Origin of the sequence: Halobacillus sp. HZG1 (genome assembly GCF_035818575.1) — a bacterium.
Taxonomy (GTDB): Bacteria; Bacillota; Bacilli; order Bacillales; family Halobacillaceae; genus Halobacillus; species Halobacillus litoralis.
Map to the genome: position 1 here is coordinate 1 of NZ_JAYLVQ010000086.1, position 57671 is coordinate 57671.

61 protein-coding genes and 1 other RNA gene (1 of these 62 running past the window's edge) are annotated in these 57671 nt (G+C 42.5%); 57 read left to right on the plus strand and 5 right to left on the minus strand.

Features of this window, described 5'->3' with window-relative positions; genetic code table 11:
- Positions 1 to 520: 520 nt before the first annotated feature.
- The 32 genes from VKA52_RS19100 to VKA52_RS19255 all read left to right on the plus strand — a co-directional run bounded on the left by VKA52_RS19100 (position 521) and on the right by VKA52_RS19255 (position 27796).
- On the plus strand, positions 521 to 1114 hold the full coding sequence (locus tag VKA52_RS19100; protein ID WP_442788866.1) for a YphA family membrane protein: 594 nt from the start codon (positions 521 to 523) through the stop codon (positions 1112 to 1114).
- Positions 1111 to 1995, plus strand: a complete 885-nt coding sequence (locus tag VKA52_RS19105; RefSeq protein ID WP_326316879.1) for a YIEGIA family protein — start codon at positions 1111 to 1113, stop codon at positions 1993 to 1995. Before VKA52_RS19100 ends, VKA52_RS19105 begins: the two co-directional genes overlap by 4 nt.
- Positions 1992 to 2177 (plus strand): capping complex subunit for YIEGIA, encoded by a 186-nt coding sequence (locus tag VKA52_RS19110; RefSeq protein WP_146816027.1) that lies wholly within the window; start codon positions 1992 to 1994, stop codon positions 2175 to 2177. Before VKA52_RS19105 ends, VKA52_RS19110 begins: the two co-directional genes overlap by 4 nt.
- Before the next feature lie 177 nt (positions 2178 to 2354).
- Positions 2355 to 3665 carry a ribosome biogenesis GTPase Der gene (der, locus tag VKA52_RS19115; protein ID WP_160913582.1) on the plus strand — a complete coding sequence of 437 codons (1311 nt, stop codon included), beginning with the start codon at positions 2355 to 2357 and terminating at the stop codon, positions 3663 to 3665.
- A 25-nt stretch (positions 3666 to 3690) separates the two neighbouring features.
- A complete protein-coding gene (locus VKA52_RS19120) occupies positions 3691 to 4731 on the plus strand; it encodes an NAD(P)H-dependent glycerol-3-phosphate dehydrogenase (RefSeq protein ID WP_160913581.1) in 1041 nt (346 codons plus the stop codon).
- Between the two features lie 61 nt (positions 4732 to 4792).
- Complete coding sequence (locus tag VKA52_RS19125) at positions 4793 to 5050, plus strand: stage VI sporulation protein F (protein ID WP_089652586.1); 258 nt, start codon at positions 4793 to 4795, stop codon at positions 5048 to 5050.
- Positions 5051 to 5543: 493 nt separating this feature from the next.
- Complete coding sequence (locus VKA52_RS19130; RefSeq protein ID WP_160913580.1) at positions 5544 to 5741, plus strand: DUF2768 family protein; 198 nt, start codon at positions 5544 to 5546, stop codon at positions 5739 to 5741.
- Positions 5742 to 5758: 17 nt separating this feature from the next.
- Positions 5759 to 6487: a hypothetical protein gene (locus VKA52_RS19135; protein ID WP_326316880.1), complete on the plus strand. Its 729-nt coding sequence runs from the start codon at positions 5759 to 5761 to the stop codon at positions 6485 to 6487.
- Between the two features lie 244 nt (positions 6488 to 6731).
- On the plus strand, positions 6732 to 8210 hold the full coding sequence (gene spoIVA / locus VKA52_RS19140) for a stage IV sporulation protein A (protein WP_160913576.1): 1479 nt from the start codon (positions 6732 to 6734) through the stop codon (positions 8208 to 8210).
- Positions 8211 to 8742: 532 nt separating this feature from the next.
- Entirely contained in the window at positions 8743 to 9015 is a 273-nt protein-coding gene (locus VKA52_RS19145) for an HU family DNA-binding protein (protein WP_008638574.1), read from the plus strand.
- 183 nt (positions 9016 to 9198) lie between these two features.
- Complete coding sequence (mtrB, locus tag VKA52_RS19150; RefSeq protein WP_160913574.1) at positions 9199 to 9423, plus strand: trp RNA-binding attenuation protein MtrB; 225 nt, start codon at positions 9199 to 9201, stop codon at positions 9421 to 9423.
- Positions 9424 to 9513: 90 nt separating this feature from the next.
- Positions 9514 to 10317 carry a heptaprenyl diphosphate synthase component 1 gene (locus tag VKA52_RS19155; RefSeq protein ID WP_160913572.1) on the plus strand — a complete coding sequence of 268 codons (804 nt, stop codon included), beginning with the start codon at positions 9514 to 9516 and terminating at the stop codon, positions 10315 to 10317.
- Between the two features lie 2 nt (positions 10318 to 10319).
- Positions 10320 to 11027 carry a demethylmenaquinone methyltransferase gene (menG, locus tag VKA52_RS19160; protein ID WP_326316881.1) on the plus strand — a complete coding sequence of 236 codons (708 nt, stop codon included), beginning with the start codon at positions 10320 to 10322 and terminating at the stop codon, positions 11025 to 11027.
- Positions 11028 to 11043: 16 nt separating this feature from the next.
- Positions 11044 to 12015 carry a heptaprenyl diphosphate synthase component II gene (gene hepT / locus VKA52_RS19165; RefSeq protein ID WP_160913569.1) on the plus strand — a complete coding sequence of 324 codons (972 nt, stop codon included), beginning with the start codon at positions 11044 to 11046 and terminating at the stop codon, positions 12013 to 12015.
- 91 nt (positions 12016 to 12106) lie between these two features.
- Entirely contained in the window at positions 12107 to 12553 is a 447-nt protein-coding gene (ndk, locus tag VKA52_RS19170) for a nucleoside-diphosphate kinase (RefSeq protein WP_326316882.1), read from the plus strand.
- 383 nt (positions 12554 to 12936) lie between these two features.
- Positions 12937 to 13716 (plus strand): CheR family methyltransferase, encoded by a 780-nt coding sequence (locus VKA52_RS19175; RefSeq protein WP_326316883.1) that lies wholly within the window; start codon positions 12937 to 12939, stop codon positions 13714 to 13716.
- A gap of 137 nt (positions 13717 to 13853) precedes the next feature.
- Positions 13854 to 15023, plus strand: a complete 1170-nt coding sequence (gene aroC / locus VKA52_RS19180; RefSeq protein ID WP_160913563.1) for a chorismate synthase — start codon at positions 13854 to 13856, stop codon at positions 15021 to 15023.
- Entirely contained in the window at positions 15023 to 16102 is a 1080-nt protein-coding gene (gene aroB / locus VKA52_RS19185; protein WP_326316884.1) for a 3-dehydroquinate synthase, read from the plus strand. Before aroC ends, aroB begins: the two co-directional genes overlap by 1 nt.
- On the plus strand, positions 16102 to 16464 hold the full coding sequence (gene aroH, locus VKA52_RS19190; RefSeq protein ID WP_160913820.1) for a chorismate mutase: 363 nt from the start codon (positions 16102 to 16104) through the stop codon (positions 16462 to 16464). The genes aroB and aroH overlap by 1 nt, the downstream gene beginning before the upstream one ends.
- A gap of 13 nt (positions 16465 to 16477) precedes the next feature.
- Positions 16478 to 17575 (plus strand): histidinol-phosphate transaminase, encoded by a 1098-nt coding sequence (gene hisC / locus VKA52_RS19195; RefSeq protein ID WP_160913559.1) that lies wholly within the window; start codon positions 16478 to 16480, stop codon positions 17573 to 17575.
- Positions 17572 to 18672 (plus strand): prephenate dehydrogenase, encoded by a 1101-nt coding sequence (locus tag VKA52_RS19200; RefSeq protein ID WP_326316885.1) that lies wholly within the window; start codon positions 17572 to 17574, stop codon positions 18670 to 18672. Before hisC ends, VKA52_RS19200 begins: the two co-directional genes overlap by 4 nt.
- Before the next feature lie 12 nt (positions 18673 to 18684).
- Positions 18685 to 19974, plus strand: coding sequence for a 3-phosphoshikimate 1-carboxyvinyltransferase (gene aroA, locus VKA52_RS19205; RefSeq protein WP_326316886.1), 1290 nt, complete (start codon positions 18685 to 18687; stop codon positions 19972 to 19974).
- 65 nt (positions 19975 to 20039) lie between these two features.
- Positions 20040 to 20912 (plus strand): hypothetical protein, encoded by an 873-nt coding sequence (locus VKA52_RS19210; RefSeq protein ID WP_326316887.1) that lies wholly within the window; start codon positions 20040 to 20042, stop codon positions 20910 to 20912.
- 17 nt (positions 20913 to 20929) lie between these two features.
- Positions 20930 to 22183, plus strand: coding sequence for a tetratricopeptide repeat protein (locus tag VKA52_RS19215; protein WP_160913552.1), 1254 nt, complete (start codon positions 20930 to 20932; stop codon positions 22181 to 22183).
- Between the two features lie 32 nt (positions 22184 to 22215).
- On the plus strand, positions 22216 to 22776 hold the full coding sequence (locus VKA52_RS19220) for a ReoY family proteolytic degradation factor (RefSeq protein WP_326316888.1): 561 nt from the start codon (positions 22216 to 22218) through the stop codon (positions 22774 to 22776).
- Positions 22777 to 22881: 105 nt separating this feature from the next.
- The gene (locus VKA52_RS19225; RefSeq protein ID WP_160913548.1) at positions 22882 to 23337 is read left to right on the plus strand and encodes a YpiF family protein; all 456 of its coding nucleotides are present in this window, start codon (positions 22882 to 22884) and stop codon (positions 23335 to 23337) included.
- A gap of 133 nt (positions 23338 to 23470) precedes the next feature.
- Positions 23471 to 23980 carry a QcrA and Rieske domain-containing protein gene (locus VKA52_RS19230; protein WP_160913546.1) on the plus strand — a complete coding sequence of 170 codons (510 nt, stop codon included), beginning with the start codon at positions 23471 to 23473 and terminating at the stop codon, positions 23978 to 23980.
- 3 nt (positions 23981 to 23983) lie between these two features.
- Complete coding sequence (gene qcrB, locus VKA52_RS19235; protein WP_160913544.1) at positions 23984 to 24658, plus strand: menaquinol-cytochrome c reductase cytochrome b subunit; 675 nt, start codon at positions 23984 to 23986, stop codon at positions 24656 to 24658.
- 28 nt (positions 24659 to 24686) lie between these two features.
- Entirely contained in the window at positions 24687 to 25646 is a 960-nt protein-coding gene (locus VKA52_RS19240; protein WP_442788867.1) for a c-type cytochrome, read from the plus strand.
- A gap of 80 nt (positions 25647 to 25726) precedes the next feature.
- A complete protein-coding gene (locus VKA52_RS19245; RefSeq protein WP_442788870.1) occupies positions 25727 to 26302 on the plus strand; it encodes a DUF1405 domain-containing protein in 576 nt (191 codons plus the stop codon).
- Between the two features lie 54 nt (positions 26303 to 26356).
- Complete coding sequence (locus VKA52_RS19250; RefSeq protein ID WP_326316890.1) at positions 26357 to 27058, plus strand: hypothetical protein; 702 nt, start codon at positions 26357 to 26359, stop codon at positions 27056 to 27058.
- Positions 27059 to 27121: 63 nt separating this feature from the next.
- Complete coding sequence (locus VKA52_RS19255; protein WP_160913537.1) at positions 27122 to 27796, plus strand: zinc metallopeptidase; 675 nt, start codon at positions 27122 to 27124, stop codon at positions 27794 to 27796.
- 48 nt (positions 27797 to 27844) lie between these two features.
- On the opposite strand, the gene VKA52_RS19260 is transcribed toward VKA52_RS19255, so the two are convergent.
- A complete protein-coding gene (locus VKA52_RS19260; RefSeq protein WP_160913535.1) occupies positions 27845 to 28717 on the minus strand; it encodes a YitT family protein in 873 nt (290 codons plus the stop codon).
- 724 nt (positions 28718 to 29441) lie between these two features.
- On the opposite strand from VKA52_RS19260, the gene VKA52_RS19265 reads away from it, so the two are divergent.
- The 16 genes from VKA52_RS19265 to nth all read left to right on the plus strand — a co-directional run bounded on the left by VKA52_RS19265 (position 29442) and on the right by nth (position 43987).
- Positions 29442 to 29783 (plus strand): nucleotide pyrophosphohydrolase, encoded by a 342-nt coding sequence (locus tag VKA52_RS19265; protein WP_160913533.1) that lies wholly within the window; start codon positions 29442 to 29444, stop codon positions 29781 to 29783.
- Entirely contained in the window at positions 29776 to 30576 is an 801-nt protein-coding gene (gene dapB / locus VKA52_RS19270) for a 4-hydroxy-tetrahydrodipicolinate reductase (protein ID WP_160913531.1), read from the plus strand. Before VKA52_RS19265 ends, dapB begins: the two co-directional genes overlap by 8 nt.
- A gap of 15 nt (positions 30577 to 30591) precedes the next feature.
- Entirely contained in the window at positions 30592 to 30996 is a 405-nt protein-coding gene (locus tag VKA52_RS19275; protein ID WP_160913530.1) for a methylglyoxal synthase, read from the plus strand.
- Between the two features lie 15 nt (positions 30997 to 31011).
- Complete coding sequence (gene bshA / locus VKA52_RS19280) at positions 31012 to 32139, plus strand: N-acetyl-alpha-D-glucosaminyl L-malate synthase BshA (RefSeq protein ID WP_202412422.1); 1128 nt, start codon at positions 31012 to 31014, stop codon at positions 32137 to 32139.
- On the plus strand, positions 32132 to 33334 hold the full coding sequence (locus VKA52_RS19285) for a CCA tRNA nucleotidyltransferase (protein ID WP_326316891.1): 1203 nt from the start codon (positions 32132 to 32134) through the stop codon (positions 33332 to 33334). The genes bshA and VKA52_RS19285 overlap by 8 nt, the downstream gene beginning before the upstream one ends.
- Positions 33310 to 34302, plus strand: a complete 993-nt coding sequence (locus VKA52_RS19290; RefSeq protein ID WP_160913526.1) for a biotin--[acetyl-CoA-carboxylase] ligase — start codon at positions 33310 to 33312, stop codon at positions 34300 to 34302. The genes VKA52_RS19285 and VKA52_RS19290 overlap by 25 nt, the downstream gene beginning before the upstream one ends.
- Complete coding sequence (panB, locus tag VKA52_RS19295) at positions 34295 to 35116, plus strand: 3-methyl-2-oxobutanoate hydroxymethyltransferase (protein ID WP_160913524.1); 822 nt, start codon at positions 34295 to 34297, stop codon at positions 35114 to 35116. The genes VKA52_RS19290 and panB overlap by 8 nt, the downstream gene beginning before the upstream one ends.
- An 8-nt stretch (positions 35117 to 35124) precedes the next feature.
- Positions 35125 to 35991 carry a pantoate--beta-alanine ligase gene (gene panC, locus VKA52_RS19300; RefSeq protein WP_326316892.1) on the plus strand — a complete coding sequence of 289 codons (867 nt, stop codon included), beginning with the start codon at positions 35125 to 35127 and terminating at the stop codon, positions 35989 to 35991.
- Positions 35992 to 36012: 21 nt separating this feature from the next.
- Positions 36013 to 36402, plus strand: a complete 390-nt coding sequence (gene panD / locus VKA52_RS19305) for an aspartate 1-decarboxylase (protein WP_160913520.1) — start codon at positions 36013 to 36015, stop codon at positions 36400 to 36402.
- Positions 36403 to 36485: 83 nt separating this feature from the next.
- A complete protein-coding gene (gene dinG, locus VKA52_RS19310; protein ID WP_326316893.1) occupies positions 36486 to 39287 on the plus strand; it encodes an ATP-dependent DNA helicase DinG in 2802 nt (933 codons plus the stop codon).
- Between the two features lie 71 nt (positions 39288 to 39358).
- Positions 39359 to 39529, plus strand: a complete 171-nt coding sequence (locus VKA52_RS19315; RefSeq protein WP_089652552.1) for a YpmA family protein — start codon at positions 39359 to 39361, stop codon at positions 39527 to 39529.
- Positions 39486 to 40019 carry a cell wall elongation regulator TseB-like domain-containing protein gene (locus VKA52_RS19320; protein ID WP_326316894.1) on the plus strand — a complete coding sequence of 178 codons (534 nt, stop codon included), beginning with the start codon at positions 39486 to 39488 and terminating at the stop codon, positions 40017 to 40019. The genes VKA52_RS19315 and VKA52_RS19320 overlap by 44 nt, the downstream gene beginning before the upstream one ends.
- Positions 40020 to 40034: 15 nt before the next feature.
- Entirely contained in the window at positions 40035 to 41219 is a 1185-nt protein-coding gene (locus tag VKA52_RS19325) for a pyridoxal phosphate-dependent aminotransferase (RefSeq protein ID WP_160913515.1), read from the plus strand.
- 19 nt (positions 41220 to 41238) lie between these two features.
- Complete coding sequence (asnS, locus tag VKA52_RS19330; RefSeq protein WP_160913513.1) at positions 41239 to 42531, plus strand: asparagine--tRNA ligase; 1293 nt, start codon at positions 41239 to 41241, stop codon at positions 42529 to 42531.
- A 92-nt stretch (positions 42532 to 42623) separates the two neighbouring features.
- Positions 42624 to 43319, plus strand: coding sequence for a DnaD domain-containing protein (locus VKA52_RS19335; RefSeq protein WP_326316895.1), 696 nt, complete (start codon positions 42624 to 42626; stop codon positions 43317 to 43319).
- 8 nt (positions 43320 to 43327) lie between these two features.
- Entirely contained in the window at positions 43328 to 43987 is a 660-nt protein-coding gene (gene nth / locus VKA52_RS19340) for an endonuclease III (RefSeq protein ID WP_160913509.1), read from the plus strand.
- 34 nt (positions 43988 to 44021) lie between these two features.
- Here the strand turns inward: nth and VKA52_RS19345 are convergent, their stop codons facing one another.
- Together VKA52_RS19345 and recU are read right to left on the minus strand one after the other, a co-directional pair.
- Positions 44022 to 46676: a PBP1A family penicillin-binding protein gene (locus VKA52_RS19345; RefSeq protein WP_326316896.1), complete on the minus strand. Its 2655-nt coding sequence runs from the start codon at positions 46674 to 46676 to the stop codon at positions 44022 to 44024.
- Between the two features lie 16 nt (positions 46677 to 46692).
- On the minus strand, positions 46693 to 47283 hold the full coding sequence (recU, locus tag VKA52_RS19350) for a Holliday junction resolvase RecU (RefSeq protein ID WP_326316897.1): 591 nt from the start codon (positions 47281 to 47283) through the stop codon (positions 46693 to 46695).
- Positions 47284 to 47840: 557 nt separating this feature from the next.
- Here recU and VKA52_RS19355 point away from each other — a divergent pair.
- Complete coding sequence (locus VKA52_RS19355) at positions 47841 to 48107, plus strand: hypothetical protein (protein WP_160913503.1); 267 nt, start codon at positions 47841 to 47843, stop codon at positions 48105 to 48107.
- A 56-nt stretch (positions 48108 to 48163) separates the two neighbouring features.
- Complete coding sequence (locus VKA52_RS19360) at positions 48164 to 48535, plus strand: YppE family protein (protein ID WP_326316898.1); 372 nt, start codon at positions 48164 to 48166, stop codon at positions 48533 to 48535.
- 47 nt (positions 48536 to 48582) lie between these two features.
- On the opposite strand, the gene VKA52_RS19365 is transcribed toward VKA52_RS19360, so the two are convergent.
- Positions 48583 to 51630 carry an efflux RND transporter permease subunit gene (locus tag VKA52_RS19365; protein WP_326316899.1) on the minus strand — a complete coding sequence of 1016 codons (3048 nt, stop codon included), beginning with the start codon at positions 51628 to 51630 and terminating at the stop codon, positions 48583 to 48585.
- Positions 51631 to 51804: 174 nt separating this feature from the next.
- Between VKA52_RS19365 and VKA52_RS19370 the strand changes: the two genes are divergently transcribed.
- The 7 genes from VKA52_RS19370 to VKA52_RS19400 all read left to right on the plus strand — a co-directional run bounded on the left by VKA52_RS19370 (position 51805) and on the right by VKA52_RS19400 (position 57431).
- A complete protein-coding gene (locus VKA52_RS19370) occupies positions 51805 to 52215 on the plus strand; it encodes a cytidine deaminase (protein WP_160913497.1) in 411 nt (136 codons plus the stop codon).
- Positions 52216 to 52509: 294 nt separating this feature from the next.
- Positions 52510 to 53079 carry a CotD family spore coat protein gene (locus tag VKA52_RS19375; protein WP_160913495.1) on the plus strand — a complete coding sequence of 190 codons (570 nt, stop codon included), beginning with the start codon at positions 52510 to 52512 and terminating at the stop codon, positions 53077 to 53079.
- Between the two features lie 82 nt (positions 53080 to 53161).
- On the plus strand, positions 53162 to 53725 hold the full coding sequence (locus VKA52_RS19380; RefSeq protein WP_160913493.1) for an SLOG family protein: 564 nt from the start codon (positions 53162 to 53164) through the stop codon (positions 53723 to 53725).
- A gap of 77 nt (positions 53726 to 53802) precedes the next feature.
- Positions 53803 to 54111, plus strand: a complete 309-nt coding sequence (gpsB, locus tag VKA52_RS19385) for a cell division regulator GpsB (protein ID WP_089652604.1) — start codon at positions 53803 to 53805, stop codon at positions 54109 to 54111.
- Between the two features lie 95 nt (positions 54112 to 54206).
- An RNA gene (gene rnpB, locus VKA52_RS19390) (RNase P RNA component class B) lies at positions 54207 to 54581 on the plus strand.
- A gap of 141 nt (positions 54582 to 54722) precedes the next feature.
- Positions 54723 to 55892, plus strand: coding sequence for a THUMP domain-containing class I SAM-dependent RNA methyltransferase (locus VKA52_RS19395; protein WP_326316900.1), 1170 nt, complete (start codon positions 54723 to 54725; stop codon positions 55890 to 55892).
- A 72-nt stretch (positions 55893 to 55964) separates the two neighbouring features.
- Positions 55965 to 57431 carry a carboxypeptidase M32 gene (locus VKA52_RS19400; RefSeq protein ID WP_326317090.1) on the plus strand — a complete coding sequence of 489 codons (1467 nt, stop codon included), beginning with the start codon at positions 55965 to 55967 and terminating at the stop codon, positions 57429 to 57431.
- A 41-nt stretch (positions 57432 to 57472) separates the two neighbouring features.
- On the opposite strand, the gene VKA52_RS19405 is transcribed toward VKA52_RS19400, so the two are convergent.
- A protein-coding gene (locus VKA52_RS19405) for a hypothetical protein (protein ID WP_326316901.1) crosses the window boundary here: on the minus strand, positions 57473 to 57671 show its 3' portion. 356 nt of this gene lie beyond the right edge of the window; the window shows 199 of its 555 coding nt (coding positions 357-555); its start codon lies beyond the right edge, outside the window; it ends in the stop codon at positions 57473 to 57475.

The window sequence follows — 57671 nt, forward strand, 5'->3', positions numbered from 1 at the left end:
GGAGTCTCGCCATTCCCCTCCGCCCCTTTGCTATATAACTATCTCGAAACCACTTTCAGGAAAGGGAAGCTTTTACTCCTAAGGAAAGTGAAGCAACATGGATTCTCCTACAACATTTTGAATGATAAAGCCTGTTATAGAGCGCTTTATCACTATAGACTCAGGATCTGTGAAAGACACTCATACTGGGCAAAGGGGTTCGTTTATCACTTTTATCGTATGGGGTGGTTGGGAAGCTGCGAGACTCCCGTGGGAGAAAGGAGATAGGTGAGATCCCGCAGGACGTAAGTCCGAGGAAGCTCGGCACTCCCCCACAGGAAAGCGAGTAGCTTCCCAGCCACCCCTGACGCTCAACCCAGGCAACGAACCCTGGAAAGTCTCGAAACTGAGTCTTCCACAATCCTGCCATATTGTTTAATAGCTAGTAATCACAAAAGGTTATTCCTGATTCTTTATAGATAATGTTTAAAGCTTTCATGAACCACACATAATAAGTGGTGAAGCTTGGGAGGTGTGAGTCTTGGAGGCAACCTTTTATTGGTTTGCGTGGTCACTAACAATTATAGCTATTTTTTTCATTCATAAAAGGAAATTCAAACGCGATTTGTTACTGGTTTTGGGTGTCTTTATGTGTACATATGACATGCTTTCCTGGAGTCAAAAAGGGCAATTTTACTTTCATATTATTACCCTTGTTGTTCTCGGAACCTACCTATATATATCGATAAGAAGGTCATTGTTTGATTATTTCTGGCCGTTCATTCTTAGTATTGGTTACGCTGCTGTTTGGATGTTTCTTATTGTTCACCCAATATGGGTAAACTTTCCGGGTCTTTCACTGTTCACTCTTGTGATTGCGGGTCTTCTTCGAATTTTTATTAAGGATGTAGGTGGCCAGATCGGTCTATGGATGTTAACGAATGCCGGGGGTACCTTATTCTCTTTCCTTATCTTCGCCCTTTATCAAAATGAAGGGCTGATTGCCACTCACGTGATGCTTTCTTTTTGGATCAAAGGGGTATTTGTTCTGCTCCTTTTTCATGGCATGGAGCAATTGAAGAGATCGATACGTAAAAAAAGAAAATCCATATCAAAAGGAGCTGCTTTTGTGTGAATGAATACACGTATCCCATTATTTTAGGAATCCTTGTCGGTACAGCACTTCGAGTCTTTATGCTTCGTACGGATTACAGGCAATACCCTACTTATCTTCATGGGAAGATCATCCATTTATCTTTAGGGTTTATTGCAGCAGCACTGGGAACCATAGCCATTCCTTCTATTATGGAAAAAGAATTCACAGCCGTGACCTTTTTGACGTTAGCGGCTTCACAATTCCGGGAAGTGCGTAATATGGAGAGGAATACATTAACAGAAATGGACTCTTATGAACTTGTCCCTCGGGGCAATACGTATATTGAAGGAATAGCGGTGGCTTTCGAAAGCAGGAATTACCTTGTTATCTTCACTTCTTTTGTCGTAACTCTTTGTTACTTAGCCCTTAATGTTTGGGTGGCTTTAGGTTCTGCTATCGTATGTTTCCTTCTATCTGGAATGTTGATGAGCGGGTCCAAGCTCTCCGATATCGTAACGGTAGAAGAGAAGGCCATATCCTTCGACGGAGCCGGGTTGTATGTGGATAACATTTACATTATGAACATTGGTTTACCTGAGCGTCAGGAAGAGATTATGAAATATGGAATGGGCTTTGTATTGACCCCTAAAGAATTCAGTGTGCGTTCCACCATTGCTAACCTCGGTCAACGACAGGCTATTTTGCATGACGTTTCTGTAACCCTTGGAGTTTTCAGGGATTCAGGTACTCCCGCTCTCGTGCCATTGATCAAGAGAGACTTGAATGATGGAAGGATTGGTGTGTTCATTCTTCCTCAAGAGAAGGATTCTAAACGAGCGAAGGAGATTATTGAACACGTACCCGTCCTTGAAAATGCAATACAAATGCCTTCGAGAAAAGGTAGGAGGAATCATTCATGAAAATGGAGAAGGCCATTTTGGCAGCCGTGACTACGGAGGATGATCGGGTTCATGGCAGTGCAGCTGTATTTAAATGCGATACAAAGGAAGAGATGGAAGCTATAGCAGCGAACTTAGAAGCTATTTTAGATGGAATCGCTCATGCATTAAGTGATCAACTCTATATTATCGTCAAGCACTGAGAAAGAATTGTTTCTTTTTCTAAAGTTTGCTAAGATAATAAAGTTAATGGCTTCCTGCTGTTCTTCGGAAGATGGGCTATTAAACCATCGCCCGGGGAAGAGCAGTATTTTTTTGCTTTTCACTACTGAGGAAACATGGAATAATGAAAATAGAAATAAAGAAAGGATGATCCTTTCATGAGAAAATCAGTAATTGCTATTGTAGGACGACCGAATGTTGGGAAATCAACGATATTTAACCGACTGGTCGGAGAGAGAATTTCAATTGTAGAAGATACGCCCGGTGTCACAAGGGACCGGATTTATGCAGAAGCGGAATGGTTGACCACTCGTTTCAATGTCATTGATACAGGTGGAATTGAACTTGGGGACGAGCCGTTGCTCGTGCAAATGAGAGCACAGGCCCAAGTAGCGATCGATGAAGCGGATGTCATCGTTTTCATGGTGAACGGCCGTGATGGAATTACAGGGGCTGACGAAGAAGTAGCCAAGCTATTATTCAAATCGAATAAACCGGTGGTACTTGCAGTGAACAAGGTAGACAATCCTGAAATGAGGGAAAACATATATGAATTCTATTCCCTCGGTTTTGGTGAACCTTTCCCGATTTCGGGTACACATGGTCTGGGACTCGGCGATATGCTGGATGAAGTAGTGAGCCACTTCCCGGAAAAAATTCAGGAAGAGATCGATGATGATACCATTCGTTTCAGCTTGATCGGACGACCGAACGTAGGAAAATCGTCGCTCGTAAACAGTCTTCTTGGTCAGGAACGCGTAATTGTCAGTGATATCGCGGGTACGACAAGGGATGCCATTGATACTCCTTTCACAAAAGACGATCGAGATTATGTGATCATTGATACAGCCGGCATGAGAAAACGAGGCAAAGTTTATGAAACGACCGAAAAGTACAGCATCATGAGGGCTTTAAAAGCGATTGAACGCTCGGATGTTGTTTTGGCATTAATTGATGCAGATGATGGGATTCAAGAACAGGACAAAAAGATTGCGGGCTATGCCCATGAAGCCGGAAAAGCTGTCATTATTGTTGTCAACAAATGGGATACTGTGGAGACAGATGAAAAAACGATGAAAGAGTTTGAGGATAAGGTTCGGGATCAGTTCCGTTTCCTGGACTATGCTCCAGTCGTCTTTTTATCTGCCAAAACAAAAAAACGGATTCATACACTGATTCCAAAAGTGTTGGAAGCAAGCGAGAATCATGCGAAGCGTGTGCAGACGAATCTGCTTAACGAAGTTATCATGGACGCTCTTGCTATGAATCCATCTCCATCCATTAAAGGTCAAAAGCTGAAGATCTTTTATGCCACTCAAGTTTCTGTCAAACCGCCAAGCTTTGTGGTGTTTGTCAATGAACCAGAATTGATGCACTTCACTTATGAGCGATTTTTAGAAAACAGGATTCGTGAAGCCTTCGGTTTCGAAGGAACGCCAATTAAAATATTCGCTAGAAGACGTAGCTGATTCATTCACGAAGGGAGCAGGTAACATGGAGAAAGTAGCTGTACTTGGTGCGGGGAGCTGGGGAACAGCTCTTGCCCTCGTTCTTGCTGATAACGGGCATGAGGTTCATCTCTGGACACACAGGGAGAGCCTTGCTGAAGAAATCAACCAAACGCATAGAAATGAAAAATATTTAAAAGATGTGGATCTTCCTCATTCGATTACTGCAAGCCATGATCTAGGAGCAACTGTAAAAAATGCAAAACATGTCATTTTGGTTGTTCCTACAAAGGCTATGAGAGAAGTCTGCGGTCAATTGAAGCAAGTCCTAAACGAAAAAGTGATTATTACACACGCTTCAAAGGGGATAGAGCCTGGCTCTTACAAGCGTGTTTCTGAAGTGATTTCCGAAGAGATCCCTAAAGAAAAATATGAAGATATCGTCGTTCTATCCGGTCCAAGTCATGCGGAAGAAGTGAGTCTCAGGCAGCCGACGACCGTAACGGTTTCTTCAGAGGAACTAGAAGTCGCAGAAAAAGTGCAGGACCTCTTCATTAATCGACAGTTCCGTGTGTACACCTCTCCTGATCTGGTTGGTGTGGAACTTGGGGGCGCATTGAAAAATATTATCGCCCTTGGTGCTGGTATTTCTGATGGGCTAGGTTACGGAGATAATGCTAAAGCAGCACTGATTACTAGAGGGCTTGCTGAAATTGCTCGTCTTGGAACCTCGATGGGAGCAAACCCGCTCACCTTCTCCGGCTTGACAGGTATCGGCGACCTTATTGTAACTTGTACGAGCTCGCACAGCCGAAATTGGAGGGCTGGGAATAAACTTGGACAAGGGTACCCATTGGATGAGGTATTGGATCAAATGGGGATGGTCGTTGAAGGTGTCAGGACGACGAAAGCCGCTTTCCAACTTGCGCAGGAGCAAGGAGTGGAAATGCCGATCACTTCAGGAATCTACCGAATTTTATTTGAATCGGCTGATCCGAGAGATGTCGTCGACGAATTGATGACAAGGATTCGACGTCATGAAATGGAGGACTTGACAAATATTCTTGATGAAAAGATGAATGACTGACACATATCGACTCTCGTGCATATACTACACAGAACCTAACGCACGAGGAGGTCAATTGTTCATGAACGATTTTCAGAAGAATATTTTTGATCATCTGAAGAAAAAGGCAAACATCGACCCAGAAGATGTCTTCAAAGTGGCGAATTCTGTACAAAATGCTGATTTCAGTGATGAAAAGACGGTCAGACGTCTTGTTCGCCAGCTCGCAAAGGTTGCTAATAAGAACGTGTCTAAATCAAAGGAAGATAAAATCGTTGAAGCAATCACCAAACAAAACATGCCTCTGGATATGAATACCTTGGGCAAGTTTTTAAAATGATTACGAACCAATAGGCGCCTGAGGAGGCGGTCCTTCATTCGTATGCATAAGATATTACGCAGCAATCATTACACATGAGCTGGTCAGGGAATTGTTTAGTCAACCGGAGCAAACCATTTGCTCCGGATTTTTTTATGCGTTTTTCATTTGAAAAACGCAGTAAACCGAAGTCATTATTTTCATATAAGCCCACTTATCTTGAAGAATCAGTTTCGAGATGTTTGTAGGCCTCATACCCCATAAGAGTCTCACTATTACCATCAGCCCTTAGACGACACATAAGTGGCTCGGGACCCCTTCTGAAATACAAGGGGGCGGAGGGGAACCATATTCTTTAATAACCATTCATCAACAAATATAGGCGAGAGACATTCTAAGAAAAAGTTGTAAGAAAGGCTATACAAGACTGATAGACTCTGTTTTCTCATCTGTCCGTTTATGGATACATGTGGTATAATACCATCAGCAAAGTGTGCTTGAAGGAGGAAGAACTGTGTCTGAATCAATGCTCAAAATGTACATATCCTTCGCAGGGATTATTTCATTGTTCCTGGCTGTTGGTTTGATTTACTTAAGCAGGTATAAATTAAAAGGCTTTCTATCAGTGATGATTGCGGTATTTGCCTATTTGTTTATGATTTTCGGGGGAATCATCATATTTTATATCGTCCTGAGCGGACCTACAGCCTAACAGGAGGGAGACACCACATGAAACGCTTTTTATTCATATTATTGCCCTTGACGGCATTCTTGCTTTCCGGATGTCTATATCCGCAGAACAAGTTGGCGAAGAACCAGGTTCCGAATGACCAGCAGCTTGAGATGGTTCAAAATGCTGTAGATACCTATCAAGAGAAGAAAAACGGTCTTCTGCCTATCAAAACGAAAGATCAGGATACGCCAATCTTCCAGAAGTATCCGATTGAATTCAGTAAGTTGAAAGAAATGAATCTTCTCTCTGAATTACCGGGTACCTCGTTTGAAAACGGCGGCCATTATCAGTATGTCATCATCCATCCTGAAACAGATCCGACTGTGAAAGTGCTGGACCTTAGAACGACAGAGGAGGTGCGGTCTTTGCAGGTTAAAGTGAAGTTCTACCGGGATAATAATAAATTTCCACCTTTTGGTGATTTCGTAGCTCCTGGGGTGTATGAACTTAATCATGAGAAAATCGGAATGGACGAACCTCCGATGGTCAACAGTCCCTATTCTGATCAAAAACTTCCCGTTTATCTGGATGAACAGGGAAGAGTGTATATTGATTATCGAAAAGACTTGTACACCTACTTAAGAAATGAAGATCACAGTTACGAGCATGGAGAAGATATCCGTTACTTACTGACGGATCATACCCCATTCGTCCCTGCCTATTCCACCACATACACAATAGAAGATGGGGAGCCGGTTTTTTCCAAAGCTCAGCCATCGACATGATTGTTAACCGTTCCTGCATAGAGGGACGGTTTTTTTCATAGATTTTTAGTGAGCATAAACTAAACTTGATTATCCTTTACCTATCCAGTGTTTCTCTTCTCCTGTTTATGCGAATCATCTATGAATGTTTGTCCACTAGAAGTATCTGTACTTATAATTTCTTGCATATTTCACTAGGACAACGTCATAGAATTAGATTGTCTAGGCTTGTATGAAGGTGAAATTTTATTTGGGAGGGGATCCTTTGGAAAAGGTTGATATCTTCAGTGATATTTCCAAACGGACAAATGGAGATATTTATTTAGGAGTCGTTGGGGCTGTTCGTACTGGAAAATCCACATTCATAAAAAAATTCATGGAGCTCGTAGTATTACCAAATATGGAGGAAGAGTCAGAGCGTGAGCGCGCGTTGGATGAGCTGCCACAGAGTGCAGCCGGAAAGACAATTATGACGACAGAACCTAAGTTTGTCCCTAATCAGGCGGCAAACATCAATATTGATGATCACCTCGACATCCGCGTCCGCATGGTTGACTGCGTCGGCTATGCCGTGAAGGGTGCAGTCGGATATGAAGATGAGCACGGTCCAAGAATGATTCATACTCCCTGGTATGAAGAGGCGATTCCTTTTCATGAAGCCGCAGAAATCGGTACTCAAAAAGTAATCCAGGAGCATTCGACCATTGGAATCGTTGTGACAACAGACGGTACCATTGGAGAAATCGCCCGTTCTGATTATGTAGAAGCGGAAGAGAAAATCGTAGAAGAATTGAGGGAAGTCGGAAAGCCTTTCATCATGATTGTGAACTCCGCTCAGCCTCATCATCCGAATACGGAGAAATTGAGGGCGAATCTGTCTGATAAATATGATATCCCCGTCCTTGCGCTTTCTGTAGAAAGCATGCGGGAAAACGACGTTCAAAATGTCCTTCGGGAAGCATTATTTGAATTCCCTGTACTTGAGGTGAATGTGAACTTACCTAGCTGGGTGATGGTGCTTGATTCTCGTCACTGGTTGAGAAACAACCTTCAAGCAGCGATTGAAGATACTGTCAAGGATATTAAACGATTACGGGATGTGGATACGGTCGTAGGAAACTTCGATCAATACGAGTACATTACGGGTGCTCATATCTCGGGTATGGACCTTGGGGAAGGGATTGCTGAAATCGATCTTCAAGCGCCGGAGCATTTGTACGATCATGTCTTGAAAGAAATTGTCGGAGAAGAAATCCGAGGAAAAGATCATTTACTTGAGATCATGCAGGATTTCTCACATGCGAAGAGAGAGTATGACCAGGTGGCTGATGCCTTACAGATGGTCAAACAGACCGGATATGGCATCGCTGCACCGACGTTAGAAGATATGACACTTGATGAACCTGAAATCATCAGGCAGGGCTCAAGATTCGGGGTGCGTTTGAAAGCTGTCGCTCCTTCAATCCATATGGTCAAAGTGGATGTCCAATCCGAATTTTCACCAATTATAGGTACAGAGAAACAGAGCGAAGAACTTGTGCGGTACCTGATGCAGGACTTTGAGGAAGATCCACTATCCATCTGGAATTCCGATATCTTCGGAAGATCCTTAAGTTCAATCGTACGTGAAGGCATACAGGCTAAACTGGCGCTCATGCCGGAAAATGCAAGATACAAATTACAAGAAACGCTCGAACGTATCATCAATGAAGGATCTGGTGGTATGATCGCAATTATTTTATAACGGCTCCGTGTGAGCCGTTTTTAATTTTTTCTTTTTTACGTATTTAAAAAACATCGAAACATAGAGCATCTGGAAGTCTTTTTGAACTCCAGAAGTGAGGCAGACCTGTATGGAATACCTGGGTTTTGCTTTCACAAGAGAAGACTATAGGAACTTCTTTTTTCTTCAAAAAAACACGACAAATGCTTTCTTTTCAGTGTTTTTTTGAAAAAAATTATGAAGTTAAAAGGATTTTTTGAGGTAGATGTCGTAATTACCTATGTGAAGATCAATAAAGTTGTCTAAACCCCGGCATATCAAGGTTTTAGCGGGTTTGCCACTTGAAGAAGATTATGGCAGGCGGGACCGTAAATGAAGCAAGATTCAGCTCTGAAGTCGCATTGTTACGCGTTTTTAACATGATTGTCTATTGAATTTCGCTACAAACTCGTTTATTATAAGGCTTGTCATCAAAAGATGGCACCTAAATAAACATTTGAAGTGGATGAAACCACTTGAATGAGTTAAACCTTCTTGGGAGGAGGTGAATGGCATGAATAAAACAGATCTAATCAACGCTGTATCTGAAAAAGCTGATCTTTCTAAGAAAGATGCTACACAAGCTGTAGATTCTGTATTCGAATCTATCATGGATTCACTTAAAGACGGTGATAAAGTCCAATTAATTGGATTCGGTAACTTCGAAGTACGTGAGCGCGCGGCACGTAAAGGCCGTAACCCGCAAACTGGAGAAGAAATCGAAATCTCCGCGAGTAAAGTACCAGCTTTCAAACCTGGTAAAGCCCTTAAAGATGCGGTTAAATAATAGCTACATAGGGCTTCGAAAAAGGGTGCATGTGCACCCTTTTTCTTTTTATTTTTATTAAAAACCTGTATTGAGGCCATAATGATGGAGAGGCCGTTCTTATGCAGGGGTGAACAAGGTGGATGTTTTGACAACAGTCCCCTTTTTAAGAGATAGTAATGATACTAGAAGGAGGCGGTCCTTATGACTACATCTAACAACGATTTCTTTGTGATAAAAGCCCTTGAAGATGGTGTGAATGTCATCGGTTTGACCCGCGGTACGGATACACGTTTCCATCACTCTGAAAAGCTTGATCGTGGGGAAGTCATGATTGCTCAGTTTACAGAGCATACTTCTGCCGTGAAAGTGCGTGGGAAAGCGGTCATTCAAACGAGCCACGGAGAAATGACGAACGAGGCAGAGTGACCTTCGCTCTGCGAACGTATACATAGTAAACAGTAAAAGGTCAAATATGCTATAATAGGAATGGTTTAATAGTGTTCAGGAAGGGACAAGGTGATCAAGTTGAATTCTTCAGATAACGACATCAAACAACTCAAACGAAAAATTGCATCGAAAGTTCGCCACCCTTATTTGGTACGTTTTATCCCTGAGCCGACGATCGATGAAGACAAACTTGTCATTTTGTCTTCAATCATGGATCACACGAATTTGTCTGAGGTGAAAAAAGAACAATACATCATTACAACGATGCTTGTACAGATTGCTCTTGATACACACGATCTCGTTACTTTATCAGATGAAGAAGATGATCGTGACATCATTCGCAGTCGTCAATTGACGGTCCTTGCCGGCGATTATTATAGCGGCCTGTATTATTATCTGCTTTCTCAACTTGACGACATTCCTATGATTCATACGCTTGCTGGGGCGATTAAGGAAATCAATGAATTGAAGATGGAACTTTATTATAAAGATGTGGAGTCATTCCAAGAATTTTTAGAAGGTTTGAAAAAAATTGAGTCTCTGCTTATTCAAAGGGTTGCTTCGTATGTCCAAAAAACAGCCATTAATGATATGGCTGGCGAATGGCTTTTAGCTAAAAAGTTGATGGAAGCAAAGCGCAGCTATCAGGAAGGGAATTTCTCCCCTCTTATTGATGCCCTCATCAAACGCCCGGCTTTACTTGGGAATAGTGGCCAAGTAGTGGTGAACATTGAACAAATGCTGCAAAATCACATGCACCGGCTGGAAACGACGATCACCCAGCTACCCGTCCATTTCAACTGGCTGAAATCTTACATGCACGCGGCTATTCATCATCAATTCAACCATAGAAAGATAGCGGAAGAAGGGTGAATATGGAACCACAATCAAAAGAAGAAAGAGTACATCATGTATTCGAAAAAATTTATGAACGTTATGATAGTATGAATTCAATTATCTCCTTTCAACAACACCGATTATGGCGGAGAGATGTCATGAAACGTATGAATGTGAAAAAGGGAGACCATGCGCTTGATGTCTGCTGCGGGACAGGGGATTGGACGATGGCACTGGCCAATGAAGTCGGTACACAGGGGAAAGTGATCGGCCTTGACTTCAGTGAGAACATGTTGTCCGTAGGCATTAAGAAAAAGCTTGCCGGCAGGGTAAGCCAAGTGGAATTTCAGCATGGTAATGCCATGAGCCTGCCTTATGAAGATCACCAGTTCGATTTTGTAACGATCGGCTTTGGTTTAAGGAATGTTCCTGATTATCAACAAGTTCTAAAAGAGTTGCATCGTGTCGTGAAACCTGGAGGCAAAGTCGTCTGTTTAGAAACTTCACAACCGACCAACCCCGTCTTCAAAAAACTCTATTATTTTTATTTCGGAAAAATCATGCCTGTGTTCGGTAAGCTTTTTGCCAAAAGTTATCAGGAGTACAGCTGGCTTCACGAATCAGCGAAAGACTTTCCAGGGAAAAAGGAACTGAAGGAGATGTTTGAAGAAGTCGGGTTCAAAAATGTAACTGTAAAATCCTATACGGGCGGCGTTGCAGCCATGCATATGGGGGAAAAGCAATAACTAAGGATGAAATGCCATGAAACTAGCAATGATTTACTCTTTTCTTAAAAATGACCTTGCGGTAATCGAAGAGGCTGTAAATGATACAATACAATCCGACAATCCAGTACTTAGAGAAGCTTCCAGCCAATTGTTACAAGCAGGTGGAAAACGGATCCGTCCTGTCTTTGTATTGCTTGGTGGTAAATTCGGTGACTATGATATCGAGCGCATGAAGGCTGTCGCTGTTTCTTTAGAGCTCATACATACCGCTTCCCTCGTTCATGATGATGTCATTGATGAAGCTGAACTGAGACGTGGGGAGCCCACAATTAAATCTCGCTGGGATAACAGGATTGCTATGTACACGGGAGACTATATTTTTGCCAGGTCGCTTGAGAATCTATCAGTACTTGAAAATCCCCGGGCTCATCAGATCCTTGCCGGGACAATGGTTGAATTATGTCTAGGGGAAATTGAACAAATCAGAGATAAATACAATATTGAACAACATCTTCGTACATATTTACGGAGAGTTAAAAGGAAAACCGCATTGCTTATCGCAGCTAGCTGCAGGCTTGGTGCTATAGCAGCAAATGCAGAGCCAGCTCATGAGCGTGCTCTTTATCAGTATGGATACTATGTTGGGATGTCCTACCAAATCATTGATGATGTTCTGGATTTTACGGCATCTGAGAAAGAATTAGGTAAACCTGCAGGCAGTGATCTTCTTCAAGGGAATATTACTCTACCTGTTCTTTTTTCTATGGAAGATCATGAGTTCAAAAAGGAACTGGAACATGTTTTTCAGCAGAAGGAAGATCTGACAGCGGCTCAACTTCAATCCTTGATAGAGAAAGTTCAGTCCAATGGTTCGATTGAACGGTCACTGGAACTGAGTGATCGTTATTTGAAAAAAGCTTATCAAGCCCTGAACAAATTACCAGCAAATCGTGCAAAACAGACACTCAAAGGAATTGCAAAGTATATTGGTAAAAGAAGGGCATAAATCTATTGCCTTTCTTGCCTTTGTTTGATAGACTTTTTTATGGCACTTATTAAAAGCGCTTTCACACTATACATAAGATGAGGTGTTTGTCATGGAAAAGACTTTTTTGATGGTTAAACCAGATGGTGTACAACGCAATTTGATTGGTGATATTACAGCAAGATTTGAACGCAAAGGGTTTAAACTGGCAGGGGCGAAGTTGATGGCAATCCCTACAGAACTTGCAGAAGAACATTATGGTGAACATAAGGAAAGACCATTCTTCGGTGAGCTCGTAGACTTCATCACCTCAGGTCCTGTCTTTGCAATGGTTTGGGAAGGCGAAGATGTAATTGCAACTGCACGTACAATGATGGGAGCTACAAAGCCCGTTGAAGCTGCTCCGGGAACCATCCGTGGTGATCTTGGAGTAACAGTAGGGAAAAACGTCATCCATGGCTCTGATTCAAAAGAAAGTGCTGAAAGAGAAATCGGTTTGTTTTTTGATGAAAAAGAACTTGTCGATTACGAGAAAGATTCACTCAACTGGATCTACTAATGAGAAAGCCACCTTCCAAAGGTGGCTTTTTTATTTCATAAACATATGAAAGGCTGTTCCACGATTTGACAGGGTTGTGGAAGAGCCAGTTGCCCGATGTTCCCGAGATCCGTTGCGGGGATTGAGCGTCAGGGGAGGCTAGGAAGCTACTCGTCTAGTTCCATCATCCAGCTACTTGCGTCATAAGCAGAACAGCAAAGGAATGAACAGCACCAAGTAGGAAGGTGTCCCGTTATCCTGATTGTTGTCAGCATAAATTGCTCTCTATGAAGTTTTAAGTATACAAGAATCGGGAGCTATTTGTCGGGTCGTCGTGATTGTTCGTTTACAACCAGATGATGCTGGAGTACGCTTATATGGAATAAGCAGAGGGAGTTTTGGCAATGAGTGAGGATTACATACAATTCATAGAGAGAGTTCATACAAAAACAGGAATCGATTTATCGCAGTACAAGGAAGCACAAATGAAGCGAAGGCTGACTTCCTTAAGGGAGAAGCGCGGGCACGATAATTTCAAAAGCTATTTCAATGCTCTGGAAGACAATTCACTGTTGTTGAATGAATTTTTAGATCGTATGACGATCAATGTATCTGAATTTTACCGGAATAGAAAGAGGTTTGAAGTGCTCGAAGAAAAAGTCATTCCCTATTTGCTTCAAAAAAAGAAGAAGTTACGGATATGGAGTGCCGCATGCTCTACGGGTGAAGAACCATACACGTTGGCTATGGTATTGAATCGACACATCCCTCTTCAACAAGTGGAGATCCTTGCAACAGATCTCGATGGTCATGCTTTAGGGAAGGCTCAAGCAGGCCTGTATCATGAGAGGTCATTGAAGGAAGTACCGCCAGAGATTCTTAAAAAATACTTTAGAAAAGAAGGAAGCACCTACCGTGTGATTGATGAGGTCAGAAAGAGTGTCACCTTCAAGAAGCACAATCTTTTAGCCGATCGTTATCAGAAAGATTTTGATCTTATTGTCTGTCGCAATGTAATGATTTATTTTACTGAAGAAGCGAAGAAGACCATCTACAAAAATTTCAGTCATTCACTCATAGATGGAGGGATCTTCTTCGTCGGTAGCACAGAGCAGATTTTCTCTCCGCAAACCCATGGATTTGAAGTATATGACACGTTTTTTTATAGAAAATGGCAAAAATAAGTGAACGGAAGCGCTTTCTATTCTTATTTTATAAAAATTCCGATATTTTGACGACACAAATTTACATCCATATGATATAGTAGTATCTAAAATTTAGAACACCCCTACTAGGGGATGAATACATAGGAGGTACGTTTATGCGCTACTTGACCGCTGGTGAATCACATGGAAAGCAATTAACTACAATTATTGAAGGAATTCCTTCTCATCTTCCTTTATTGAGAGAGCAAATAAATGAATCATTGATCAGACGCCAAGGCGGATACGGGCGTGGGAAACGTATGCAAATCGAAAAAGACTTAGTAGAAATTACGAGTGGGGTTCGTCATGGATATACTCTTGGCTCTCCAATCACTCTCGTTGTAAATAATGATGATTTTAAACACTGGACGGATATTATGGGTGAAGATCCTCTGCCAGAGGACACACAAAAGATTCGTCGTACCGTAACAAAACCCCGCCCAGGTCATGCAGATTTGAATGGTGGTATGAAATACGGTCATAGAGACATGAGGAATGTCCTCGAACGTTCATCAGCAAGGGAAACAGCTGCACGCGTCGGGGCAGGAGCCGTAGCCAAGGTTCTTTTGAAAGAACTAGGGATTGAAGTGACAGGCTATGTGCGTGAGATTGCAGGCATTGTGTCAGATGTTGATGAAAACCTGACCCTGCAGCAGCGTAGAGAAATTTCCGAGGCCTCTCCTGTTCGTACTTTTGATGAAAAGGCAGCAGAGAAGATGATGCAAGCGATTGATGAAGCGAAGAAAGAAGGAGACTCCATCGGCGGGGTGACTGAGGTCTACGTAGAAGGAATGCCTCCTGGTCTTGGTTCTTATGTTCAATATGATCGAAAGCTGGATGCAAAAATCGCTGGATCAGTGATGAGTATTAATGCCTACAAAGGGGTCGAATTCGGTATTGGTTTTGAAGCTGCTCGCAGAAACGGGAGCGAGGTCCATGATGAGATCTTATGGAGCGAGGAACGAGGATATTACCGTCGAACCAACCGTCTAGGTGGATTTGAAGGTGGAATGACGACCGGCATGCCGATTGTCGTTAAAGGGGTTATGAAGCCCATCCCCACCTTGTACAAACCGTTACAAAGTGTGGACATAGAGACCAAAGAACCGTTTAACGCAAGCATCGAGCGCTCTGATTCCTGCGCTGTCCCGGCAGCTTCTGTTGTGATGGAGCATATTGTTGCTTTTGAGCTCGCTAAAGCCATTACTGATGAGTTTCCAGCTGACTACTTCCCTCGTCTCAAGCGTGCGGTCGATGATTACCGTAAGGAAGTACGTGAATTTTAATGGCATCGGTTACGGTCCGATCAAGTAGCCATGACTACGATGTTTTGATTGGTAAAGGTTTGAGGCATCAGTTGGCTTCTTTCCTTTCATCTGAATACACGTCTATATTAGTTATTACAGACAGTACGGTTAAGGAACTTTACTTACAAGAGGTGAAAGAAAGTTTATCAGAAGCTGCTCCTGTATTTACCGCCGTCGTTCCTGCCGGAGAGTCTTCGAAAAGTATGACCAGGTACGAAGAGCTTCTGGACCGTTGTGTGGATGTGAACTTGGACCGGAAATCTCTCATTGTCGCCCTTGGCGGGGGCATGATTGGTGATTTGGCTGGGTTTGTAGCGTCGACTTATTTACGCGGGGTTGATTACATCCAGATGCCTACTACGATTTTAGCCCATGACAGCAGTGTAGGCGGGAAAGTTGCCATCAATCATCCCAAAGGAAAAAACCTGATTGGTTCTTTTTATCATCCAGTGAAGGTAATCTATGATATTGAAACGATAGATACCCTGCCGGAAAGTGAAATTCGTTCTGGGTATGGGGAAGTGATCAAACATGCTTTTCTCAGTGACGAAGACTGGGCGCATCGACTGTTAAAAGGAAAGCTTTCTGAACTAACAGGAGAACAGTTAGAGAGCGATCTAAGGAAAGGGATCCAAGTGAAGGCTTCGATCGTAGAAGAGGACGAAAGAGAAGCTGGAATCCGTAAATACTTGAATTTAGGTCACACCCTTGCCCATGCGATTGAAGCGGAGCTTGGCTATGGTGAAATCACTCATGGGGAGGCTGTTGCCGTAGGGCTTCTATTTATGATGAGGTTGAGTAACGAACTTAAAGGGGCGCAGCTCCCGGTTGAAGCCTACAAGGAGTGGCTGGATAAAAATAATTATCCAGTATCCATATTAACTAAGATTCGTCCCGATCGAATGCTGGAGAAAATGAAGTTGGATAAGAAAACCCTTCGGCAGAAAATCAATTTTGTCCTACTCCATGAACTGAGTGACCCTTATGTTGTGGAAGTCGAAGAGGAACAACTACTAGAACAAATGTCTCTTTTAATAAATGAGGTGAGTGGAGAATGATGGTTCGAGGTGTAAGAGGAGCGACAACGGTTGAAAAAAATGAACATGATGAAATTGTAGAACAATCCTATCAATTGCTTCGAGATGTCATAGCTTCCAATCATATTGAAGCAACAGATGTTGTTTCCGTCTATTTTACAGTGACAGAGGATCTGAATGATGCCTTCCCTGCAAAGTCCCTGAGAAAAATAGATGGATGGACGTATGTCCCGGTCATGTGCATGCGGGAAATTCCGGTCCCTGGTAGTCTTGAGAAGTGTATCCGGGTCATGGTGACCGTACAAACCGAAATTGCACAAAAAGACATTCAGCATATCTATCATAATCATGCAAAACAACTGAGACCAGATTTAAAGAGTTGAGAGGAGTATCCCAATGAAAGCCAAAGACATTCTAAAAAATATGAAGCCATATAAGCCGGGAAAAGGGATCGAGGAAGTAAAGAAAGAATTCGGTTTGGATCGAATCGTTAAGCTTGCTTCCAATGAAAATCCATTTGGTTTTTCTCCTGTGGTCGAGAAGGAACTGCCGAAACTGATTTCCAATTTAGAAATCTATCCTGATGGATATGGTGCAGAAATCAGAAAGAAAGTCGCCCGTTTCATCGGTGTGGAAGAGAATCAATTGATTTTCGGTAATGGTTCTGATGAAGTGGTGCAGATCATTTGCCGCACGTTTCTTGAGCCGGGTGCCAATACGGTCATGGCAACACCAACGTTTCCGCAGTATCGCCACAATGCTTTAATTGAAGGTGCGGAAGTCAGAGAAGTCCCACTCATCGATGGTCACCATGATTTAGAAGGCATGCTTGAAAAAATTGATGAGCAAACCCGTGTCTTATGGATATGTACACCAAACAATCCGACAGGCGTCCATATCGACCAAACGACACTGCAGTCGGTCCTGGAACGTACGCCTGATCACGTCCTTGTTGTCATTGATGAAGCTTATTATGAATATTTGGAAGCGGATGATGCCTTTGACTCGATAGAAGCGCTGAATCACTATCCAAACCTGATGGTACTCCGTACTTTCTCTAAAGCTTACGGCTTAGCTGGTTTACGAATCGGCTATGGAGTCGGTCATCCAGAAGTCATTCAGATTCTTGAACCGTCCCGCGAGCCATTCAACACATCTACGGTGGCACAAGCTGCCGCTCTTATGGCCTTAGATGATCAGAAGTTTATTGAAGAGACGGTTCAAGAAAACTGGAAAAACAAGAAATCATTGATGCAATTCTGTGAAAATCATGGATTGAATTACTTTGATACCCAGGCTAATTTCCTTTTGATCCATCTGCCTTGCAGTGGTGATGAAATGTTTGAATACTTGTTGACGAAAGGGTTTATCGTACGTTCCGGCGAAGCGCTGGGGCTGCCGAATACCATACGGTTGACCATTGGGAAAAAAGAGGACATGCAGGAGATTCAGGAAGCTATGAAGGAAAAGCTTGCTGCTGTTCGTGAACAATGAAGCAGACCATACTCATCGTTGGTTTAGGACTTATCGGTGGTTCCATAGCTATGAATGTCGCTAAAAAAGAGGATGTCTTCATCATTGGTATGGATGGGGATGAAGAAACTCTTAACATGGCGTTAAAGCAAGGGGTGATCGATCAGGCCTCTTTCAATTTTGAAGAATCTGCTCTTGAAGCGGATGTCTGCATTTTAGCTACACCTATTTCGATTACCATCGATTATATCCATAAACTCGGATCCATGGATTTAAAAAAGCCTTTGTTGGTAACAGACGTGTCTTCTGTGAAAAACCAAGTGCTTGAAGCGGCGAACCGTTTATCCCATCCCTTGCTTTCTTTCGTAGGCGGGCACCCGATGGCTGGTTCACACAAACATGGCTACACAGCTGCAAAACCCCACCTGTTTGAGAATGCGATTTATGTGTTGACACCTTCTGTTCATGCCGATGAGAAGGAAGCGGATGTAATTAAGGACCTTCTATCAAAAACGAAGGCCCGTTTTGTAACATTTACTACGCAGGAACATGATGAGATGACGGCGGTCATCTCTCATTTTCCGCACTTGATCGCTTCATCTCTCGTTCATCAGGCGAAAGAATGGGAAGGAACACATCCCTATATTAAGCAGATGGCTGCAGGAGGGTTCAAAGACATTACTAGAATCGCCTCCAGTAATCCGAAGTTGTGGCAGGATATTTTCTTTCAAAATAAAAAGCTCCTTATTTCCATGCTCGATGATTGGATCGGAGAGATGGAGAGGATAAAAGACTACCTTTCCCAGGGAGAAAAAGAGAAAACATACAAGTATCTATCTGATGCTAAATTGTACAGAGACGGCCTGCCTACAAAAGACAAAGGGGCCATCCCTTCTTTCTATGACATCTACGTCGACATCCACGACCAACCAGGTGCGATTCGCGATGTGATTGGGATCCTGGCTGAAGAGGCCATCAGCATTAAGAATATCCAAATCCTTGAAATTCGAGAAGGGATCACCGGGGTGCTTAGAATCAGCTTTGCTACAAGTGAAGAACAATGGAAGAGTAAAGAAATATTAGATCATTACCAATATGAAGTGATGATCCAGCATTAGAGGAGGATTCTTATGTCTAGCATTGAGTTGAAACCTACAGATAGACGACTAAAAGGAGACTTATCTGTACCTGGAGATAAATCCATCTCCCACCGATCCGTTATCTTCTCGGCATTAGCGGAAGGAACTTCTGTTATTACGAATTTCCTTACCGGTGAAGATTGCTTGAGAACCGTCGAAGCCTTCCGACTCATGGGCGTGAATATTGAGCAAGAAGGTAATAAGATTACAGTTCATGGCAAAGGGATTTCTCACCTAAGCGAACCTTCCCAACCAATCAATTTTGGTAATTCAGGAACAACGGCCCGGTTAATGAGCGGAGTGCTTGCAGGGCTTCCATTATTCACAACAGCATATGGAGACGAGTCATTGTCCAAGCGTCCCATGGACCGTGTCATCCAACCGCTGAGAATGATGGGAGCGGAGATCCGGGGTCGAGAAGGTGACTCTTTGCTGCCACTTGCTTTCCGCGGAAAAAAACTGGCCGGGACGCGCCATGAATTGACAGTGAAAAGTGCTCAAGTGAAGTCAGCATTGCTTTTAGCAGGTTTGTTGGCAGAAGGTGAAACAGAAGTAATTGAGCTTGGGGAAACAAGAAATCATACGGAAATGCTTCTTCCTGAATTCGGTGTGGATCTACATGTTGAAGGGAGATCCATCAAAATTAGGGGTGGACAAAAGCCTTCTGCTTCAAATATCAAGGTCCCTGGGGATATTTCTTCGGCAGCCTTTTTCCTAGTCGCTGCATCCATTGTCCCTGGAAGTGAGTTGGTGATTCGGGATGTCGGACTTAATCCGACGCGTGACGGAATTGTAAAAGCACTAATAGATATGGGAGCCAATATAGAAGTCCAGGTACATACGCATATTGGAAGTGAACCCGTTGGTGACATCGTCGTTCGACATAGCCGACTAAATGGAATGACTTTAGAAGGGGAGCTTATCCCAAATGTGATTGATGAAATTCCGATCCTTGCTCTAGCAGCAACGCAAGCAGAAGGGGAAACAATCATAAAAGATGCAGAAGAACTGCGTTATAAGGAAACAGATCGAATTGAAGCTGTTGTTGAAACGCTCTCCAAATTAGGAGCAGATATCCAAGCACGGGAAGATGGGATGGTTATCCAGGGAGGCACACCGCTAAATGGTGGAACCATCGATTCATATGGCGATCACCGCATAGGTATGATGGGCGCGATTGCTTCCTTAATTTGTGACAAAGAAGTAATCGTCAAAAACAAAGAGTGTATTAACATCTCTTACCCATCATTTTTTGAAGATTTAAATCAAGTCTTGAACTAAATTAACTTCATAGTTTATGTAAAGCTCTCATACGATATAAAAAGCCTACTTGGAGGTTTCGTCGTATGGGAGCTTATTGGTTTCAAGGGTATGTTGAAAATGAGAAAGGTCCCTGTTTTAGTGAATGCACGGTAAAGGAAAAGAAGTTCGTCAGAGATCGTACCGGAAAAGAAGCTTTCACGTTAATGGTAGTGGATGGATTTCACGTCAGTCCAGGGCATGTGATGCTGGATCAAAAGGAGCCGCTTGCTTTATCACCCTCCGTAACAGACACAGGCAATCGCTACATAAAAAGAGGGTGTACCTTGTTACTCACACAACACCTAGTGACTAGTTTACGTCACTACCGAAATCAATATGACCACTTTTTAAATCGATGTCAATCTCTGCCGCTCGATTATATGGTCATACCTGTTGTGCCGGCAAAGATGCTGCGACCTGAAATGGTCCGTTTTTTTGCCAGAAAAGGAAGCCCCTTTTTATGTGTGGAAGTGCAGTCCGCAGGGGAACTGATTGATGTTTGTTGGGAATGGATAGCACAGGCGCAGGGTTACAAACGAATGCCGTTGACATTGTTCGTCAAAGATACAGAGAATACGTCGAACAACTATGCAGAATTGTGGTCTTCACTTTGCGAACAGTATGGTATCATAAAGCTAACAGATGTACAGGATGATGAAATGCTCTCTTTGAAAAACTTAAAAGACAGCGGAATCTATCCTCATAAAGGCGGAATCGTCCCTGGAGGGCATGCAGATTATAATCTCTATCGTTTTTCAGAAGACCGATCGTTTGAAGAGGCGGAGGATTTTAGATATCATAATTCTGTTCCGAATGTAACGGTTATGAATGGACAGGTGAAACAGGTGAACCAAAAGGTCATCGATGAAACACCTGGCTCCCACATAAAAGTGAAGATTCACAAGCATTTTGTATAAGCGGAAAGGATGTCATCATGGAGGAAATTCAAAAAGCCATTCGTCAAATGGAAGCTCATAAGACGGAAGATGCTATAAAAACTCTAACACAATATTTACCAGAAGCAGACGAGGAAGAGAAGTTTACAATTGCTGAACTATACATGCAATGGGGGATGCTTGAAGAAGCGAAAATGGTGTTGCACGAGCTGATTCAACGCTATCCTAAAGAGCAGGAACTGAAAGTCATGATGGCAGAGATTCACATTGATCTTGATGAAGATGACGAAGCGATTGAACTGCTGAACCAATTTGGTCCGGAAGATGAAGACTATTTGCAGGCACTCGTGCAGTTAGCGGATCTTTATCAGTCTCAGGGACTTTACGAAGTAGCTGAACAAAAATTACTCATGGCAAAAGAAGTCGAGCCGAATTCAGCGATTATCGATTTTGCATTAGGCGAGCTTGCATTCTCCAATGGAGAATATTCAAAGAGTATCCCTTATTATGAAAATGCTATGCATCATCAGCCGGTCATCGGAGATATTGAAGTCGCCACTAGACTAGCGGAAGCATATGCAGCCAATGGAGAATTTGAACAAGCACTAGAGTTCTTCCAAAAGGTAGAAGAAGATAATCCTGACGTAATGTTCCGCTATGGTTTTGTAGCTTATCAGGCAAACCGTAATGACATCGCCATCCATGTTTGGGAAGAGTTGATTGAAAAGGACCCTTATTTCCAGTCAGTCTATCCACACTTAGCTCAAGCTTATGATTCAGAAGGTATGCCCAATGAAGCATTGGAAATGGCTAAAAAAGGCCTTGCGAAAGATGAATTCAATAAAGAGCTCTATCATCTTGCCGGTACGTTATCTCATAGACAGGGGAATAAAGAAGAAGGGTACAAGTGGATGAGAGAAGCAGTTGCTCTGGATCCAGGATATAAAGAAGCGATCCTTTTCCTAATTGAAAATTATAAGTCGGACGATATGAATGAAAAGATCATCGATTTGATCAACGAGTTAATTTCCCTTGGTGAGGAAGATCCGAATTACTTGTGGGAACTTGCTCAAGCTTATGAAGAGGAAGAGAGATTCAAGGAAGCTTATGAACAATATCAACAAGCGTATCCTTCCTTGAAAGAAGATACAGATTTCTTGAAATCCTACGGTTACTTCCTTGTAGAAGAAGGAAGGATGTCAGAAGCACGGCAGATTTTTGAAGAATACCTGGCTATTGATCCTACAGATACAGAAATTGAGGACTTCGTCGAGCGGCTGAAAGAACAATGAGCTGATTAATAAAGCGCAGGAGGGGCGCCCATATGCAAACACCAATCTCTGTGGATGAGAAAAAAGACTTTGTCCGCTGGTTTTTGAATCACTTTCAGTTGAAAAAGCGAGAGAGTGTTTGGATTCTTAATTATTTAATGAACCATGAATCTCTTTTGTCAAGTGTCCATTTTGTCCAGGAAGTGAAGTTTTGTCCGCGTGGCATGGAAATTAGTGCCCAGGGTGTTTCTGACCCACCTTTCCGTTTTTATAAAGGCCAGGTTATGACGAATGATGCCGAGAAGTCGTTTCATGATTTAAGGATGAATCAAGGTGAAGCTGTCTATATCCAAATGAATTTCGAGAATGCCCAGCAATGCTCGAAGTATGCCCTAGTCCTTGAAGAGAATCCTTATCTTCCAAAAGACTATTACTTAAATGACAGAGATAAGAATGAAGCGGAACGCCTTTTGTCTGTCAGTCTTTTGCAGCATAGACAGAAAAGCCTGGAAGATCGAATTGATGAAGCTCTCATCAATGGAGCGCGTGATGAGTTCAAAACCTTATGTGGAAAACTTGAAAAAGTCAAACAGGATTTGAATACATTTTTATAAACTAGGAAAGCCGGTACCTTCAAAAGAAGAGTCCCGGCTTTCATTTTTGTTTAAATATAGTAAAATAAAGAGAAAATGATACATAGATAAAGGATGAAATGAATTATGAGATGGACAAAAGCAGATACTACGCAATATATACCGGAAAAACAGTATATTGATACCGTAATCATTCCCTTGATACCCTTTGATCCCGGGAACGATCAACAGATGGTAAAGCAGGCCTTCCAACGGGAGCTGAACCAGGTGTTTACGAACCTGATCGAAAAAGAATACAAGGGAAGGATATTCCTAGCGCCGGATTATCATTACCTTGAAGGATCACAAGCTGACGAAAAAGAGAGGATCAATCGTTGGATTCATAAGTTTAAAGAACAGCCTTTCCATCATATTTTCCTTTTCACTTTCGACAGTAAATGGAAAAAACACGAAGCAGATCTTGAGGGACACGTCCTATGGGTGCCCGGCATGGGTTCCGGCGACATCCAGTCTACAGAAACACAATCGTTCGTCCGCGAGCAGGCCCATCAGATCAGTGAATTGATCCAGGCCTATTGGTAACTGGATAAAAGTTCCGACAAGGTTTGATAATTTATTGACCGCGCCTTGAGATTGCGCTATCATGGTAATGTCCTAGTAAACTGTGTGTAATCAATCCATGTCGCATGGATTACAGCATAGAGGGGGGAAAAGAATGAGCGATAAAAAACGAGTATCCCGACGTCAGTTTCTGAACTATACACTCACTGGTGTAGGCGGTTTCATGGCAGCGGGCATGCTTGCACCGATGGTTCGTTTCGCAATCGATCCCGTATTGAAAACGAAAGAGGGTGGAGATTTCATCTCCGTAGCTTCCGTTGATGAAATTACGAATGAACCGCAGCGTTTTGAATGGACGATCGATCAAGTAGATGCTTGGTATGAATCAGAAGTTCAAAAAACAGCTTGGGTGTACAGAAACGACAATGATGAAATTGTAGCACTATCACCGATTTGTACTCACTTGGGATGTACGGTCGACTGGGCTTCCAATGAGGAGTACCCGAACCAATTCTTCTGTCCTTGTCACGCAGGCCGGTACACGAAAGACGGAACGAACGTGCCTGGAACTCCACCGACGGCGCCACTGCCTCGATTTGAGTTTAAGGTAGAAGAAGACATGCTTTACCTAGGTGAAACGAAAGATTCAGGAGGGGGGGCATAATACATGCTTCAGAAAATTTACGACTGGGTGGACGAGCGTGTAGATATTACCCCGCTGTGGCGTGATATCGCAGATCACGAAGTTCCTGAACACGTAAACCCAGCACACCATTTTTCAGCATTTGTGTATTGTTTTGGTGGATTGACTTTCTTTATCACGGTCATTCAAATCCTGTCTGGGATGTTCTTGACGATGTATTATGTTCCAGACATTGAAAACGCTTGGAAATCTGTGTATTACTTGCAGCGAGAGGTTGCTTATGGTCAAATCGTCCGTGGTATGCACCACTGGGGAGCGAGTCTCGTCATCGTCATGTTATTCTTACATACGCTACGGGTATTCTTCCAAGGAGCTTATAAAAAACCACGTGAGTTGAACTGGGTTATTGGTGTACTTTTGTTCTTCGTCATGCTTGGGTTAGGCTTCACAGGATACCTGTTACCTTGGGATAACAAAGCTTACTTCGCGACTCAGGTTGGTCTTGAAATAGCAGCAGCCACACCATTTATCGGGGATCAGATTCGGACATTACTAGCCGGAGACCCGTCGATTGTTGGTGCTCAAACGCTTACACGTTTCTTTGCTATTCACGTATTCTTCTTGCCGGCTGCACTGTTCGGGTTGATGGCGTTCCACTTCATTTTAATCCGTAAACAAGGAATTTCCGGACCACTATAAAATGTAACGTTAAAAAGGAGGGAAAGCTGTGCATAGGGGAAAAGGGATGAAGTTCGTCGGTGATTCACGAATCACGGCAGAACGAAAAGCCAACTTACCAAAAGATTATTCGGAATACCCAGGCCGTACAGAAGCCTTCTGGCCTAATTTCTTGTTGAAGGAATGGCTCGTAGGATCTGTCTTCTTAATCGGATTTCTTATATTGACTGCTGCTCACCCATCACCACTTGAGCAACAGGCGGATCCAAACAACGCCGGTTATATACCATTGCCGGACTGGTATTTCTTATTCTTGTATCAATTTCTAAAATATCAATTTGCAGGTGGAGATTACATCGTTCTTGGTGCCATCGTTATGCCAGGTCTAGCCTTCGGTGCTTTGCTGCTGGCGCCATTCCTGGATCGCGGTCCAGAACGTCGCCCTCATAAGCGTCCGATTGCTGTTGGATTGATGATTTTAGGCTTTATCGCAACCTTCTGGTTGACATATGAGTCTGTTTCTCATGCTGATTATGAAATGCGTGCAGAAAAATACGGAGTCAACGTGGAAGCGGTTGAATCAACGATCGATAAAGAGCATCCTGGTTATGCTGTTTATGAAGCAAACTGCTTGAGCTGTCATGGGGATGCCTTGCAAGGACAAGGGAACTACCCATCCTTAATCGATGCTGAATTGACTGTTGATCAAGTCAAAGATATTGCAGTTAATGGTGTCGGTGAAATGCCTGCTGGTATTTTTGGCGGTAGTGATGAAGAGCTTCAGCAACTTGCTGAATTCGTCGTCCAAGCTGGCGGTGGTGAAGCCGGTGGAGAAGGCGAAGGAGGATCTGAGGAAGGTTCTTCTGGTGAAGGATCTGAAAGTGAATCTGAAGAAGGTTCATCCGAAGAAGGGTCTGAAGGTGAATCTGAGGAGGGTTCCTCTGGTGAAGAGTCCGAAGGAGGATCCGAGGAAGGTTCATCTGAAGAAGGTTCCGGATCTGAAGAATAATTAGATACTTAATTCACTGTAGCCGCGCGTTTAAAAGCGCGGCTACATTTGTATTGGAGGTATGTGGCAACATGAAGCAAATGATCATCTATTTACTGACGAGCCGATCGTTTTTAATTATGCTTTTCTTCATAAATTTATTTGGAACTATTTACGGGTATATATGGTACGAACCTCAGCTTTCTGTGACTGAACCTGTCTTTCTGCTGTTTGTTCCTGACAGTCCGACAGCGAGTTTGTTCTTTACTATATTTCTGGGGTTCTATATTTTTGGAAAAAATATTCCTTACATAGAAGCACTGGCTATCATCACTCTTTTAAAATATGGAGTTTGGGCAGTCATAATGAATGGTTTGACTTTATTGGAATATGGGTCACTTCCATGGACTGGTTATATGTTGGTTATTTCACATGGAGCTATGGCTGTTCAAGGTCTTTTGTATGCTCCTTTTTATAAAATAGAAATGAGACATATTGTTGTTGCTGCCATATGGACGCTTCACAATGATGTCATTGATTATGTTTTCGGACAAATGCCGGTCTATCCTGCTATTATTGAGTATATGGATGAAATCGGGTATTTTACGTTTTGGCTGAGTATCGCATGTATCCTTTGTGCTTATACCTTAACTGTTCGCAGAAAATCCCCGGTCTAAATTTTATTTCCTTCTCATAAGATGAAATAATACTTGTGAGAGGGGAGAAGTGAAATGGGACGTGTTATGTTGTTGTTCATTTGTTCCCTTATTTTCACAATTGTACCATCCGGCCTTGCACATTCATGGTCGGAGGGATCTCCTGATTGGGAAGCTTTTGCGTCACAATATCGTCGGTTGGCTGCGGATGAAAAGTTTGACCTTGCTGAGCGGCTTTGGAATAGTAAATATGCAGAAATGGAACAATATGTCCAAACCCTTCCGGATCAACATAAGGAAGCATGGACCCGCCTGGATATGTACGGTTCAACAAATAATCTTGAAGAAACCAGGTGGGAAGAGGGTCTCCTTACTTTCCTGGAAGTTACATCCTCTGATAACCCTTATCCTGTAATAACAGAAAAGCTTGAGCATTTTTCAGACCGTTCTTTATCTTCTGTTCCTCTTGATGACATTGAGAAGGAATGGAATATGATACGTCCAGTTGTTATGAATTTTGTTGATAAGGCAAAAGTCCAAGAAGCCGATCAAGCCCTGCAAGAATTATCAATTGTGGATTCGGTGACCGGTCGGGAACATTTCAGCGGAAAAATCATAGAGCTCGTTCAAGTAAAGTCACAGGGTGACTGGAATGCTTTTCTATTGACCGTCCTTTTCATAGGTGGCGCGATTTTAGTGACTTTGTTGTATGTAGGAGCGATTAATTATAGAGAAAGTTCGAAAAATAGACACACAATGAAGAGTAGTCATAGTTGATTTTTCATGCGTTTTTGACTAAAATTGACCTATATACTCACATCCAAGATGGAGGAATGAAAGATGAGTTTTATCATTTACTTTGCGCTGATATTGATTATTCCACTCTGGGCGCAATCAAAGGTGAAAAGCACCTACAAGAAGTATTCAAAAGTTACGACATCCTCAGCCATGTCAGGAGCCGAGGTAGCTAGAAAAATACTTGATGACAATGGTTTATACAATGTTGCTGTAGAAGAAGTCCGCGGCCATTTAACCGATCACTATGACCCTCGTTCGAAAGTGATTCGTCTTTCAACAGATATTTACCATGGCCGTTCAACAGCCGGAGCTGCTGTAGCTGCACACGAAGTTGGTCACGCCATTCAGGATGCACAGGATTATGCATTTTTACGCTTCAGAAGTGCTCTTGTTCCCGTGGCAAGTTTTGGTTCTAACATTTCCATCTTCCTTATTATCGGTGGATTTCTCCTTGGAATGTCCGGACTTGCATTGGCAGGAATTGTTTTCTTCGCGGCTGCTGTGTTGTTCCAATTGATCACATTGCCTGTTGAATTCGATGCCTCAAACCGTGCGATGAGTCAATTGGTATCAACTGGAGTCATCCGTAATGATGAAGAGCGTAAAACGAAGAAAGTGTTGAATGCTGCAGCGATGACATATGTCGCGGGTGCTCTGGTTGCACTTGCTGAACTGCTGCGCTTTGTGTTTATGTTCGTAGGTATGAATGAAGAATAATTTTAAAACCGATCCTTATAAAAAGGATCGGTTTTTTTGTGTAAAAAATCAATCTATTGGATTTTTGTTCTCATCAAGAGTAAAGCCTTCGCCCATTACATCATGTACATGACTGACAGCTACAAAGGCATGAGGATCAATATGGTCAATAATGGACTTGAGTCTAACAATTTCATTTTTACCGATGACACAATAAAGCACATCCCTCTTGGAACCGGAAAAGGACCCTCTTCCTTCGAGTACGGTTACTCCTCTATCCATTTCTTGCATTACGCGCCTTGATATCTCTTCACTTTTTTCAGAAATAATGGTTGTGCCTCTCGCAGCGTATGCCCCTTCTTGTATAAAGTCTATAACTCGTGCTCCGACAAAAACAGCTACCAGTGTGTACATCCCTCTTGTGTACTCGAGGTATGTGATAATGGAAACAAAAATAACGAGCGCATCAAAGAGAAACATGGCTCTTCCCATACTCCATCCGAGATATTTATTTACAAGTCGTGCGATAATATCGACTCCGCCTGTTGTCCCTCCGTACCGGAAAATTATGCCCAGTCCTACTCCTATGAAAACACCTGCGAACAAAGCAGCCAATGTAAGATCATCGGACAAGTTGAATTCAATCATATAGGTTTGAGAAACCGAAATGAAAACAGAAACAGCAAGGATGCCGATTAGAGAATAAAAGAATGTAGTACGACCAAGAATTTTCCATCCGATGATGAGGACTGGAATATTGAGCACAATATTCATAATGGCAGGGTCCCATTCGAACAAGTATAAAAGTAATAAAGTAATTCCCGTAAACCCGCCTTCTCCTAATTCATTTTGAATGTTGAAATGAACGAGTCCGAAAGAGAAGATGGCGGATCCGATTAAAATCCATATGATATTTTTTACGCGCAATCCGAAGATTTTCATATGTACACCTCCAATAGTTGTCACACGACTTCAATTATAGATAATTCATGTGAATGCGGCAATAACATCTTTTATATATTGGCTTTTATTACCCCAGTTATTAATGATTGAAAAAGAAATTATTGAAGTTTATACCAATCGTGTCCACCAGGGCGATTCCGCATTTGAACACTTTCCTGTGGGGGAGTGGCAAGCTTTCTCGGGCTATGGCCTGGGGGATCTTGCAGGTCTCCTTTCTCCCAAGGGAGTCTCGCTGCTTCCCAACCACCCCATACAATTATGGTGAGAAACGAACATCTGTACCAAGTTGTACGGTCTTCCTCTATCCGAATGTTCGATGTATAAAGACCTTTGGATCAAACTTTTAAGTGCTATGAAGGCGTTCTATAATACACTTTCCATAATCATACGAACCGACCTTATAGTAGTGGTATCGAGTACCTTGCGTGGAAAAGGGGCGGAGGGGAATGGGGAGACTCCTGCGGGGAAAAAGTGCATGGTGAGACCCCGCAGGACGCAGTCGGAGGTGGCTCACCGCACCCCCGCGGAAAGCGAGCTATTCCCTGCAGCCCCCATCCACCCAACAAAAGTCTCGACACTGCCATCAAACGGGAGCTTATATAAAATAAAGAATTATTTTTATTTGCTCAAACTAAAAAATTTGTCAAATGGCGGGCTTTTGGCTACCATTTAGGGAGAGTCTTTAAAGAAGCGAGGGTTTTTAATGAACTATACGACAAAAGATATCCAAAAAAGAGTGGATGATTACATATCGCAATTTAAAGAAGGTTATTTTTCTCCTCTCAGTCTTCAGGCACGCTTGACAGAAGAAGTGGGAGAGATGGCAAGAGAAATCAACCATAGATACGGAGAGAAACCAAAAAAGAGTACAGAAGAAGATAAAGCTCTTGAAGAGGAACTGGGCGATGTTATTTTCGTCCTTACATGTTTCGCAAATTCACTGGACATTGACCTCTCTGACGCTTTTGAACAATCCATGAGTAAAATTGAGACGAGAGATAAAGACCGTTGGACACGTAAAGAAGGAGGAACAAAAGGTGAATAATATTAAAGTGATTGTTGCAGGACCTCGTGGTAAAATGGGCAAAGAAGCATTAAAAATGATTCACAATCAACCCACTCTTACTCTTGTGGCTTGTATTGATCGAAAACACGATGGAATGAGTGTAAAAGAGCTGGACGGCCTTCCTGATATGGATGCGATTATTTATACGGATGCGGCCACCTGTCTCAGTGAAGTGGAAGCTGACGTCCTGATCGATCTGACTACTCCTGAGAATGGGTACAAACATACAAAGCTTGCTATTGAAAACGGGGTCAGACCTGTCGTCGGTACAACAGGGTTTTCAGAAGATGAGCTGGCTGAATTGACGACACTCGCCTCGGAAAGAGGTATTGGGACCATTATTGCTCCTAACTTCGCTATTGGTGCTGTACTCATGATGCAATTTTCAAAGTGGGCAGCCAAGCATTTTCCGGATGTTGAAATCATCGAGAAGCATCATGACCAAAAGCTTGATGCACCTTCAGGGACCGCTCTTAAAACTGCTGAATTAATTAAAGAAGTGCGTGATCCGCATAAGCAGGGACATGAATCAGAGGCAGAGACACTTCGAGGAGCACGTGGGGCGGATGTTGATGGAATGAAAATTCACAGCATGAGGCTTCCGGGGCTTGTCGCTCACCAGGAAGTGATTTTTGGTGGACAAGGAGAAACCCTTACTGTAAAACATGACTCCATTCATCGTGAATCATTCATGAGTGGGGTGAAGCTTGCTGCCGAGCGTGTGATGGAACTTGATGTCCTCGTCTATGGTCTTGAACACATACTTGACTAACAGGGAGAGGTTATAATGAATATTGCATTAATTGCCCACGATAAAAAAAAGGAAGATATTATCCGTTTTGCGAAAAAGTACCATTCTATTCTATCCAAGCATCAACTATATGCTACAGGTACGACAGGTATGAGGATTGCAGATGAAGCAGATTTGAAAGTGACAAGATTTCAATCGGGGCCACTCGGAGGAGATCAACAAATTGGTGCTAAAATTGCCAGTGAGGAAATGCATATGGTTGTCTTTTTCCGCGATCCACTTACAGCACAGCCCCATGAACCCGATATTAGTGCATTGCTGAGGTTATGTGATGTTCACCAAATCCCGGTAGCTACTAACCAGGCTATGGCCGATATTATGATTCATGCTCTGGATCATGAAGATTTTGATTGGAAAGGCATCATTGAAATGAACAGATAACAGGAGTGATCGATTATGGCTAAAATAGGTATCACTTGTTACCCGACCGTCGGGGGATCAGGTGTCATTGCTACAGAGCTTGGGAAGTTGCTGGCAGAGAAAGGGCATGAAATCCATTTTGTTGCCTCTCAAGTTCCCTTCCGCCTGAACCGTGTGTACCCGAACATTTATTATCATGAAGTGGAAGTGAGCAATTATCCAGTTTTTCAACACCCTCCTTATGACTTAGCTCTCGCAGCTAAGATGGCAGATGTCATCAATAGAGAGGAATTGGATATTCTTCATGTCCATTATGCGATGCCGCATGCCATTTGTGCGATTTTAGCCAAGCAAATGTGTGAACGTGATGTGAAAATTATTACGACCCTTCACGGTACAGATATAACCGTCCTGGGCATCGATTCGAGCCTTAAACAAATGATTCGCTTCGGCATCGAACAGTCGGACAGAGTCACAGCTGTCTCGCAAAGCCTTGTGGACCAGACGAAAGAAATGTTACATACGGACCGGAATATCGACGTCATCTATAATTTTGTAGATGAAAGAGAGTATTATCGGAGGGATGATCAACGTCTGAAAGAACATTATGGCATCGATGAGGAAGATGCCGTACTTATCCATATCTCTAATTTCAGAAGAGTAAAAAGAGTAACAGATGTCATCAAAACCTTTGCTACTGTTGCAGAACAAATGCCGGCAAAGTTATTGCTCGTTGGAGATGGTCCGGAATATTCCGAGTGTCATCAACTTGTTCAACAGCTGGGCTTAGAAGAAGATGTTCTCTTTCTAGGGAAACAGGAAAACGTAAGTGAACTGCTTTCGATTTCAGATTTGAAATTATTGTTATCTGAAAAAGAGAGTTTTGGACTTGTACTCCTTGAAGCCATGGCTTGCGGCGTGCCTTGTATTGGAACAAATATTGGGGGAATCCCAGAAGTTATCGATCATGGGGAGACTGGTTTTATTGCAGAACTTGGAAATGTTGAACAAATTTCTTACTTTGCCAAAAAAGTATTAGAGGATAAAGGATTGCATCAAATGATGGCTGAACAAGCCAAAAGAGTGGTGCATGACAAATTCGCAACGAACACAATCTTAAGCCAGTATGAAACTTTATACGATCAGGTTTTGAACCATGGATAAATACGAAGTTTTCAAACCAGCCTTTGAAGTGATTCAAAAGATTGAAGAAGCTGGAGGCGAAGCTTACATCGTCGGTGGGGCCGTTCGTGACTTTTTAAGTGGCAGCCCTGTCAATGATATCGATATAGCTACGTCTGAAAAGCCTGAACGGATCCAGGAAATATTTGAAAAAGTCATCCCTGTAGGAATTGAACATGGGACAGTCATCGTACGCCATCGTTCCGTTTCCTATGAAGTTACCACATATCGAGTAGAAGAAGGTTATGAAGATTACCGTCATCCAGATGAGGTGACATTCGTCCGGGACATTACCCTTGATCTGGCCCGCAGAGACTTTACGACTAATGCAATTGCTATGAGCAGGGACGGCAGGCTTATTGATCCCTACCACGGACATGAGGCCATAAAAAATAAGAAGATTGAAGCCGTTGGACAGCCGTCTGAGCGTTTTCAGGAAGATCCGTTACGAATGATGAGAGCTGTAAGATTTGCAAGCCAACTATCTTTTCAGATTGAAAAGAAGACCATGGAAGCATTGAACCACATGTCACATTTACTCCAATACATTTCCATTGAAAGAATAGCAGTGGAAGTGGAGAAGATATTTAAAGGTTCGAATTATGCCTTGGGCTTACAGTTACTGCACACGACAGGATTGAAAAAACACCTGCCGATTCTAGAAGATTTGGACATTCGAACGAATATACCTGGCTCACCGTTATTTGGATGGCATGAAATTATCGCCTTTTACGTGATCCAATACCCTCAGCTATCTTCAGGGAATTTCATGAAGTCATGGAAACTTTCAAAAGATACCATAAAAAAGACAGACCAATTGCTGCACGCATATAAAAAGTATGTAGGTGACAAAATGGTGACATCATGGCTTGTCTACCAATTGGATGAAGAACTCTTTCCTTCTTTTACAAGATTGTCTCTGGCTTTACATTCCCAGGAAAAGAATTTGGGAGATGAGTTGAAGAAAATCAAAGCACACCTTCCTATTCAGGACAAAAGAGAGCTGACTTTTCAGGCTAGAGACCTTCTGCAATTGTTTTCAGAACGACCAAAAGGCCCATGGATATCCGAATGGATGGATATGATTGAACACCGTGTGGTTACAGGAGAAATAGAAAATGAATACGAAAAGATAAAGGAGTGGGTGAGGGAATGGAATCCACCCGCAAGGAATTAATCGAGTTACTAAATCATCTTGAAGGCCATATATCAGGTCAGGAACTTTCTGACCAGTTGGGAATATCAAGAACAGCTGTTTGGAAGCATATGAACGAATTAAAAAAAGACGGGTATGAAATTGAAGCCGTTCAACGCAAAGGGTACAAAATTTTGTCTTCCCCCGATAAAATCAGTGAAAACACTCTTAGATGGGGACTGGGGACAAAATGGCTCGGTCATGAATTGCATCATTACGACCAGGTTGAATCTACTCAGGAAATTGTGCATCAGCTTGCCAAACAAGGCAAACCACATGGCACCGTGGTCATTGCTGATGAACAGGTGAAAGGGAAAGGCCGAATGTCGAGAAATTGGGATTCACCAAAAGGAAAGGGAATATGGATGAGTATCCTCTTACGCCCGAATTTGCCTCCTGTGCAAGCACCTCAAATCACCCTCCTGGCAGCGACCGTATTAGCAAGGATGATTGCAGAAAGGTCTTCGCTGGTCCCACAAATCAAATGGCCGAATGATTTATTGATTAACCATAAGAAAGTTTCTGGAATTCTTACCGAAATGCAGGCAGAACAGGACACGATTCAATATATTGTGCTGGGTATGGGAATGAACGTTAACCAAGAAGATCGCGAAATTCCTTCTGATATCCAATACAAAGCATCTTCACTTAAAATCGAATCCAGCGAGCATTGGAATATACAACAAACCGTCCAGCATATCCTCCGTCTATTTGAAGAGACATATGAGCGTTTTGAGTCCCATGGGTTCGCATCGATTAAAAAAGATTGGGAGCACTTCGGCTACAAAATCGGTGAAGAAGTGACCATATCTACGATGAGAAAAACTTGGCAGGCGACCCTGATAGGGATTGAGCCTGATGGAGCTTTACGTGCGAGAAGCATAGATGGAGAAGAAGAGAAACTATATTCAGCGGAAATTCACTGGGGAGAGGGAGGATATCATGCGTAATAAGGGACAGTTCCTGCGTATGAAGCAAGAGAAAGATAAAATCGCCATGATTACAAGTTATGATTATCCGTCAGCTAAAATGTCAGAAGAAGCGAATGTCGACATGATTCTCATCGGCGACAGCTTAGGAATGACAGTACTTGGTTATGATTCAACGATTCCAGTGACTATGGAAGATATGATCCACCACGGGAAAGCTGTTCAACGTGGTGCTCCTGATACATTCAAAGTGATTGATATGCCGTTTATGTCCTATCATATTTCCACAGAGGATACCTTGAGAAATGCACGCAGACTTTATCAGGAAACGGGAGCACAGGCTTTAAAGCTTGAAGGAAGTGGCGAAGTCTCTGTAATGATGAAAAAGCTTGTTCATGCTGGTATTCCTGTGGTCGGCCACATCGGCTTAACTCCTCAATCAGTCAATGTGCTTGGGGGCTATAAAGTTCAAGGAAAAGACCAGGGTTCAGCAGTAAGACTCATTGAGGAAGCCCTTGAAATAGAAGCGGCAGGTGCCATGGCGATTGTCCTTGAGTGCGTTCCGAGGCAGTTAGCAGAGAAAATCACAAACCGATTATCTATCCCTACGATAGGAATTGGTGCCGGGGCAGAGTGTGATGGTCAGGTTCTTGTCTATCACGATATTCTAAAATATGGAGTAGATCGATTACCAAAGTTCGTAAAACCATATATCGATAGCAACCATCTTCTGGGAGAAGCGGTTCAATCCTATGTAAAAGAAGTGAAGACGAAGACATTTCCGGAAGAATCCCACACATTTACTATGAACCTTAATGAACTGCCGGAGGAGTAAAGTGAAAAATGAAAGTACTAAGAGAAATAGATCAAGTGAACACATTGATTTCCGAGTGGAAGAAGAACGGCTACACCATTGGTTTTGTACCTACGATGGGCTACCTTCATGAGGGGCACATCCGCCTTATTGAAGAAGCGAAGAAGGAAAATGATAAGGTGATTCTCAGTATTTTTGTTAATCCGCTTCAGTTCGGGGAAGGGGAAGATCTGGATACATACCCTCGTGATGAGGACCGAGATCGTAACGCAGCAGAAGAAAACGGCGTGGATCTTGTATTTCTTCCTACCCCCGGGACCATGTATCCGCAGCCATTGTCCGTACTTATGACGGTGACCAGCCGGACGAATGTATTGTGCGGAAAAAGCCGCCCTGGGCATTTTGATGGTGTCGTTACCGTCCTTACAAAGTTATTTAACATTACAAGGCCTGACAACGTCTACTTCGGTATGAAGGACGCCCAGCAAGTAGCTGTCGTTGATGCCTTAATCAAAGACTATAACATTCCTGTTCATCTCATTCCTGTTCCTACGGTTAGGGAACAGGACGGCCTTGCGAAGAGTAGTAGAAATGTCCGACTGTCTGATGAGGAACGAAAAGAGGCTCCAGCTATACAGGAATCGCTGCAGTACGGAAGGAAACTTGTTAAAGAAGGGCAAAAGTCCAAAGAATTGATCATTGAGGCGACTGAGAAGTTTCTTGAACAGAAAACTCGTGGTAAGATAGATTATATTGAATTATTATCTTATCCTGAGTTAGAATCTATAGAGAACATCGATCGTCCTGTGATTCTCGCTGCGGCTGTATTTTATGACCATGTGAGATTGATTGACAATGTCGTTTTTAATCATGATGGACATGTCATTTATGGGTGATCGACAAGGAGGTCATATCATATGTTTCGTACAATGATGAAAGCAAAAATACACCGGGCTCGCGTAACGGAAGCGAATTTGAATTATGTGGGAAGTGTGACTATCGATCAGGATTTGCTTGATCAAGTCGGTATACTCCCCCATGAAAAAGTGCAGATTGTTAACAATAATAATGGCGAACGTCTTGAGACTTATGTGATTGCTGGTGAGCGCGGAAGCGGTGTGGTCTGCCTGAATGGTGCAGCAGCCCGACGTGTACAACCGGATGATGTTGTCATTATTGTTTCCTATGCGATGCTTCATGAAGAGGAACTTGAAGAATTTCGTCCAAAGATTGCTCTGATGGATGAGAACAATAAAGTCGAGCAGATCATCGAAGAAGAGCCGCCTTTACAAGCATTGCCATTATAAGAAGTGACTAGCGAGTGAAGAAAGGATCTATGCCACGTTCTTAGGCAAGGTCCTTCCTTTTTGTTGTGAAAGTAGGGATGAACATGAAGAGATTTGCAATTGTGGATTTAGAGACAACAGGAAATGCGGCTTCAAAAGGGGATCGCATCATAGAAATCGGTGTCGTCGTTATGGAGGAAAATGGGGCAGTTGTGGAAGAGTTTTCTTCCCTTGTTTATCCTGAAAAAGAGATTCCTCCGTTTATTCGATCACTAACTGGAATAGAAGATGACGATGTTTTGGATGCACCGCTTTTTTCTGAAATTGTAGAGGATGTTTATCCTCTGTTTCACCATGCTTATATTGTGGCGCATAACATCGAATTCGATCTTGGGTTCCTAAATGATGAATTGGCACGGTGCGGATATCAACCTTTACATAATCCGATTATTGATACCGTCGAATTCGCACGCATTCTTATGCCGACTTCGCCTACTTTCAAACTGGGACAGCTGGCAGAGCGTTTGGATATGGGCCACGATCGGCCACATCGCGCATTGTCAGATGCTCAAGTCACAGCTGATTTGCTTCTTTATTTATTGAAAGAACTTCAGCGTCTACCAGAGCGTACGATCCACCATTTGCTAAAGATCGAGGGGAAATTGAAAAGTGATTTCAGGGATTTCTTCCTGAAATACTTGGAAGAGAAGCGGTATGGAAACACGAGTGAATCTGATGTGATGCTGAAGCATGGAATCGCTGTACGGAAACAAGTGCCTGAACGTGCATCTAAAGCCGTTCAACTCCCTCCATTCGACACTTGGAAAACGCAGGTGTTCGAAGGAGAAAATGGCCTTGGAAGCCTGCTTCCTGATTATGAGATCCGAAAAGGACAGCAGGAGATGACGGCAAGTGTCAAACAAGCTCTTACAGAAAATAAACATGCGATATTAGAAGCAGGTGCTGGAACAGGAAAGTCCATCGCTTACCTTCTTTCCGCTGCTTACCAAGCGATGGAGAGTGGTAAACGCGTCGTCATTTCCACTCATACAACGAGTCTGCAAAAACAATTGCTTGAAGAAGAACTCCCTAAAGTCGAACGGATGTTTCCTCGCCCGATTAAAGCGGTTCTTTATAAAGGGAAGGCTCATTATATTAGTTTGATCCACTTTCAATATGAGCTGGAGAGATCGTATCAAGATAATTATGATATTACACTGACAAAAGCGATGATTCTCGTTTGGTTAACCAGGACGCGTACGGGGGATGTGGACGAAATCCAACTACCTTCGAATGGAAGGCAGTTTTGGCATAAAGTTTCATCAGAGCAGTCCAGCAAAACCGTCAGGCTTGGTTTCACAGACGACAGTTTTTTCCAATGGGCCCAAGAGAAAGCAGCACAAGCGGATCTTGTGATTACGAATCATGCTCTATTATGTATGGATATTATGAAAGAGGAATCGGTACTGCCAGAATATGAACATGTGATAATTGATGAAGCACATCATTTAGAAGCAGTAGCTAGTCGGTATTTTGGTGTCCGGATGAATTATCGTGAACTTCAAAGGCACTTGACCCAATTCGGGGAAATATTCCAAAAGAGTCTTTATAAAGAATGGTCTTTGCAGAACGACTTTTATATGAACCTGATCAAGGGGCAGCAATCCATTGATGAAGCCAAGGAAGAACTGAGCCACCTTTCCCGTTATATTTATCAGAGTGTGAAAAAGCAGAAGAGGTTGGGGAAAGGGAAGAGTGACATTGGACGTACCCAGCTTCTTTTGAAACCGGGGGAGATGCCGTCATTTATTGACACAGCCAAAGAAATGTCTCATCGTTTCTTAGCAATCATTAAAAAACTGATTGTCCATATGGGAAAAATGGAAGAACAGTTGAGAATGCAGCTTGCTGTCAGAGAAGATTACAGTATCCCCATTCTTCTCTCCCGGTTGAACAATCAAATGGATGTATGCCATCAGATTCGCTCACAGCTGATTCATTACTTTGATTTCACTAGAGAAGAAGAAGTGAAATGGGTGGAAATTGAAGGAGAAGGGGCCGTCAATGCCATTTACTTATTCAGTGAACCCTATGATGTCGCTCACCTTCTCGAACAACGGCTTTTCAGAAAGAAGTGCAGCTCTATCCTAACGAGCGCGACCTTATCCACAGGTGGTTCTTTCGAATATATTCGAAAATCACTAGGCTTACAGGACGTTGCCAACACAATCGAATCGATCATTCCGTCTCCTTATAAGTTCCAGGAGCAGGTCCAGCTTATGGTCCCGAATGATTTCCCGAACATAAAGAATGACCCCGATTCGTTTGTTGAAGCGTTGAGTGAAGCGATTTATTCTGTTGCGGAAGTGACAAAAGGCAGAATGCTTGTTTTATTTACATCTTATGAAATGCTTCGTCAAACCTACACCCTTCTGAAAGAGTTTATTGACCCAGAGGAATTTATGGTATTTGCTCAAGGTGTATCAAGCGGGAGTAGAGATCGATTGAAAAAAAACTTTCAAGCATTCGATCAGGCGATACTTCTAGGGACAAGTTCTTTTTGGGAAGGTGTGGACATACCTGGAGAGGATCTCTCTTGTCTCATGATGGTTCGTTTGCCTTTTCAGCCGCCTGATCAGCCTATACAATCGGTGAGAAACGAAAGAATGCAAAAAGAAGGCCGAAATTCATTTATGGAGAAATCCCTTCCTCATGCAATCATCCGGTTTAAACAGGGTTTTGGCAGGTTAATTCGGAGCAGCTCCGATCGAGGAGTCGTCTTTATTTGTGATCAACGGTTGATGGAAGCTCGATACGGGAAATACTTCCTGAGTTCTCTTCCGGAAGTCCCTGTTTCTTATGAGTCCACCCGTCAATTAATCAATAAGATTGAAAAATGGCTTTAACTCTAGCGCATGAGTCTGGACGAACCTGTTATAATAAAAAGCGGACCCCGCACAATGGAGGTTTTTTACTGATGGAAAATAAGATAGAAACGTTATCGACGGTCAGAATTCAAAAGTCTGATGATCTTTATAAAATTGTCGATACATTAAACCGAACGCTGAAAGAAAATAATCTTATGTTTGGGTTGGCACTGGATGATGACGATGCTGAGACCGCAGTCTTCACCATTTACCGTACCTAGTTGGTTGAAGTGGACCCTTGCGATAACAGGTACCCTGTTTATTATCGCTATTATCCTTTTCCTGTGGCTCTATATCGATGTGAATCATGACCGCAAACAAGGTCACCCTCTAGCAGAAGAAATCGCTCGGGATAAGGGGAGCCTTGCAAGGATTGACCATGTATCTACATACCATGGCGAAAAAGAGTTTCATATCGTCCAGGGAATAAATAAGTCAAAAGAAGCGTCTATTATATTTATGGATATCAAGGAAAAAAAGATCCTTGAAGAGGTTTCTAAAGAGGAAACACTGCCATTAGAAGAGATGTGCTCCCGCTGGGAGAATACTTGCTCTAATTGTACATTCAAAGATATACAATATGGCTTTGAGGAAGAGGAACCTGTTTTTCAATTGACTTATATCGATGAACAAAACCGCTACGTATTAGACTATTTTACACTGCAGGGTGAAGCGTTTGATCAGCGTTTTGCTTTCAGGCAGAATGAATAAAAGGAGTGAACGTTTATGGAATTAGCACAACGTGTGCAAGCTTTAACACCATCAACAACATTAGCGATTACAGCCAAAGCGAAAGCACTGAAGGCAGAAGGCCACGATGTCATTGGATTGGGAGCGGGCGAACCTGACTTCAATACTCCATCTTATATCCTGGAGGCTGCTAAGCGTGCGATGGATGAAGGAATGACGAAGTACACCCCGGCTGGTGGAGTTCCTGAGCTGAAAAACAGCATTACAGCAAAATTAAAACGCGACCAGGACCTCACTTATACAAATGAGCAAGTGATCGTCACAACAGGTGCGAAACATGCGTTGTTCACATTATTCCAAGTCCTTCTGAACAAGGGGGATGAAGTCATTGTTCCTGCCCCATACTGGGTCAGTTATCCTGAGCAGATTAAACTCGCTGAAGGTACGCCTGTAATTGTATCAGCAGAGGAATCTAATGATTTTAAACTTACACCAGAGCAGCTGAAAGAAGCCATCACACCTAATACGAAAGCCGTCATTATTAATTCACCAAGTAACCCAACGGGTATGATGTATTCCGAATCTGAATTAAAGGCGCTCGGAGAAGTGTGCCTTGAGCATGATGTCCTTATTGTATCGGATGAGATTTACGAAAAATTGATCTATACAGAGGAGAAACATGTTTCCATAGCTCAACTGTCAGAAGAACTTTATGAGCAAACCATCATCATCAACGGGGTTTCGAAATCCCATTCGATGACAGGGTGGAGAATCGGCTTTGCTGCGGGAAACAAAACCGTCATTAAAGCGATGACCAACATGGCTTCCCATTCGACATCAAATCCAACGACAATAGCCCAGTACGCGGCACTCGCTGCCTATACAGCTTCTGAAGAAAAAGTAGAAGAAATGAAGGAAGCATTCAAAGAGCGGCTGGATGTTCTTCACAAACGCCTGATCCAAATTCCTGGAGTGCATTGTGCGAAACCATCCGGCGCTTTTTACCTTTTTCCTAATGTGAAGGAAGCGGTTGAGCAAGGTGGCTTTCAGGACGTGGATGCGTGGGTGAAAGCTTTATTAGACGAAGAAAAAGTAGCGCTCGTCCCCGGATCCGGCTTCGGCAGCCCTGATAATGTACGCCTGTCCTATGCAACATCTCTTGAGCAGCTCGAAAAAGCGGCTGATCGAATCGAACGTTTTGTAAACAAATATCAATCTTAAGCTTTTGGAGGTTTTTAGTGTGAAAACAACTATTTCTGAAGTATCGAAATATGTAGGAGAAGAAGTTACGTTAGGAGCTTGGCTTAGTAATAAACGCTCCAGTGGTAAAATTGCATTCTTGCAGCTTCGTGATGGAACAGGATTTATGCAAGGGATCGTTGTGAAAGCAGAAATCGGTGAAGATAAGTTTCAGGATGCGAAAGCTTTAACACAAGAGTCATCCCTTTACGTGACAGGAGTGATCGTGGAAGATACTCGTTCGCCTCTTGGATATGAAATGCAGGTGAAAGACTTTGAAGTCATTCACGAAGCGGTCGATTATCCGATTACACCAAAAGAACACGGCCCAGAATTCCTGATGGATCATCGCCATTTGTGGTTACGTTCTAAGCGTCAACATGCTGTAATGAAAGTGCGAAACGAAATTATTCGTTCCACTTACGAGTTTTTCAATGACAATGGTTATGTCAAAATTGATCCTCCAATCCTTACAGGGTCATCAGCGGAAGGAACGACAGAACTTTTCCATACAAAATATTTTGAAGAAGATGCCTACTTGTCTCAAAGTGGTCAGCTGTACATGGAGGCTGCTGCTATGGCGTTTGGCCGCGTATTCAGTTTTGGACCAACGTTCCGTGCTGAGAAATCAAAAACCCGCCGCCACTTGATTGAATTCTGGATGATTGAACCAGAAATGGCCTTCATGGACCATGAAGACAGTCTTCAAGTACAGGAACAGTATGTTTCCCATGTAGTACAGTCAGTTCTTAAAAATTGTAAGATTGAACTTGATGCTCTTGGTCGCGACACAGAGAAACTTGAAAAGATTCAAGCTCCATTCCCTCGCATAAGTTATGACGATGCTATTCAACTATTGAAAGATAAAGGGTTTGATGATATTGAATGGGGAGAAGATTTCGGAGCCCCACATGAAACAGCGATTGCAGAAAGTTATGACAAGCCTGTTTTCATCACTAATTATCCTGCTGAAATCAAAGCATTCTATATGAAGCCAGATCCTGAGCGCCCTGAAGTGGTTCTGTGTGCGGATTTGATCGCTCCGGAAGGATATGGTGAAATCATTGGTGGATCTCAACGGATTGATGATCTTGAACTAATGAAGCAGAGGTATGAAGAACATGATCTCACAGGGGATGCGTACAAATGGTATTTACAGTTACGCGAATACGGAAGCGTCCCGCACTCAGGCTTCGGACTAGGTCTTGAACGTACGGTAGCTTGGATCTCAGGGGTCGAGCACGTTCGTGAGACGATTCCATTCCCTCGTCTATTAAATCGACTGTACCCGTGATCATTAATCATGAGGATGAACGAACACCGATCTAACGCCCTTGGCGTATCGGTGTTTTTCATTCCATGAAGATTAAGAATGGAGGGATTGATTTGGCTAAATACCAAAGCTTTCAAAACATCATGGATAACCAAATGGTCGTTCCAACCAAACTTCTTGAAAATTTCCATCAGCTGAAGTTGAATGAAACCGAATTGGTCGTTCTTTTACAAATTCACCGTTTTCGCACAGAAGGCAATGGTTTTCCTACGCCTGAACAACTGGCGATTCATCTTTCTATTTCCGCTCAAGAATGTTCACGAGTGCTTAGGAGTTTGATCCAAAAAAGAATGATGACCATTGAACAGAACCAAAATGAAGATCGTGTCCTTAATGAGCATTATTCATTAGAGCCTTTGTGGGAAAAACTGTTCGCCGTATCTCAGAAGCCTCAAATAAATGACCGCTCGTATGATGAAAATATCTTTCCGTTGTTCGAGCAGGAATTTGGAAGACCACTGTCTCCATTTGAAATTGAGACTATTAACATATGGCTTGATGAAGAAGAACAATCTCCTGCATTGATCAAGGCTGCGTTAAGAGAAGCTGTATTGATGAGTAAATTAAATTTTAAATATATTGACCGGATTCTTAGAGAGTGGAAGCGGAAAGGTGTCAAAACGGTGGAACAGGCCCGGGAACAGGGAAAGCAGTTCCGCCAAGGGCAACAGGCGCCTAAAACCCAAAAACAGGAAAATAAGAAGCGGGATATCTCCCTTTACTATAATTGGTTGGAGGAGGATTCATAAAAAACACAATGTTGAATAAACAGCAAATCCGTCATTGTTTAGATACGTTTGAGGAAATGTTCCCGGAAGCTGAGTGTGAATTGACCCACAGCAATCCTTTTGAACTTCTCGTTGCGGTTGTTCTATCTGCACAAGCGACTGATGCATTAGTGAACAAAGTAACCCCTCAACTTTTTGAAAAATATAAAAAACCTGAGGATTATATCGCTGTTCCTTTGGAAGAGCTTCAGGATGATATTAAACGGATCGGTCTATACAGGAACAAAGCAAAGAATATAAAGAAGCTATCCCAAACACTTGTTGAGAAATTTAATGGGGAAGTCCCTCCGACAAAAACAGAGCTGGAAAGTTTAGCTGGAGTAGGGAGAAAAACGGCAAACGTCGTAGCTTCTGTTGCTTTTGATGAACCTGCCATAGCGGTGGATACACACGTGGAACGTGTGTCCAAACGTCTTGCGTTTTGTCGATGGAAAGATTCTGTCTTGGAAGTGGAAAAGACACTGATGAGGAAAATACCGGAAGAGGAGTGGAGTGTCACCCATCACCGGATGATATTTTTTGGTCGTTATCACTGTAAAGCGCAACGTCCGAATTGCGAAGAATGTCCTTTGTTATTTTTGTGCAGGGAAGGTCAAAAAAGGATGAAGAAAATAGAGAAAGCCACATAGGAAAACCCTCTCGATTATTCGAGAGGGTTTTTGTTTAGGCTGCATCTTCTTGTTGGTTTTCCTGCTGGTCTTCAGCTGGTGGTTGTTCTTCATTATCAGAACCACTGTCGCCACCTGAACCAGATCCATCTTCTTGATTTTGGTCATTGCTTTCACTGTCATCATTATTTTGAGGTTCATCTTCTTGGTCAGAACCTTGACCATCACCCTGACCATTTCCTTGCCCATCGCCGTTATTGTTACCATTACCGTTTCCGTCGTTATTTCCTTGTCCGTCCCCTTCGTTGTTATCTTCAGAAGGCGTTTCTTCCTCTGTGTTCTCGCCATTATCTTCCTGATTTTCTTCGTCTTCTTCAGGAGTTTCCTGGTCAAGAGAACCTGGGGCTTGAACCGTGACGGTAGCCGAATCACTATTTGCTGTATTATCGTCATCACTGATGACTACAACAGCAAATTCGTAAGTTGCACCAGGATCAACGTTCGTAATCTCGACACTTGTTTCCTTCGTAGTTGTCAATTCTCTCATTTCACCACCATCAATGGAGGCAGCGATACGGAAACTGATGCCATCTGTATTTCCGTACGACCAAGAAAGATCAATACTGGAAGTTTCTTCATTAAACTTTCCGGCCAGGGACTGAACGGGATCCAATTTCTGATAAGCTTCTGATACCTTGGATGGTTGATTGTCTACGTGGAATAGTTCTGTAACAATACGGTCCGAAGGTGTATATTCACTAGGTAAACGTGCAGGTCTTGACCCTTTTTCTACATCCACCCATGTAACAGAATCCGGTTTAGTAAAATCAGCCGTTTCTATTCCTTGCGATAATTGAGTCATCAAAGGCTTGTAAATCTGTTTGGGTATATTTTTTGCGGCCTGGGACATGGGATCTTCCTCATCGTACCCGGCCCAAACGGAGATAGAATAGTTTGTTGTGTATCCATTGAACCAGGAGTCTGATGCATAATCTCCACGGTTTGTCGTTCCCGTTTTACCTGCGTCATTAATACCCGGTACATTGGCAGCTGTTCCTGTACCTTCACTCATCGTTGTTTTCAGCATATCAGAGATCATAAAGGCCGTGTAGCTGTTCATGGCAGACTTAGGTTCTGGAGTCAGCTCAATGGTACCTTCTCCCGGCACTTCTACTTTTGTAACGGTATGTGGTTCGTTATATACGCCTTCATTACCAAAAGCAGCGTAGGCGGCTGCCATTTCTTTAGGATTCGTCCCCACTCCGCCTCCAATGGCATCTGAAAGCATAAAACCTTTATCAGGGACTTTAAAACCGAGCCCTTTTGCAAACTCTTCAGCTTTATCAATCCCTACTTCTTCCATTAATTTGATGGTCGGTATATTTAATGAACGGCTTAATGCGTATCTTGCAGACACCCATCCTCTAAACTGATTATCGAAGTTGCTTGGTGTCCAACCGTCGTTGACGTCAAATTCAGTCTTTTCATCTTTTATCTGATGATAGGTGGACATTTTATTATATTGTATAGCTGGCCCATAGGCAGTGATTGGTTTGAATGTTGAGCCGGGTTGACGTTTGATTTGAGTCGCTGTATTGAATTGACCTTTCTGGTAGTTCCGGCCTCCGCCAATTGCTCGGATGGCGCCAGTCTGTGTATCGGTTACAGTCACTCCTGCCATTAATTTTTCATCCGGCCATGGAGTAGGGCCATCATTGCTTAAGAGTTGTTGAACTTGTTCCTGAGCTTTAGGGTCCAGTGTGGTATAAATCTTCAGTCCATCTTTGTAAATATCTGAACCGTCCATTTTTTCTTTGATTTCACGTTCTACTTCATCTAAGAACGCTTGGAATGGCGCTTCTTTTTCAGGTTGTCTTTCAATCAACATATCTTCGATCTTCACTTGACGTGCTTCTTCTGCTTCAGCCTCGGTTATTTTCCCGTGCTGCACCATCAAACTAAGAACCGTGTTCATTCGATCCTTCGCTAAATCCGGGTTTTCAAATGGCATGTAGCCGCTTGGTCTTTGTGGCAGACCTGCCAATAGGGCTGCCTCAGGCAGTGTAAGTTCACTGAGGTCTTTCTTACCAAAATAAGTTTCCGCAGCTTCAGCAACTCCATAAGCCCCTGCACCGTAATAAATCTTATTCAGGTACATTTCTAAAATCTTTTCTTTGGAATATTCCTGGTCTAACTTCACAGCTAAATACTGTTCCTGTACTTTACGTTTGATTGTTTTATCCTTCGTCAAAAACGATTCTTTGACAACTTGTTGTGTAATTGTACTGGCTCCTTCAGCACCGAATCCACCTGTAATGTTGGCCAGTACCGCACCACCGATTCTGCGAAAATCAATGCCGATATGATTGAAGAAACGTACATCTTCTGTAGCTAATACGGCATCCTCCAGAACGGGGGGGATGTCATTGTATGTGATTTTCGTCCGTCGTTCGTCTCCGGCTAAGTCAGCAAACAAGTCTCCATTTTTGTCGTAAACCTTGGAAGAGAAAGGATCGGATAATTTCGATTCATCTAAACTCGGAGCGGTAGCGACATAATAGGCAAATAATGCTCCAACCCCTAACATCAGAACAACGCCGATGGTTAAAAGGGTCATGAAAATCTTTTTGAATTTTGATGTGCTTTTTCCTTTTTTCGATGATTTCATCTGTTTTCTTCTTGCTGTACGTGACTGGCTATCGTTGGCCATTTACATTTCCTCCATTTCAGAAATAAAGCTTATCGATGGCTGTGGCATAGTGAACCCTAGCCTGATAATGAAAAGGGATATGGATTCCTTCTTTTGTAATAAAAGCATAAGGAATCGATTTCCTTCCCCCGTTCCACTGATTTTCCCAAAAGGAAAAGATCGATGAGGAGGGAAGGAGGTACGTTTCTTCTAACGGGGTGAACTTTATGATCATAAAGCTGATCCCACCATGTGCCTGCACAGCCCTCATGTGATCAATCTGGTGCTGATGGACATTACTTAATGGAAAAGAAGTTTTGTTCTTCGTTTCTTTTGCCTCAAAATCGATGTACTTTCCACGATAAACCCCGTTAAAGTCTGTAGTAGAAGCTTGTTTGAAATAGGCTTCTTTAATAACAGCAGCGCTTCGCTTGGGGTAATCCACTTGTACAATTTGAACAGGCGTAGGTTTTTTATGGACCACCGCAACTCCTGCTTGCAAATAATATTCGTTGGTTACATTAATGTCTTCTTCCAGTGACATTCCCCTGTTACTGAAATCCGGTTTTGTTTTTCCTTTGGGAGCTAAATTCGCCTTGGAACCACGTCTCCCATTGGGGTAATTCACAACCAATCCCTCCCTATAGCCATGAGAGTATCATACCAAATTTTCGTGTCCAAGAATATATACATGAGACTCATTTTATATAGACGTATAAAAGAAAGGAAAGTTTCACCTGTCACACGATTGACACATGTAAGGAAACCGCCATGACTATCTTCCCTTCCACAATCCATTCAAAACCCTAATCATATTCCTTCGATATCGCTTAGGTTTTTTTGTCTCGTGAAGATATAAAAAGATGGGGAGGGGGAAGCTGATGTCATATCCCGGTTTTATAGGGTTTATAAAAAAAGCTGCTGCTATAAAAAATAGCAACAGCTTCTGTCCAGTCACGTAGAAGGGCGGTTCTCTCCAGTTAATTTAGGATTGTCAGTTCTGGCCGGTGTCGGCTTCTTATTTTTCTTATCTTTTTTCTTAGCCATATGCTTTTCTCCTTTTATGTCGAAGATTAAAGTCAGGTTTGACTTGTTTTGTTGCTTTAGTTCTAGTCTTGTCATCCGTAAAGGAGTTATGCATGCAAGAGCGAATTTATAACACACCAATAAAAGGGGGAGTAGTGTATGAAGAAAAATAGTGTCATCACGCCGAATGAATTTGAGGATCAGCTTTCGCACTTACAGGAAAAATTCTCCTTGCTTGAGCGTAGGTTGTCAATCAAAACAGATGAAATCGTGTTCAATATGGCCGTCTCCCACCGTAAAGACATAGATGAATTGAAAAATGAGGTCTTCAGTCTTCGTGATGAATTAAGGAAGATAAAAAGGGAACGTCGGTATGAATATATGGGTAAGGTGGCTCAACAGGCCAAACGTCGTTCCGTAGGTTGATTTTGATGCCTTTTGTTCCCTCATGATATTATTAAGGAGGAAAGGTGTGGAATGTTATGAATTTAAAAGCCAATACGATTGAATTAAAGCGTCTCATTGATGAACAACATCAACGCTTTTTAAATACGGAGGGTCCTGTAGAAAAAAAGAGCTATGATTTTTTTAATCAGGTTAAAAAGGAAACAAAACCGATGTTCCAATTGGCCAATGAATGGGTAAAGGAAGCAGAGGAATTTGTAAAAGACCGAAAGACAAATGTACATCCAAACCAAGTGAAATCAACGCATGAGAATATTGAAATGATTATTCTCCATAGTTACTACCTGGATGTACACCGAAAGAGGTTCAAAGAATTGTATCAGTCCTCCCATTATGTATTGGATATGATCCTTGATGATCTGGAACAACATGAAAAAAGCTCCCAATAATGGGAGCTTTTTTTCATTCAAACGTTTCTCATAAGTCGTCGATTGATTTATTTTCTGGATATTAATAAATAAAAAGATGGGACAAGCAGCAATGTGAGTACTGTTGAAAATGCAAGTCCGGATACGATCGATACCGCCAATGGCTTAAATAACACATCCCCTGTGTAAATGATAGGAGCCAAGGCTGCAATCGATGTTAATGAAGTAAGGACTATAGGACGGATTCTTGCCCTGCCTGCTTCAATGACAGCTTCGACGTTACTGCTGTAACGTTCACGGTTCTGCTCAATAAATTCGACAAGAATGACAGAGTTCCTCACAACTATACCTGAAAGAGATACAATGCCCAATACAGCTAAGAAACTGAGGGGTTCCCCTGATACAAAAAGCCCTATAATAGCCCCTGTCACAGCTAAAAATACGGTTCCTGTTATCAATAAAGGCATAAGCAGGGAGTTGAATTGAATAGCAATTGTCAAATAAATCAAGAACAAGACGATAACAAAGAGTTTTGTTACTTCTACAAAGAACTCGGAACGAGCATCGGATTCGCCGCTTTCAACAAGCGTATAACCCTCTGGAAGATCATTCTTAATTTCATTTACAACATCTGTTGATTCCTGGGAGAATGTACTTTCCATTCCCTCTTCCGGATATGCTTCAACCGTAATGGTGCGGTCTCCATCCAAGTGTGGAATCACACCGATCCGCTCGCTTGATTCTGTTGTGATAATTTCATCAAGCGTAAGAATTTCTGGCGGCCCGCCGCCCTGATTCGATTGCTGGCTGACTACATTCAGCTCAGATAGGTCTACACCATCTTCTACACCGTCATCAACCATAACTTCAATAGGTAAACGCTCCACACCATTGTCAAAGGTACCTAGAGGCACACCGATATTTGCCAGTTGGAGTTGAGAAGTGATTTGGTTGATCGGGATGTTATTTTCTGCAAGCAAAGAACGGTCCGCATTGTATTCCGTGAAAGGCTGCGTCTCTGCGTTAAGTGTAGTTATTTCAGCACCTTCCAGCTCACTTAATCGTTTTCCTGCATTCTTCGCTTCAGCGATTAACGTTTCAATCTCAGGACCTTGAATTTTGATCTGTACAGGTGGTGAAGGTGGTGGACCAGAAACAATAGTTTCAAGGAAAATTTCACTATCCGGGAATTTCTCCCTTAAAGGCTCTTCCCATTCTTCTATAAAGTCACTGGCGCTCGTTTGGTCTCTGTCGACTCGAACGAGAACCTGGCCTGTGTTTTCACCTGACCGTTGCAACCCTGAACTAAATAAATTAGGAAGTCCACTTCCTGAATAAATGGCTGTTTCAGTAATGTTTTCTTCAGAATTCTCCAGGTAATCCGTTAATTCCTGTAACTTTTGTTCTGTTTCCTGAATCGTTGTCCCTTGGGGGTTCTCGACAGAAATGGTTACTTCCGGACGATCAGCAGCAGGGAAGAATTCAAAAGGAATCTTAATCGCTAAAGTGGCTAAAAGGGCACAAACGATCAGACCAATCAGCGAAGTGACTAATGGCTTCTTCGTAGTAGCAGGAAGAATCCTGTCAGCGTAGGTACGTTCTAACCAGTCAAACAAACCACCAAGAAGTCCCGACTTTGCTTTTCTGGATTTTTGCTTCCGCCTTCTCCTGACATATTGAACGGTAGGAATAAACGTCAGTGCAATGATTGTGGATGCGAGCACCGTGAAAATCAAGACCGATGGTAAGGCTCTGATGAAATCCCCATTGGTTCCAGATAAGAACGTTAAAGGGAGGAAACTGAAAATAATCATGAGTGTTGAAGTAACGATAGACTTGCCAACTTCTTTCACACCCCGGATGGTTCCTTCCATCGGACCATCTCCAAGTTGGAACCTTCTTTGAATGTTGTCATTGACGACAATCGCATCATCAACCAATATCCCGATAGCTATAATCATCCCAATAATTGATATCTGGTTTAAATCGACTCCGACATATGGAAGAGGAATTAAACCGATGAGAATGGATATTGGGATTGATAAAGCGACGAGAATCGCTGACGAAATGGGCAGACCCAGTACCATTATGATAATGACAGCAAGAAATGAAATGGCAAAGGAAGTAATAAGGTTTGAAAATACTTCATCAATAATTGTACTTTGTGTATAAAAACGATCGACCTCGATTTCTTCCGGCAACTGTTCTGACAAAACGTTAATCTTGTCTGTCAACTCTTCCTGAAGGGCACTAATGTTTACTCCTTCTTCAGTAAGCACGGTAACGGATAGAGCCGCTTTGTCTTTATAAGTAATTAGGTCTTCCACTTCTTTGTTGGCAATCTCGATAGAGCCGATTTCAGACAGTTTCACAGGCTCTCCGTCAGAGTTATTTCCGACAAATAAGCCTTCCAATTCTTGAATGTCTGAATATTTTTCGAAGATCAATTGATGAATGGTGCCATCTCTTTGTTCTGTACCAATTGGAGAAGGTCCTAGTTCGTCACTTAAGGAACGAATGACAGATGAAGGTGAGAGTTGCAACTCATTCAATTGGTCATTATCCAAACTGACGGCTACTTTTTGGTCAGGCAGACCTTTAACTAAAACGGAATCGACCCCGGGAGTCTTTGTCAATTCTGCCTTCCATTTTTCCAAATCTTCTCTTAAATTAAATAGTTCTGTCCGTTCATCACTGTATAGATGATAGGAAGCCACAGCGGACATAGTCATATCTGTGTTTACATTAGGAGCCTGGACTTCTTCAGGAAAAGACCTGGATACTTCTGATACGGCCTGCCGGATCTTTGCATTCGTCGTATCTGTATCCTGTCCTCCGGATAGTGTAGCGGTTACTGTACCGAATCCGGTTGTGGACGCAGAAGTGACTTCATCAATCCCTTCTGTACTAAGAAGCTCTTCTTCTAAAGGATTGATGATTGTCCGTTCCACTTCTTGAGGTGTGGCCCCAGGATACACGGTTGAAATGGATGAGACATTTACATTAATTTCTGGGATTTCCCTTTTCGGTAGTTGCAGATAGGTGAAAATTCCTGTTGAAATTAATAACAAAATAAAAATCCAAATGATTTTGTTGTAATTTAAAATTGACTTCATTTCGTTCCTCCTAAACCAATATGATTTTCATGCTCCTTCAGTATAAACTTTTTTCCGACACATGTGTCAATTAAATGCTCTCTCGATGTGCTATCGAACAGTTGATATGAAACCGCTTTACATTTATGCTGTATTCATATATAATGACCTTCCCATGAATAGGGAGGGATATCAATGGAAACGAAACAACTAATTAATGAAGCAAAAAAAATAAGGGAAAGAGCTTATGTACCTTATTCTAAATTTCCTGTCGGGGCTGCACTAGTCACGGAAGATGGAACCCTTTATACAGGATGCAATATAGAGAATGCCGCTTATCCTGTAACTTGTTGTGCTGAAAGAGTGGCGATTTTTAAGGCCGTTTCTGATGGACATGCCAAATTCAAGGAGCTGGCCGTTGTTGCTGATACGAAAAGACCAGTTCCCCCGTGTGGATCTTGCCGTCAAGTCATGAGTGAATTTTTCCAGTCTGATGTTAAAATTTATACAACAAACCTGCATGGCGATACGAAAACATTCACAATGGAAGAAATTTTGCCATTTTCGTTTTCTTCAGCTGATTTATCTGAAGAGGAAGCGGAATAGAGAGAAAAAGGATGAGAATCTCATCCTTTTTTTATTTCTTTCATTTTTTGAATCTGGAGAAATAAATGGTTGGCAGGTCTTCATTTCATTAACAGGTTAAACGTGTTTATCTACTAACCGCCCAGTATGAACGATGGAGTAGGTAGCAAAGCTTGGGGACTGTCTCAACATTTTTATAGGGATGTATGGGTATTTGTTGATCAGAAATTAAAGGATATGATGATATCGCCTAGTACATTCACGCTCTTTGTGACATACGCTGATAAGGAATAACAGAACAAGGAGTGAAAGCACATGCATCAACAGTCTATGCAGGACTCTTGCGGATGTGGACCTATGTCCCCAATGTCGCCAGCCGGAAACCGTAGACCGATCGTATGTCCGGTTCAAAACTGTGTGGTGGATAACTACTTCTGTGAAAATCAAGACTACATTCATCCTACCCACATTCTCGTACGAAACAATCATACGTTGAACAACAACCATTATTTCCCGTATATGGTTTCTGAGCAGAACAATTTCCGAACTCAAGATTTCGCTTTTCCTCAAGGATCTTCACCAGATTATAACTGGATGGATTATATGAATCCTCAAGACATGGGTCAAATGCCTATGGGCCAAGGCCAAATGCCAATGATGAACGAAGAGGATATGGAAGAAATGGAAGGTATGATGGGCCAGGGGCAGATGCCGATGATGGGTCAGGGGCAGATGCCAATGATGGGCCAGGGTCAAACGCCAATGATGGGTCAGGGCCAAATGCCGATGATGGGCGACGGTCAGATGCCAATGATGGGTCAGGGCCAGATGCCGATGATGGGTAACGGCCAGATGCCAATGATGGGCCCCGGATCAAATAGCTAATAGAGATAAGCCACAAACTGTGGCTTATTTTCTTTTTTTCAGGAAACATAATAAAATGAATAAAGGGTAAGGAGGTTGAACATTGAAAACCATAGTTGTGACGGGTTATAAACCGATGGAAATGGGTATTTTTAAGAATAATGACCCAAAAGTCGATTTCGTAAAAGAGGCCATAAAAAAGAGATTGCTTTCCTACATAGAAGAAGGTTTACAGTGGGTGCTTATTTCCGGACAAATGGGAGTAGAGTTATGGACGGCTGAAGTGGTCCTCGATCTTAAAGAAGAGTATGAGATAAAATTAGGGGTTCTCCCACCTTTTGAAAACCAGGAAGAGCGTTGGCCGGAAGATCTCAAGCTTGTTTATGAGGAGATAACAATGATCGCCGATTTCTACCAGCCGATTTATAATAAAGGATATGAAGGACCTTATCAATTCAAAGCAAAAGATCAATTTTTAATCGATCATTCGGAAGGATGTCTCGTGCTGTTTGATGAAGATACAGAAGGGAGCCCGCAGTATTTCTTGAGACTAGCGAAAAAGGCTCAGGATCAAGGAAGCTATGAGATTGTTTATATTACTCCATTAGACCTTGAAGAGACTGTAGAAGAGCTTCGGATGGCGGATCCAGATTTCTGGAGTCAATAAATGTTCTGGATTTGAAATTGACATTTCCGTGACCTTTTGAAAAAATGAATATAATGTGTGAAACAGAGGTGAAAATAATGAACTTAGAAGAGTATCATTTAAGTGGAAAGGATATACTTGAAAAAGACTTTAAAACGTCTATGAGAGGGTATAACCAAGAAGAAGTAGATGAGTATCTGGACTTGATCATTCAGGATTATGACCGTTTTCAGCAGGAAATCGAACGTCTTCAGCAGGAAAATGACCGTTTGAAGAAAATGTCATCACGTGAAACCACACAGAGACAAAGGCAACCATCTACAAATAACCATCAAGTGAACTATGACATCTTAAAGCGTGTTTCAAACTTAGAGAAGGCAGTTTTTGGCAATAAGTACGCAGACTAACATCCGCATTTTTCCAATGACAAGCGTCCAAGTGTCTGTTATAATTGTTTAGCACGTCTTAAATGACGTAATGACAAATGTTAATGTTCATTTGAATACTCGGGTAATCGCTGTATAGGTTTCTATACAGAGGAAAGTCCATGCTCGCACAAGCTGCGATGCTTGTAGTGTTCGTGCTTGACGAAACCATAAGTCAAGGGAGTTCTTTGGAACTTACGGCAGGGAAAATTCCTAAGTCTTCGATATGGAATGACTACCTTGAAAGTGCCACAGTGACGGAGCCGGAGTAGAAATACTTCGGGTGGAACGAGGTAAACCCCACGAGCGAGCAACCCAAATATAGGTAGGGGCACTTTTCAATGGGAAATGAACCAGAGAAGAGGCCGTTTGACGGCAGATAGATGATTGCCACCGGAGTACGAGGTTGACCACCGTTTGCAGTACAAAGGCACAGAACATGGCTTACAGAGTATTCAAAGGTCGCTAATGATACAGATGACACCCTTCTGGAAAGCCTTAAGCTTTTTGGAAGGGTTTTTTCTTTTTGTATAACAATATTAGTGAAGGAAACGGTTCACGTTTGTTCATGCTACATATGAAGGAGGTTCATCATGTCGAAAAAAGTTACATTGATTGCAACAGCAGCTATGGGACTTGAAGCCATAGTAGGGAAAGAAGTTAAAGCGTTAGGATATGAAGACATACAAATCGAAAATGGAAGAGTTGTATTTGAAGCGGACGTATCAGCGATACCAAGAGCCAACCTTTGGCTTCGAACAGCTGATCGTGTCAAATTGTTGGTTGGAAGGTTCAAGGCCACATCGTTTGATGAACTTTTTGAAAACACGAAGGCATTGCCATGGGAAGCTTTTATAGAAGAAGACGGCGAGTTTCCGGTAGTCGGTAAATCGGTCAAATCGAAGTTGTATAGTGTTCCGGATTGTCAATCGATTGTGAAGAAAGCAATAGTAGAACGATTGAAAGTCAAACATGGCATAGATTCATGGTTGAAAGAAACTGGTGCCTTTTACAGAGTGGAAGTAGCGATTCATAAGGACGAAGCACTACTTACCATTGATACCTCAGGAAGTGGACTGCATAAGCGAGGATATCGTGTAGGCCAGGGGGAAGCACCTTTAAAAGAGACGTTAGCTGCCGCACTCGTACAAATTACAAATTGGAGCCCTGACCAGCCGTTTGTCGATCCATTTTGTGGTTCAGGGACCATAGCTATCGAAGCCGCATTAATCGGTCAAAATATTGCACCTGGTTTCAACAGAGAATTCGCTTCCGAGAATTGGAGTTTTATTCCGCAAAAAGCGTGGGATGCTGCTTTTCAAGAAGCAGAAGATGCAGCGAATTATGACCAATCGCTACAAATTTTCGGTTCTGATATTGATCCCGACTTGATTGAAATTGCGAAAAAAAATGCAATGGAAGCAGGTCTTGGGGAATTGATCACATGGAAACAAATGCAGATGAGTGATTTCAAACCGAAGCAGGAAAATGGTTACCTTGTGTCTAATCCTCCTTATGGGGAGCGTATGGGTGAGCGGGAAGAAGTGGAAGAGATGTATCGCAACCTTGGTACGATCATGCGTGATCATCCATCCTGGAGTGTGTACATCCTCACTTCTCATGAAGGTTTTGAAAAACTTTACGGAAAACCTGCCACTAAAAAACGGAAGCTCTTCAATGGCTTTATCAAAACGGATTATTACCAGTATTTTGGGAGAAAACCAAAATCCAAGCCAGACAATGGCAAAGGGTTCGGTTTCTGATTCGTCAGATAAAGTGATTCATTTAGATGAAGGGGAGAGATAGATGTGAGTCAAACAACGGAACAGAAATTTATGGAGCTCTTAAAAGAACAATCATCGTATGGAGAAGCGATTGGGCTTATGGCTTGGGATATGAGAACAAAAGCGCCACGCAAAGGAATCGAAGGGCGTTCGGAAGTGATTGGGGTTATGTCCCAGAAAGTTCATGAAATTCAAACCTCGGATGAAATGCGCCAATATATTGACGAATTGAAGAAAAAAGATTTAGACCCCATTTTAAAAAGAGCGGTGGAAGAAGCGGAAGAAACGTATAATAAAACCGCAAAGATACCAGCGGATGAGTATAGAGCTTACGTAACCCTCCAAACCAAAGCTGAATCTATGTGGGGAGAAGCGAAGAGTAACAACGACTTCGAAAGTTTCCGCCCATACTTGGAAGAGTTGGTCGAGTACAACCGTAAATTCGCAGATTACTGGGGTTATGAAAACCATCGTTATGATGCCTTGTTGCACAATTATGAACCAGGCGTAACGGTAGAAGTATTAGATGAAGTGTTTCCTAAAGTAAGAAAAGCTTTATCAGCTCTCCTTCAGCAAATCAAAGAAGCCCCAAATCAACCAGATCCATCAGTCCTTAAAGGACATTTCCCTAAAGATCGCCAGGCTGAGTTCAGTGAAGTGATCTTAGAGCGTATGGGTTACGATTTTGAGGCCGGTCGTTTGGATGAGACGGTGCATCCTTTTGCTATCGGATTGAATACAAATGATGTCAGAGTGACAACGAAATACGACGAAAAAGATTTCCGTACCGCTGTCTTTGGAACGATTCATGAGGGAGGACATGCCCTTTATGAACAGAACATCGATCCGAAGCTTGCTTTTACACCCCTTGCGGATGGGACTAGTATGGGTATTCATGAATCACAATCTTTATTTTGGGAGAATTTTATTGCGCGTAGTGAAGGCTTTTGGAGAAATCATTACGAGTTGTTCAAAAACTATGCACCAGAGCATTTTCAACACTTACCGTTGGAGAAGTTTTATCCGGCTGTCAATGAGGTAAAACCATCCCTTATTCGCATTGAAGCGGATGAACTGACGTATTGCCTGCACATTATGGTCCGCTATGAGTTGGAAAAAGCATTAATAGCTGGTGAAATTGAAGTGAAGGATCTCCCTGAACTGTGGAATCAAAAGATGAATGATTACCTTGGAGTTACTCCAGAAAGTGATGCTGAAGGAGTGCTTCAAGATATTCACTGGTCAGGAGGGGATTTCGGCTATTTTCCATCCTATGCCTTAGGATACATGTATGCAGCCCAGATGAATGCCAAGATGAGAGATGAAATCGATGTGGATCGTTACATTGAAGAAGGCGATTTCCAAAAAATCAAGGAATGGTTGACGGAAAACGTTCATCAATATGGAAAAATGAAAAAACCATTACAAATCTTAAATGATGTGACTGGTGAAAGCCTGAATCCTGACTACATTATTTCTTATTTAACAAATAAATATAAGAAGATCTATCAGTTTTAAAATGAAAAAAGCCCGGCTGCATCAGCCGGGCTTTGTGTTATTTAAGACATTTCTTCCATCAAATCTGGAGTTGCCGGGAAACCAGCTTCCTTAACGATTTCATTGTATTGATCATTGAATTCTGTGAATTTCTCTTCAGCTGCTGTGAAATCCGCATTCTCCATGTTTTCATTCAATGCTTTCTCTACGCCTTCATAATAGGCTTGGAGGGATGGCAGTGTTTCTTCGAATTTTGTCATA

What these genes read in the sequence shown, in the direction of transcription:
- VKA52_RS19370 (WP_160913497.1), top strand. Translation starts at nt 51,805, where the DNA reads ATGGAAACGAAACAACTAATTAATGAAGCAAAAAAAATAAGGGAAAGA.
- panC (WP_326316892.1), top strand. Translation starts at nt 35,125, where the DNA reads ATGAAAGTACTAAGAGAAATAGATCAAGTGAACACATTGATTTCCGAG.
- VKA52_RS19200 (WP_326316885.1), top strand. Translation starts at nt 17,572, where the DNA reads ATGAAGCAGACCATACTCATCGTTGGTTTAGGACTTATCGGTGGTTCC.
- VKA52_RS19225 (WP_160913548.1), top strand. Translation starts at nt 22,882, where the DNA reads ATGAGATGGACAAAAGCAGATACTACGCAATATATACCGGAAAAACAG.
- VKA52_RS19315 (WP_089652552.1), top strand. Translation starts at nt 39,359, where the DNA reads ATGGAAAATAAGATAGAAACGTTATCGACGGTCAGAATTCAAAAGTCT.
- VKA52_RS19230 (WP_160913546.1), top strand. Translation starts at nt 23,471, where the DNA reads ATGAGCGATAAAAAACGAGTATCCCGACGTCAGTTTCTGAACTATACA.
- bshA (WP_202412422.1), top strand. Translation starts at nt 31,012, where the DNA reads ATGGCTAAAATAGGTATCACTTGTTACCCGACCGTCGGGGGATCAGGT.
- ndk (WP_326316882.1), top strand. Translation starts at nt 12,107, where the DNA reads ATGGAAAAGACTTTTTTGATGGTTAAACCAGATGGTGTACAACGCAAT.
- aroH (WP_160913820.1), top strand. Translation starts at nt 16,102, where the DNA reads ATGGTTCGAGGTGTAAGAGGAGCGACAACGGTTGAAAAAAATGAACAT.
- VKA52_RS19210 (WP_326316887.1), top strand. Translation starts at nt 20,040, where the DNA reads ATGGGAGCTTATTGGTTTCAAGGGTATGTTGAAAATGAGAAAGGTCCC.
- qcrB (WP_160913544.1), top strand. Translation starts at nt 23,984, where the DNA reads ATGCTTCAGAAAATTTACGACTGGGTGGACGAGCGTGTAGATATTACC.
- hisC (WP_160913559.1), top strand. Translation starts at nt 16,478, where the DNA reads ATGAAAGCCAAAGACATTCTAAAAAATATGAAGCCATATAAGCCGGGA.
- VKA52_RS19290 (WP_160913526.1), top strand. Translation starts at nt 33,310, where the DNA reads ATGGAATCCACCCGCAAGGAATTAATCGAGTTACTAAATCATCTTGAA.
- VKA52_RS19245 (WP_442788870.1), top strand. Translation starts at nt 25,727, where the DNA reads ATGATCATCTATTTACTGACGAGCCGATCGTTTTTAATTATGCTTTTC.
- VKA52_RS19215 (WP_160913552.1), top strand. Translation starts at nt 20,930, where the DNA reads ATGGAGGAAATTCAAAAAGCCATTCGTCAAATGGAAGCTCATAAGACG.
- VKA52_RS19275 (WP_160913530.1), top strand. Translation starts at nt 30,592, where the DNA reads ATGAATATTGCATTAATTGCCCACGATAAAAAAAAGGAAGATATTATC.
- VKA52_RS19285 (WP_326316891.1), top strand. Translation starts at nt 32,132, where the DNA reads ATGGATAAATACGAAGTTTTCAAACCAGCCTTTGAAGTGATTCAAAAG.
- VKA52_RS19395 (WP_326316900.1), top strand. Translation starts at nt 54,723, where the DNA reads ATGTCGAAAAAAGTTACATTGATTGCAACAGCAGCTATGGGACTTGAA.
- panB (WP_160913524.1), top strand. Translation starts at nt 34,295, where the DNA reads ATGCGTAATAAGGGACAGTTCCTGCGTATGAAGCAAGAGAAAGATAAA.
- der (WP_160913582.1), top strand. Translation starts at nt 2,355, where the DNA reads ATGAGAAAATCAGTAATTGCTATTGTAGGACGACCGAATGTTGGGAAA.
- VKA52_RS19135 (WP_326316880.1), top strand. Translation starts at nt 5,759, where the DNA reads ATGAAACGCTTTTTATTCATATTATTGCCCTTGACGGCATTCTTGCTT.
- aroC (WP_160913563.1), top strand. Translation starts at nt 13,854, where the DNA reads ATGCGCTACTTGACCGCTGGTGAATCACATGGAAAGCAATTAACTACA.
- VKA52_RS19120 (WP_160913581.1), top strand. Translation starts at nt 3,691, where the DNA reads ATGGAGAAAGTAGCTGTACTTGGTGCGGGGAGCTGGGGAACAGCTCTT.
- VKA52_RS19345 (WP_326316896.1), bottom strand. Translation starts at nt 46,676, where the DNA reads ATGGCCAACGATAGCCAGTCACGTACAGCAAGAAGAAAACAGATGAAA.
- VKA52_RS19400 (WP_326317090.1), top strand. Translation starts at nt 55,965, where the DNA reads ATGGAGCTCTTAAAAGAACAATCATCGTATGGAGAAGCGATTGGGCTT.
- VKA52_RS19125 (WP_089652586.1), top strand. Translation starts at nt 4,793, where the DNA reads ATGAACGATTTTCAGAAGAATATTTTTGATCATCTGAAGAAAAAGGCA.
- hepT (WP_160913569.1), top strand. Translation starts at nt 11,044, where the DNA reads ATGAAACTAGCAATGATTTACTCTTTTCTTAAAAATGACCTTGCGGTA.
- mtrB (WP_160913574.1), top strand. Translation starts at nt 9,199, where the DNA reads ATGACTACATCTAACAACGATTTCTTTGTGATAAAAGCCCTTGAAGAT.
- VKA52_RS19360 (WP_326316898.1), top strand. Translation starts at nt 48,164, where the DNA reads ATGAATTTAAAAGCCAATACGATTGAATTAAAGCGTCTCATTGATGAA.
- VKA52_RS19175 (WP_326316883.1), top strand. Translation starts at nt 12,937, where the DNA reads ATGAGTGAGGATTACATACAATTCATAGAGAGAGTTCATACAAAAACA.
- nth (WP_160913509.1), top strand. Translation starts at nt 43,328, where the DNA reads ATGTTGAATAAACAGCAAATCCGTCATTGTTTAGATACGTTTGAGGAA.
- VKA52_RS19255 (WP_160913537.1), top strand. Translation starts at nt 27,122, where the DNA reads ATGAGTTTTATCATTTACTTTGCGCTGATATTGATTATTCCACTCTGG.
- VKA52_RS19145 (WP_008638574.1), top strand. Translation starts at nt 8,743, where the DNA reads ATGAATAAAACAGATCTAATCAACGCTGTATCTGAAAAAGCTGATCTT.
- aroB (WP_326316884.1), top strand. Translation starts at nt 15,023, where the DNA reads ATGGCATCGGTTACGGTCCGATCAAGTAGCCATGACTACGATGTTTTG.
- panD (WP_160913520.1), top strand. Translation starts at nt 36,013, where the DNA reads ATGTTTCGTACAATGATGAAAGCAAAAATACACCGGGCTCGCGTAACG.
- aroA (WP_326316886.1), top strand. Translation starts at nt 18,685, where the DNA reads ATGTCTAGCATTGAGTTGAAACCTACAGATAGACGACTAAAAGGAGAC.
- VKA52_RS19355 (WP_160913503.1), top strand. Translation starts at nt 47,841, where the DNA reads ATGAAGAAAAATAGTGTCATCACGCCGAATGAATTTGAGGATCAGCTT.
- gpsB (WP_089652604.1), top strand. Translation starts at nt 53,803, where the DNA reads ATGAACTTAGAAGAGTATCATTTAAGTGGAAAGGATATACTTGAAAAA.
- VKA52_RS19265 (WP_160913533.1), top strand. Translation starts at nt 29,442, where the DNA reads ATGAACTATACGACAAAAGATATCCAAAAAAGAGTGGATGATTACATA.
- VKA52_RS19220 (WP_326316888.1), top strand. Translation starts at nt 22,216, where the DNA reads ATGCAAACACCAATCTCTGTGGATGAGAAAAAAGACTTTGTCCGCTGG.
- VKA52_RS19325 (WP_160913515.1), top strand. Translation starts at nt 40,035, where the DNA reads ATGGAATTAGCACAACGTGTGCAAGCTTTAACACCATCAACAACATTA.
- VKA52_RS19260 (WP_160913535.1), bottom strand. Translation starts at nt 28,717, where the DNA reads ATGAAAATCTTCGGATTGCGCGTAAAAAATATCATATGGATTTTAATC.
- VKA52_RS19375 (WP_160913495.1), top strand. Translation starts at nt 52,510, where the DNA reads ATGCATCAACAGTCTATGCAGGACTCTTGCGGATGTGGACCTATGTCC.
- VKA52_RS19320 (WP_326316894.1), top strand. Translation starts at nt 39,486, where the DNA reads ATGACGATGCTGAGACCGCAGTCTTCACCATTTACCGTACCTAGTTGG.
- dinG (WP_326316893.1), top strand. Translation starts at nt 36,486, where the DNA reads ATGAAGAGATTTGCAATTGTGGATTTAGAGACAACAGGAAATGCGGCT.
- VKA52_RS19110 (WP_146816027.1), top strand. Translation starts at nt 1,992, where the DNA reads ATGAAAATGGAGAAGGCCATTTTGGCAGCCGTGACTACGGAGGATGAT.
- VKA52_RS19250 (WP_326316890.1), top strand. Translation starts at nt 26,357, where the DNA reads ATGGGACGTGTTATGTTGTTGTTCATTTGTTCCCTTATTTTCACAATT.
- VKA52_RS19365 (WP_326316899.1), bottom strand. Translation starts at nt 51,630, where the DNA reads ATGAAGTCAATTTTAAATTACAACAAAATCATTTGGATTTTTATTTTG.
- menG (WP_326316881.1), top strand. Translation starts at nt 10,320, where the DNA reads ATGGAACCACAATCAAAAGAAGAAAGAGTACATCATGTATTCGAAAAA.